This is a genomic window from Roseovarius sp. PS-C2 (assembly GCF_018862045.1).
GTDB lineage: Bacteria > Pseudomonadota > Alphaproteobacteria > Rhodobacterales > Rhodobacteraceae > Roseovarius.
In genome coordinates this window covers 1-40,971 of the sequence record NZ_JAHKSQ010000015.1, presented here as the reverse complement: position 1 = coordinate 40,971, position 40,971 = coordinate 1, and the positions used below count along the sequence as shown (strand labels likewise).

47 protein-coding genes and 1 pseudogene are annotated in these 40,971 nt (G+C 60.0%); 19 read left to right on the top strand and 29 right to left on the bottom strand.

All coding sequences use genetic code 11. From position 1 onward, the window contains the following. From KPG71_RS18635 to KPG71_RS18610, 6 genes are all read right to left on the bottom strand, one after another. Nucleotides 1–347 (bottom strand): helix-turn-helix domain-containing protein (locus KPG71_RS18635; protein WP_216340085.1); only part of this gene is annotated, 347 nt, incomplete at its 3' end. A 317-nt stretch (nucleotides 348–664) separates the two neighbouring features. Beyond that, nucleotides 665–1,027: an STAS/SEC14 domain-containing protein gene (locus KPG71_RS18630; RefSeq protein WP_216340083.1), complete on the bottom strand. Its 363-nt coding sequence runs from the start codon at nucleotides 1,025–1,027 to the stop codon at nucleotides 665–667. Further along, entirely contained in the window at nucleotides 999–1,964 is a 966-nt protein-coding gene (locus KPG71_RS18625) for a cation diffusion facilitator family transporter (protein WP_216340081.1), read from the bottom strand. Before KPG71_RS18625 ends, KPG71_RS18630 begins: the two co-directional genes overlap by 29 nt. Continuing rightward, nucleotides 1,954–2,724 carry a transglutaminase family protein gene (locus tag KPG71_RS18620; RefSeq protein WP_216340079.1) on the bottom strand — a complete coding sequence of 257 codons (771 nt, stop codon included), beginning with the start codon at nucleotides 2,722–2,724 and terminating at the stop codon, nucleotides 1,954–1,956. The genes KPG71_RS18625 and KPG71_RS18620 overlap by 11 nt, the downstream gene beginning before the upstream one ends. A gap of 69 nt (nucleotides 2,725–2,793) precedes the next feature. Further along, entirely contained in the window at nucleotides 2,794–3,414 is a 621-nt protein-coding gene (locus tag KPG71_RS18615) for a cation transporter (RefSeq protein WP_074837395.1), read from the bottom strand. A gap of 82 nt (nucleotides 3,415–3,496) precedes the next feature. Beyond that, on the bottom strand, nucleotides 3,497–3,925 hold the full coding sequence (locus KPG71_RS18610) for a helix-turn-helix domain-containing protein (protein WP_216340077.1): 429 nt from the start codon (nucleotides 3,923–3,925) through the stop codon (nucleotides 3,497–3,499). 213 nt (nucleotides 3,926–4,138) lie between these two features. Between KPG71_RS18610 and KPG71_RS18605 the strand changes: the two genes are divergently transcribed. Genes KPG71_RS18605 through lnt form a run of 10 tightly spaced genes read left to right on the top strand, consistent with a single transcriptional unit; the run spans nucleotide 4,139 to nucleotide 11,591 of the window. Then, nucleotides 4,139–4,705 (top strand): SCO family protein, encoded by a 567-nt coding sequence (locus KPG71_RS18605; RefSeq protein WP_216340076.1) that lies wholly within the window; start codon nucleotides 4,139–4,141, stop codon nucleotides 4,703–4,705. Between the two features lie 5 nt (nucleotides 4,706–4,710). Further along, nucleotides 4,711–5,133, top strand: coding sequence for a disulfide bond formation protein B (locus tag KPG71_RS18600; protein WP_216340074.1), 423 nt, complete (start codon nucleotides 4,711–4,713; stop codon nucleotides 5,131–5,133). Further along, nucleotides 5,130–5,789 carry a thioredoxin domain-containing protein gene (locus tag KPG71_RS18595; protein WP_216340072.1) on the top strand — a complete coding sequence of 220 codons (660 nt, stop codon included), beginning with the start codon at nucleotides 5,130–5,132 and terminating at the stop codon, nucleotides 5,787–5,789. The genes KPG71_RS18600 and KPG71_RS18595 overlap by 4 nt, the downstream gene beginning before the upstream one ends. 25 nt (nucleotides 5,790–5,814) lie before the next feature. Continuing rightward, a complete protein-coding gene (locus KPG71_RS18590; protein ID WP_216340070.1) occupies nucleotides 5,815–6,282 on the top strand; it encodes a copper chaperone PCu(A)C in 468 nt (155 codons plus the stop codon). Further along, complete coding sequence (locus KPG71_RS18585; protein WP_216340068.1) at nucleotides 6,282–6,908, top strand: SCO family protein; 627 nt, start codon at nucleotides 6,282–6,284, stop codon at nucleotides 6,906–6,908. The genes KPG71_RS18590 and KPG71_RS18585 overlap by 1 nt, the downstream gene beginning before the upstream one ends. Then, nucleotides 6,905–8,278, top strand: coding sequence for a M23 family metallopeptidase (locus KPG71_RS18580; RefSeq protein WP_216340065.1), 1,374 nt, complete (start codon nucleotides 6,905–6,907; stop codon nucleotides 8,276–8,278). Before KPG71_RS18585 ends, KPG71_RS18580 begins: the two co-directional genes overlap by 4 nt. 3 nt (nucleotides 8,279–8,281) lie before the next feature. After that, the gene (locus KPG71_RS18575) at nucleotides 8,282–8,740 is read left to right on the top strand and encodes a DUF411 domain-containing protein (protein WP_216340062.1); all 459 of its coding nucleotides are present in this window, start codon (nucleotides 8,282–8,284) and stop codon (nucleotides 8,738–8,740) included. A 22-nt stretch (nucleotides 8,741–8,762) separates the two neighbouring features. Next, nucleotides 8,763–9,545 carry a ZIP family metal transporter gene (locus tag KPG71_RS18570; protein ID WP_216340061.1) on the top strand — a complete coding sequence of 261 codons (783 nt, stop codon included), beginning with the start codon at nucleotides 8,763–8,765 and terminating at the stop codon, nucleotides 9,543–9,545. 4 nt (nucleotides 9,546–9,549) lie between these two features. After that, complete coding sequence (gene lspA / locus KPG71_RS18565; RefSeq protein ID WP_216340058.1) at nucleotides 9,550–10,023, top strand: signal peptidase II; 474 nt, start codon at nucleotides 9,550–9,552, stop codon at nucleotides 10,021–10,023. Further along, a complete protein-coding gene (gene lnt, locus KPG71_RS18560) occupies nucleotides 10,020–11,591 on the top strand; it encodes an apolipoprotein N-acyltransferase (protein ID WP_009807490.1) in 1,572 nt (523 codons plus the stop codon). The genes lspA and lnt overlap by 4 nt, the downstream gene beginning before the upstream one ends. 261 nt (nucleotides 11,592–11,852) lie before the next feature. Here lnt and mntR read toward each other — a convergent pair whose 3' ends face one another. Next, the gene (gene mntR, locus KPG71_RS18555; RefSeq protein WP_008327326.1) at nucleotides 11,853–12,311 is read right to left on the bottom strand and encodes a manganese-binding transcriptional regulator MntR; all 459 of its coding nucleotides are present in this window, start codon (nucleotides 12,309–12,311) and stop codon (nucleotides 11,853–11,855) included. A 115-nt stretch (nucleotides 12,312–12,426) separates the two neighbouring features. Between mntR and KPG71_RS18550 the strand changes: the two genes are divergently transcribed. Further along, nucleotides 12,427–12,684: a hypothetical protein gene (locus tag KPG71_RS18550; protein WP_007803452.1), complete on the top strand. Its 258-nt coding sequence runs from the start codon at nucleotides 12,427–12,429 to the stop codon at nucleotides 12,682–12,684. On the opposite strand, the gene KPG71_RS18545 is transcribed toward KPG71_RS18550, so the two are convergent. Beyond that, on the bottom strand, nucleotides 12,678–15,032 hold the full coding sequence (locus tag KPG71_RS18545) for a cation-translocating P-type ATPase (RefSeq protein ID WP_207287124.1): 2,355 nt from the start codon (nucleotides 15,030–15,032) through the stop codon (nucleotides 12,678–12,680). The two genes, KPG71_RS18550 and KPG71_RS18545, sit on opposite strands and share 7 nt — an antisense overlap. A gap of 192 nt (nucleotides 15,033–15,224) precedes the next feature. On the opposite strand from KPG71_RS18545, the gene KPG71_RS18540 reads away from it, so the two are divergent. After that, the gene (locus KPG71_RS18540) at nucleotides 15,225–15,497 is read left to right on the top strand and encodes a hypothetical protein (protein ID WP_012187176.1); all 273 of its coding nucleotides are present in this window, start codon (nucleotides 15,225–15,227) and stop codon (nucleotides 15,495–15,497) included. A 47-nt stretch (nucleotides 15,498–15,544) separates the two neighbouring features. Here the strand turns inward: KPG71_RS18540 and KPG71_RS18535 are convergent, their stop codons facing one another. The 3 genes and pseudogenes from KPG71_RS18535 to KPG71_RS18525 all read right to left on the bottom strand — a co-directional run. Next, a complete protein-coding gene (locus KPG71_RS18535) occupies nucleotides 15,545–16,210 on the bottom strand; it encodes a L,D-transpeptidase (protein WP_007803448.1) in 666 nt (221 codons plus the stop codon). A gap of 193 nt (nucleotides 16,211–16,403) precedes the next feature. Further along, nucleotides 16,404–17,126: a cytochrome c biogenesis CcdA family protein gene (locus KPG71_RS18530; protein WP_007803446.1), complete on the bottom strand. Its 723-nt coding sequence runs from the start codon at nucleotides 17,124–17,126 to the stop codon at nucleotides 16,404–16,406. Continuing rightward, nucleotides 17,114–17,233 (bottom strand): annotated as a pseudogene (locus tag KPG71_RS18525) (IS5/IS1182 family transposase); the annotation flags it as partial. The gene KPG71_RS18530 and the pseudogene KPG71_RS18525, both read right to left, overlap by 13 nt. 109 nt (nucleotides 17,234–17,342) lie before the next feature. On the opposite strand from KPG71_RS18525, the gene KPG71_RS18520 reads away from it, so the two are divergent. Further along, the gene (locus KPG71_RS18520; RefSeq protein ID WP_054540602.1) at nucleotides 17,343–17,987 is read left to right on the top strand and encodes a hypothetical protein; all 645 of its coding nucleotides are present in this window, start codon (nucleotides 17,343–17,345) and stop codon (nucleotides 17,985–17,987) included. Between the two features lie 7 nt (nucleotides 17,988–17,994). On the opposite strand, the gene KPG71_RS18515 is transcribed toward KPG71_RS18520, so the two are convergent. The 5 genes from KPG71_RS18515 to KPG71_RS18495 all read right to left on the bottom strand — a co-directional run bounded on the left by KPG71_RS18515 (nucleotide 17,995) and on the right by KPG71_RS18495 (nucleotide 23,950). Beyond that, nucleotides 17,995–19,332 (bottom strand): APC family permease, encoded by a 1,338-nt coding sequence (locus KPG71_RS18515; RefSeq protein WP_007803442.1) that lies wholly within the window; start codon nucleotides 19,330–19,332, stop codon nucleotides 17,995–17,997. Between the two features lie 48 nt (nucleotides 19,333–19,380). Then, the gene (locus KPG71_RS18510; RefSeq protein WP_012187177.1) at nucleotides 19,381–21,726 is read right to left on the bottom strand and encodes a copper-translocating P-type ATPase; all 2,346 of its coding nucleotides are present in this window, start codon (nucleotides 21,724–21,726) and stop codon (nucleotides 19,381–19,383) included. A gap of 78 nt (nucleotides 21,727–21,804) precedes the next feature. Then, entirely contained in the window at nucleotides 21,805–22,725 is a 921-nt protein-coding gene (lgt, locus tag KPG71_RS18505) for a prolipoprotein diacylglyceryl transferase (protein WP_216340056.1), read from the bottom strand. 105 nt (nucleotides 22,726–22,830) lie between these two features. Then, nucleotides 22,831–23,217 (bottom strand): DUF302 domain-containing protein, encoded by a 387-nt coding sequence (locus KPG71_RS18500; RefSeq protein ID WP_050686143.1) that lies wholly within the window; start codon nucleotides 23,215–23,217, stop codon nucleotides 22,831–22,833. A gap of 139 nt (nucleotides 23,218–23,356) precedes the next feature. Next, nucleotides 23,357–23,950: an EF-hand domain-containing protein gene (locus tag KPG71_RS18495; RefSeq protein WP_223229252.1), complete on the bottom strand. Its 594-nt coding sequence runs from the start codon at nucleotides 23,948–23,950 to the stop codon at nucleotides 23,357–23,359. Nucleotides 23,951–24,347: 397 nt separating this feature from the next. On the opposite strand from KPG71_RS18495, the gene KPG71_RS18490 reads away from it, so the two are divergent. Continuing rightward, entirely contained in the window at nucleotides 24,348–24,905 is a 558-nt protein-coding gene (locus tag KPG71_RS18490) for a hypothetical protein (protein WP_253196375.1), read from the top strand. A gap of 76 nt (nucleotides 24,906–24,981) precedes the next feature. Here KPG71_RS18490 and KPG71_RS18485 read toward each other — a convergent pair whose 3' ends face one another. From KPG71_RS18485 to KPG71_RS19790, 4 genes are all read right to left on the bottom strand, one after another. Continuing rightward, the gene (locus KPG71_RS18485; protein WP_100931432.1) at nucleotides 24,982–25,647 is read right to left on the bottom strand and encodes a L,D-transpeptidase; all 666 of its coding nucleotides are present in this window, start codon (nucleotides 25,645–25,647) and stop codon (nucleotides 24,982–24,984) included. Between the two features lie 42 nt (nucleotides 25,648–25,689). Next, a complete protein-coding gene (locus tag KPG71_RS18480; protein ID WP_100931433.1) occupies nucleotides 25,690–26,175 on the bottom strand; it encodes a disulfide bond formation protein B in 486 nt (161 codons plus the stop codon). Nucleotides 26,176–26,315: 140 nt separating this feature from the next. Continuing rightward, nucleotides 26,316–27,578 (bottom strand): multicopper oxidase family protein, encoded by a 1,263-nt coding sequence (locus KPG71_RS18475; RefSeq protein ID WP_007803424.1) that lies wholly within the window; start codon nucleotides 27,576–27,578, stop codon nucleotides 26,316–26,318. 125 nt (nucleotides 27,579–27,703) lie between these two features. Next, nucleotides 27,704–28,285: a L,D-transpeptidase gene (locus tag KPG71_RS19790; protein ID WP_012187183.1), complete on the bottom strand. Its 582-nt coding sequence runs from the start codon at nucleotides 28,283–28,285 to the stop codon at nucleotides 27,704–27,706. 227 nt (nucleotides 28,286–28,512) lie between these two features. On the opposite strand from KPG71_RS19790, the gene KPG71_RS18465 reads away from it, so the two are divergent. Next, nucleotides 28,513–29,301, top strand: a complete 789-nt coding sequence (locus KPG71_RS18465; protein ID WP_367397392.1) for a DUF305 domain-containing protein — start codon at nucleotides 28,513–28,515, stop codon at nucleotides 29,299–29,301. Between the two features lie 12 nt (nucleotides 29,302–29,313). Continuing rightward, nucleotides 29,314–30,078, top strand: a complete 765-nt coding sequence (locus KPG71_RS18460; RefSeq protein ID WP_012187037.1) for a MauE/DoxX family redox-associated membrane protein — start codon at nucleotides 29,314–29,316, stop codon at nucleotides 30,076–30,078. A 21-nt stretch (nucleotides 30,079–30,099) separates the two neighbouring features. Here KPG71_RS18460 and cueR read toward each other — a convergent pair whose 3' ends face one another. Together cueR and KPG71_RS18450 are read right to left on the bottom strand one after the other, a co-directional pair. Continuing rightward, a complete protein-coding gene (cueR, locus tag KPG71_RS18455; protein ID WP_038008399.1) occupies nucleotides 30,100–30,498 on the bottom strand; it encodes a Cu(I)-responsive transcriptional regulator in 399 nt (132 codons plus the stop codon). A 12-nt stretch (nucleotides 30,499–30,510) separates the two neighbouring features. Beyond that, entirely contained in the window at nucleotides 30,511–33,021 is a 2,511-nt protein-coding gene (locus KPG71_RS18450) for a heavy metal translocating P-type ATPase (protein WP_216340053.1), read from the bottom strand. Nucleotides 33,022–33,173: 152 nt separating this feature from the next. Here KPG71_RS18450 and KPG71_RS18445 point away from each other — a divergent pair, with 152 nt between their 5' ends. Next, nucleotides 33,174–33,374 (top strand): heavy-metal-associated domain-containing protein, encoded by a 201-nt coding sequence (locus tag KPG71_RS18445; RefSeq protein ID WP_058239067.1) that lies wholly within the window; start codon nucleotides 33,174–33,176, stop codon nucleotides 33,372–33,374. Nucleotides 33,375–33,416: 42 nt separating this feature from the next. On the opposite strand, the gene KPG71_RS18440 is transcribed toward KPG71_RS18445, so the two are convergent. The 7 genes from KPG71_RS18440 to KPG71_RS18410 all read right to left on the bottom strand — a co-directional run bounded on the left by KPG71_RS18440 (nucleotide 33,417) and on the right by KPG71_RS18410 (nucleotide 38,997). Continuing rightward, nucleotides 33,417–34,148 carry a DsbA family protein gene (locus KPG71_RS18440; protein WP_040182558.1) on the bottom strand — a complete coding sequence of 244 codons (732 nt, stop codon included), beginning with the start codon at nucleotides 34,146–34,148 and terminating at the stop codon, nucleotides 33,417–33,419. A gap of 1 nt (nucleotide 34,149) precedes the next feature. Then, entirely contained in the window at nucleotides 34,150–34,632 is a 483-nt protein-coding gene (locus KPG71_RS18435; RefSeq protein WP_050686139.1) for a cytochrome c, read from the bottom strand. Beyond that, nucleotides 34,629–36,023, bottom strand: a complete 1,395-nt coding sequence (locus KPG71_RS18430) for a multicopper oxidase family protein (protein WP_007803406.1) — start codon at nucleotides 36,021–36,023, stop codon at nucleotides 34,629–34,631. Before KPG71_RS18430 ends, KPG71_RS18435 begins: the two co-directional genes overlap by 4 nt. Nucleotides 36,024–36,066: 43 nt before the next feature. Next, a complete protein-coding gene (locus KPG71_RS18425; protein ID WP_007803405.1) occupies nucleotides 36,067–36,984 on the bottom strand; it encodes a cytochrome c in 918 nt (305 codons plus the stop codon). Nucleotides 36,985–36,986: 2 nt separating this feature from the next. After that, nucleotides 36,987–37,580 carry a cytochrome c gene (locus tag KPG71_RS18420; RefSeq protein WP_007803403.1) on the bottom strand — a complete coding sequence of 198 codons (594 nt, stop codon included), beginning with the start codon at nucleotides 37,578–37,580 and terminating at the stop codon, nucleotides 36,987–36,989. Nucleotides 37,581–37,949: 369 nt separating this feature from the next. Beyond that, nucleotides 37,950–38,408: a cytochrome c gene (locus KPG71_RS18415; RefSeq protein ID WP_007803401.1), complete on the bottom strand. Its 459-nt coding sequence runs from the start codon at nucleotides 38,406–38,408 to the stop codon at nucleotides 37,950–37,952. A 28-nt stretch (nucleotides 38,409–38,436) separates the two neighbouring features. Next, a complete protein-coding gene (locus tag KPG71_RS18410; RefSeq protein WP_216340051.1) occupies nucleotides 38,437–38,997 on the bottom strand; it encodes a L,D-transpeptidase in 561 nt (186 codons plus the stop codon). A gap of 155 nt (nucleotides 38,998–39,152) precedes the next feature. On the opposite strand from KPG71_RS18410, the gene KPG71_RS18405 reads away from it, so the two are divergent. Then, complete coding sequence (locus KPG71_RS18405; RefSeq protein ID WP_043754567.1) at nucleotides 39,153–39,455, top strand: DUF2933 domain-containing protein; 303 nt, start codon at nucleotides 39,153–39,155, stop codon at nucleotides 39,453–39,455. Between the two features lie 283 nt (nucleotides 39,456–39,738). Continuing rightward, a complete protein-coding gene (locus KPG71_RS18400) occupies nucleotides 39,739–40,860 on the top strand; it encodes a protein-disulfide reductase DsbD domain-containing protein (protein ID WP_253196374.1) in 1,122 nt (373 codons plus the stop codon). The last annotated feature ends 111 nt before the right edge of the window (nucleotides 40,861–40,971 follow it).

The window sequence follows — 40,971 nt, the reverse complement described above, 5'->3', positions numbered from 1 at the left end:
ACTCGCAGCTTAGCACCTTCATAGATCATCCGATTGCCAATCTGCTCTGGTGTCCAGCCCAGTTTGATCTTTGCCACAACAGTCTTGCACAGTTCAGGATGCCGGATCAGCTTGCGCTGTACCGAGCGGCGTTTGTTCGTCTGAAGCTGTGCCGCGTGACCGAAGTAACCGGCGTACTTCTTGGGAAAGGCATCATCGGCCCAGAAGTTACGTTTGATCTCACGAAAGATCGTCGATTTGTGGCGCTTGAGGACACGCGCCATCTCTCTGACGGGCACCTTTGCATGCCACCAGTTCTCGATCTTACGGCGTTCTTGCAGTGATAGTTGCGTGTAAACGGCTCCCATGCGATATTCTCCTATTAGATAACTTATTGTTTTCTAATAGGAGTCGCACTTCAGGGTAGCGCGCTCCCGAATACACGCAAAACGCGCATAAGCTAAATTATGTTAATCGGATGCGCTCTGAGTTCAATCAAACAACATTACGATTTGGTGGTGCTTCGGCAAGGGCAGTGCCACCGTACTGAAGTTACTCCTTTGCGAAAGGACCGACCATGTTCAGAAAATTCGGATTGCTCTTGGCCTCGCAACTGCTGTAGTTCGTCTGTTTATGGTTTCGAATAGATGCCGCCTTCTGCGAAGGCATCTGATTGAAAGCTCCCCTACCTTTCACTTACCCAAGCGATTGCCGCATCCGTTCCCGAGGGGTTGAACTGGCGGAGTTCGGCCTTGGTCAGCACATCGGCGAACTTGGTGCCCCACTTCATCAAAGCCCCTTCGCCCACCACAGCAACGCGGCGGAAGTCATTCCTATGAGCTGTGTCGATCTTCAGATCTTCGAGCAGAGCGGACGGCCCCTCGTAGCCTTCAAACCTCGTAAGATCGAGAACCATGCCGGGCTTGCTTGCCTCTTGCAGGCGCTGATGAAGCAGGGCGTGCATCCGCTTCAGGTCGCTTTCGCTGAGCTTGCCCTCGCAGGCGAGGCCAATCGTATCGTCATGATCTGTCAGTGTCTCGGTGAACATGGTTTTCCTCCTCTTTTTCCGGCTTGCCGTGACCGTAAAGGTCAGCGTTTTCGTGTGCACGGTCTTCGTGTTCAAATTCCAGACTCGAATGACCGATGCTGAAATCGTCCTTCAGCCGGTCCTTGATCGCGGCCTTGATCTTTTCGATTTGACCCCAGCCGTCCGCTGTCAGCACGACGTGGCAGTCCAGAGCGGCCTCGTGCTCCTGCATCTGCCACAGATGCACGTGATGAACGTCCGCGACACCATCCACACCTCGCATCGCCTCAACGACGGCTTCATTATCGATGTCCGGTGGACTGCCGAGCATTAGCGTCCGAATCGGACCGCCGATCTCGGTAAATGCGAGGTAGAGGATGTAAAGAGCGATGCCGATGGTGATGGCCGGGTCGGCCCACCGCATGTCGTAGAGGAGGATGAGCGAGCCGCCGATGATGACCGCCACGGAGGCCAATGCGTCCGACAGGTTGTGCAGGAAGAGCGCACGGATGTTCACGCTGCCTTTCTGCATCGAATAGGTGAGCAGCGCCGTCAACGTGTCGACGACCAGTGCCACACCGCCCAGAATCACCACCGTCCAGCCCTGTACCTCTGGTGGGTCGATCATGCGCATGCCACCCTCGTAGATCAGATAGAAGCCGATCAGGATAAGTGTCGTGTAGTTGATGAGCGCTGCGACGATTTCTACCCGCCCATAGCCGAAGGTCATGCGCTTGTCCGCCGGGCGGCGAGCGATCTTACGCGCGAAGAAGGCGATCACCAGCGACGCCATGTCCGAGAAATTGTGGAGGGCATCCGCGATCAGCGCGAGGCTGCCGGAAAGGATCCCGCCGACGATCTGCGCAACCGTCAGGAGGCCGTTGGCCCAGATGGCGATGGAGACGCGACGATCACCGGATTGAGGATCGATGTGGGCGTGGCCGTGATCATGCGGCACGGTTCGTCTCCTCATGGCGGTGGTTCGGCCGATTGAATCCGGGGACCGGCGGCAAGATTCCGCGGCGGATGCGGCGAACCCTGGCATTCATCCAGTGACGGATGACGTGGCGATAAAGCAAGTCGCGCACAAATCCGAAGTTCTGGCGGTGCTTTGAGTAAAAATCGTCGGGCGCCTCAAAGGTTCCGAAATCGCGAGCAATACCGGTTTTCTGGATGTACGTGTCATTCCCGGTCCAGGCGACAGGCGGGGCGCTCAGACTTTCCGTTCCAACCCCGTAGCCGCACAGACTATCCGTGTCGCGGAATTCGTGCTGCAATGCTTGCAAGAAGGACGCGTCCAGGATGAAGCCTTCGAGATTGACCCATCCGTCCCCCAAGTCCACCTCTACCCAGGAGTGGAGGATTTCGGACGGCGCGAGGGGATAGACGAGTTCCGGAACGACGCCTCTCTGAAGCGCCTTGTGGATTGTGAATCCGTGCAGTCGGCAGCGAACTCCCACGCCACGCAGCAGGGCCATGAGGAGCGTGCCCTTGGTGTTGCACTGCCCGTGGCCATCTGCGAGGACCTCGGACGCCGGAATGTCGTCGGCGCGGTTGTAGCCGAAGGGAATCTCGTTCCTGACGAAATCATAGATGGCCCCAGTTCGGTCCTCGCTGGGAAGGTCTGCCCAGCCGCGCTCCTCGATCAGTTTTGCAATTGAGGTCGCGTCAAAATCCAGTAGCCGGGTTTTGGCCAAATGAGGGGCGGCGGGGTTCACGGGGTATCTCCTCGAATCGTTCACGAGAATATGTAGTTGCTACAGTCACTGTAGCTTCAAGCCCCGATTTCAGGCGATGTCCTCACTTGCCTGATTGTCATCGTGCACCGCCTTGTGGTGTTCACCATGCGCGTCTTTCAGGATTCCGACGCCACCCCAGGCCGCGATGCCGGCGACAATCACGCCCACGACAAGGTCCGGCCAGTTCGTTCCGAGCCAAGCCACGAGCCCGCCTGCGACGACGATTCCGAGATTGGCCGCGAAGTCGTTCCAGCTGAAGGTATTCGCCGCTCGGATGTTCACGTCTGGATCGCGAAGCCGTGCCAGCAGCCAGACGCAAAGTGCGTTGATGGCCGCCGCTACCAGCGCCATGACAATCATGATCGTGCCAAGAGGATCCGATCCGCCGACGTAGCGGCGCCAGGCGTCATACAGGATGCCAAGGGCGAAGAGGATCAGCAGGCCGCCCGAAACGTTCGCCGCTCCGCGCTTCCACTTGGCGGAGCGGGACAGCGCGAAGAGGCTGATCGCGTAGACGAAACTGTCCGACAGATTGTCGAGGCCATTGGCGATAAGCGCGCTTGAATCGCCGAATGCGCCTGAGGCGAAGAAAGCGATTGCCAGCCCGATGTTGAGACCCAGCACGATCCAGAGTGTGCGTCTTTCCGTTGCGTTTCTCTGCTCCGCCATGCCAGGTATCCAAATTAGTGAATTGCCAATGAGTAACTAACATCGGGCTTTTTGCGTTCCGATCAAAGGTCGTCGAAATTGCTCAGGCGCCGATCTCTTCATGGTCGGTCAGGCATTCGGAATGGTCGCGCAGTACCTCGAGCACACGGCAGTCTGAAGTCTGCCCGCCGCTGCACTCATGCACCATCCGCTTCAATTCCGTCCGCAGCGCCTCGAGCCGCGCCAATCGTTGCTCGACCTGTTTGAGTTGCCGACGGGCTATTGCATCCGCCTCCGCGCAGGACTTTCCCGGATGATCGCTGAGATCGAGGAGCTCACGGATCGCGTCCAACGAGAATCCCAATTGCCGTGCGTGCCGGACGAATGACAAGCGGTCGAGTTCGGCGGCGCCATAGCGTCGTTGGCCCCCCTCGGTCCTGCCGGGCTCAGGCATAAGTCCGATCTGCTCGTAATACCGGATGGTCTGCACCTTTGTTCCGGTCTTCTTCGCCAGCGTCCCAATCGTCAGCATTTCCGCTCCCCACATTACCTACAGTGGGTGTAGCTTTATGCGGTGCGCATCACAAGCTTCACCTGAGTTTCACAAATCGGTGATTGTTGGCCGATCGATGACAATCACGCTTGAACCTACAGTAGCTAGAGGATGTAAACGCGCACAAAATATAGAATCAAGTTCGGGCGGAGCGGCGTGAGGCTTTCAGGTCTTCAGAAGGTATTGTGGGTGTTGGCGGGCGCGGCGGCGTTCGTTTTCATCTGGCTGTTGCTATGGTCCGATTACCGTGCCGACCTTGCCCGAGCCGAGGATGAACCACCGTTTTTCGCTGATTTCGAACTGACCGATCATCGTGGCATGGTTCAAACAGCGGAAGATTTCGAAGGACGCTGGATGTTGGTCTTCTTCGGCTTCACCAATTGCCCCGACGTCTGTCCGACGACACTGTCCGAGGTTGCTGCCGTGATGGAGGGCCTGGGCGATGAGGCGGCAATGGTTCAGCCGATTTTCATAACGATCGATCCCGAACGCGATACGCCGACGGCACTTGCCGAGTATGTGCCGCTGTTCGACGCAGGAATCATCGGGCTTACCGGTACACCGGAGCAGATCGCCGCGACATCCGAGACCTTCCCGATATTCTTTGAGCGGATCGAGGAGGCCACTGCACCGGGCGGATACACGATGGGGCACACGTCGCATCTTTTCCTTTTCGACACGCAAGCAGGCTTCGCGGGCTCCTGGCCCTATGGCACGCCTGCCGAAGAGATCCTCGCCGATCTGAGAGAGAGGATCTGATCGTCATGACCCGACTTTCCGGAGAGATGGCCGTCGGGCTGGCCTGGATCATCGCGCTCACCGCATCGCTTGCCGTGTTTTTCATTGGCGAGGTGCTGGGGCAGACGCCTTGCGTGCTCTGCTGGTTTCAGCGCGCTTTCATGTTCCCCCTGGCCATCGTCCTCGGGCTCGGCCTGTGGTGGCAGGATCGGCGCGTGGGTCGCTACGGGATCGCGCTGGCAATCGGGGGCGCCGCCATAGCACTTTGGCACCTCGGCCTCTATGTCGGGCTGATCCCCGAACGCATCCAGCCCTGCACGGCGACCGGCCCATCCTGTACCGACGACAATCAATTGGTCTTCGGCGTTCCGATCCCCCTGATGGCGCTCGCCGCCTTCGTGGTGATCGGGCTGCTGTCGGCCGTCTCACTGAAGGAAACACAAGAATGAAACGACGCGGCCTCATCCTGTCCGTTCTCGCGCTCGGTGTCGCCGGTTTCGGCGGTGCCGCCTGGTATGCCCGCCGCCCCGACCCGAGTGCCGCGGCCGATCCCATCGACCCTGAATTGGCCGACGCGCTGATCCGACCCTATTCCCCGATCCTTGGACCTGCGGATGCGCCCGTAACCATCGTTGAATTCTTCGACCCAGCCTGCGAGGCATGCCGCGCTTTCTATCCGGTCGTCGAGGATATCATGGCGGAGCACAGAGACGCGGTGCGTGTTGTAATTCGCTACACGCCTTTTCACGGCGAGGCGTCAGTAGAAGCGATCCGTGTGCTCGAGGCGGCGCGCATGCAGGACGTGTTTGAACCCGTGCTTGAGGCAGTCCTGCGCGAGCAGCCGAAGTGGGCCTCGCACGGGGCGCCGGAGCCGGGTTTGATTTTACAGATAGCTTCGACCGCAGGGCTCGATACGGATGCCGCCCGGACACAGATGCTGGCCCCCGGTGTCGTGGCGGTGCTCAACCAGGACCGCGCCGATGTCGAGACAGTCGGGGTCCGCCAAACGCCCACGTTCTTCGTGAACGGCAAGCCTCTCGATCCGTTCGGTGAGGCCGAATTGCGGAGGCTGGTGGCAGTGGAAGTTGCGGCAAGCCAAAGCTGATTCGCGGAAGCAGGAGAAACGAGTGGTGAAGAAGCTGAGATATACCAATGCATTGGCCGTGCTTCTGGCGGTTGCAGGGTTGTCGGCCCCCGCACTGGCCGGTTCGGAGGATGTCGTGGTCGAGAACGCGTGGTCCCGCGCCTCGATCGGCGTCAACAGGCCAGGTGCCGCCTATTTGACCGTGCGCAACACGGGTGAAGACGCCGTGACGCTGACTGGACTTGCGACACCGCTGGCAATGATGCCCGAGATCCATGAGTCGAAAACCAACTCCGATGGCGTCAGTTCCATGGCGCCTGCAGGCGAGATCACGATTGAGCCCGGCCAAAGCGTGGCATTGGAGCCGGGCGGGCTGCACGCCATGCTCATGAAGCTGCAGGAGCCGATGACCGAAGGCGAGACTTTCCTGCTGACACTGACCTTCTCGGATGGCGGCAAGGTGACGGTCGAGATCCCAATCCTCGGCATCGCCGCGCGTGGACCGGAGGGCTGATGCAACGTCGGCAGCTCCTTCTATGCGGCGCAGCCGGTGCCGGCGTTCTTGGCCTGACGCTCTTCGTGGGCTGGTGGCGGGTGGACGGGCCCGGTGCGCCTGAACCAAAAGGGCAGCGGCCCCTGCCCCTATCGTCGATGGAGTTCCGGCTGACCGACCACGAGGGAAATGAGGTAGGGCCTGGCAACCTGATCGGTCGTCCGACATTGGTGTTTTTCGGGTTCACCTACTGCCCGGACGTCTGCCCGACCACACTATCGGATATTTCCGGCTGGCTTGAGGAACTGGGCGACGAAGCATCAGAGATGAACGTGGTCTTCATCACGGTCGACCCGGAGCGGGACACGGTCGAGGCCATGGCCGAATATGTCGGCTATTTTCATCCGGCCATTCGCGGCTGGACGGGGCCGGAAGACCAGATTGCCCGCGCCGCCGAAGGGTTTCGTGCCTCATTTGAGCGCGTCCCTACCGAGGGCGGCGGCTATACGATGAACCATACGGCAAGCGTATTCCTGTTCGATGCCGAGGGTGAACTCGTCACGATGATCGACTATCACGAGCCAAGAGAATTCGCGGTGCCGAAGATCAGGCGCGCACTGACAGAAGACGTAGAGGGTGCAACATGAAGATAAGAACTGTCTTGGCGGCCGTGGCGGTCGCAGGCGCATTTTCGGTGACCGCCATCGCCATCTCTGGCGTTCTTCCCAAAGAACCGGTGCCTCCTGCGATTGCAGAAGCGACCCTCTGGACTCCCGATCCGCTCGCGCCGCCTCGGATTTCCGAAACCAATTCGGTCCGCCCTACACTCGCCCAGGCGGATGTCGCATTCGAGTTCAGATCCGTGCCCCTCCTGACCGTTTCCCCCGCTGATACCTCCTTGCCATCTATCGAGCCCCCACTGGTCACATGGTCGCGCGAGATTGCGTCGGGAGAGACGCTCGATGCGGTCCTCTCCGATGCGGGGCTGGATGCTTCGGATCGCGCCGAAATCGCCTTGGCGATTGGCGCGGAATACGATTTGCGCCGTCTGCGTCCGGGTCACATCATTACCGTGGTTTCCACAACGGACGACAACCCGCGTCGTGTAGAACTCGCCGTCGAAGACGGTGTCCGGATAGAGGCGGTCTTCGGCGAACAGCTTGCCGCTCGCGTGTTGGAGCCGGACCCCGAATTGGTGACTTTCGCCGGCGAGGCGGTGATCGAGAGCTCGATTTTCGCTGCCCTGGACACGGCAGACATCCCCGCCCGGTTTGCGGTGGACCTGGCGCAGATGCTGGGTGGCACCGTGGATTTCCGTCGTGATCTTGCGGGGGGCGAGACGATGCGCCTCCTTTGGCGCGAGGCCCGAGACGGGAACAAGAGGATTGGTCAGCCTGAGCTTGCCTTCGCTGAGCTGGATCTTGGTGGATCGGTCTACGAGATCGTCTGGCCGGACGACGGCAGCGGTCAAGCGACGATCTATGTCGACGGAGAAGTGCTGCGCGTGTTCGCGCAACCGGTGGAAGGAGCGCGGCTGAGTTCCGTCTTTGGCCGTCGCACACACCCAGTCTACGGCAATGTGCGCATGCACACCGGCGTCGACTTTGCTGCGGCAAGCGGTACGCCGGTAAAAGCAACGGCGCCCGGACGCGTGAGCTTCATCGGACGTCGTGGTGGATATGGCCGGGTGGTGGAGATAGCGCATGGATCCGACACCCTGACACGATACGCACATCTCAGCGAGGTGCCGGACACACTCGAACAAGGGCAGCGCGTGATGGCCGGAGATTTGATCGGCCGCGTCGGTGCGACAGGTACCGCGACCGGCCCCAACCTACATTACGAAGTGCTGGTGGACGGTCGCCCAACCGACCCTCTCTCTGACGACCGACTGGCAGAGGCGGCCGAGCGTGAAACGGACGACACGGCCGCGCTTGAGCGACTGAGTGAGGCGCGTTCACTTCTGGCTGAGAGGCTCGCCAGCGAAATTGCGCAAACAACAACCGAGAGGCTTTGATCCATGAAACGATTTACTCCCGCCCTTGCCATCGCATTTGCCTTGCTTCCCGCAGCGCAGGCCGTCGCAGAGGCGATCCCGATCGATGTTCGGAAGACCAACGGCTGCGGCTGTTGCCTGTCCTGGATGAAGCACCTGGATGAGAATGGCTTCGCGCCGACTGGCGAGGACATGTTCGGAGGATCTCTTGTGCGCTTCAAAGTCGACAATGGCGTGCCTCAGCGCATGGTCTCATGCCATACGGCTTTGGTCGACGGCTACGTGATCGAAGGCCACGTACCGGCAGCTGACATCCAACGCCTGCTGGAGGACCGGCCAGACGCGGTGGGCCTGGCGGTGCCGGGAATGCCCTACGGGTCGCCTGGCATGGGACCGGAGGACGACCGGGAGGCTTACGATGTCTTCCTGATCCGCGAAGACGGATCGACCGAGGTCTACACCAGCTACTCGGCTCCTGACTGAACTCGCGGCAGAACCTTAACAATTGGAACCCCTCACCCCCATAGCGCTTGGCTTTCTGGGAAGCCTGGCCGCCGGATCGCTGACCGCGGTCGGGGCGGTCCCCGTTCTTTTTGGGCGCATCCCGTCCCGGGCCACGCGCGATCTGCTGCTCGGCTTCGCGGCCGGTGTCATGCTCGCGGCCTCGTTCTTCTCGCTGATCATCCCGGCTCTCGACGCAGCCGAAGGACAGTTCGACAACGGTGCTCTGCCGGCGGCCATCGTCTGCGTTGCGATCCTGCTTGGCATGGGCGCGGTCGCTCTGATGAACGAACGACTGCCGCATGAACATTTCAAGACGGGGCGGGAAGGCCCCGACGCCGCATCGCTGCGGCGCGTCTGGCTTTTCATCATCGCAATCACGATCCACAATTTTCCCGAAGGGCTTGCCGTCGGCGTCGGGTTCGGGGCTGACGGTTTGTCGGGCGGGTTACCACTTGCGATCGGCATCGGCCTCCAGAATGCGCCCGAAGGTCTGGCGGTGGCGGTTTCGTTGCTCGGCGAGGGCTATTCCAGGTTTCGTGCTTGGGGCATCGCCGCCCTGACAGGTCTTGTCGAGCCGGTAGGTGGGCTTCTTGGGGCTGGGATCATCAGCATCTCGCAGCCGCTGTTGCCATGGGGCCTCGCCTTCGCCGCCGGGGCGATGCTCTACGTCATCAGCCACGAAATCATTCCGGAAACCCACCGTTCCGGCCATCAGAACAGGGCGACGCTCGGCCTCGCGGTTGGCCTTGTGATCATGTTGTTCCTCGACGTCTGGCTGGGATAAGCGGATGAGAACTTGCCTCTTCGTCGGTCTGCTTGCTGCTCTGATCGCCTTTCTTGTCGATCAGGCAACGAAGGCAATCGTTGTTTCCAATGCGACTGTTCTTAGTTCCGGCGTATCGGTCTTTCCCGGCTTCAATCTCATCTACCTGCGCAATGACGGGGTGACCTTCGGGCTTCTCGGCGGTGCGCCGTGGTGGAGCCTTGTCGTATTGGCGCTTGGCATCTGCGTCTGGTTGGCGGCTATGCTGATCCGTTCCGGCAGCCGGGTCGAGGCCATTGCCTATGGTGCGATCATCGGCGGTGCTCTCGGCAATATTCTGGACCGCCTGCGCTATCGTGCGGTGACGGATTTCCTCGATTTCTACATCGGGACGGCGCACTGGCCTGCCTTCAACATGGCCGATGTTTTTGTGGTTGGCGGCGTGATGCTGCTGCTCATTGCGCCGTGGGTTGGCGCTCGACTTCAGACCGATTCATGAAGCCGGGATTGCCGCAGTTCGTTAGTGAGGACCTGAACCTGTTCCAGCGCATGGGTCTTGCCCTTGCTGCCGGCGGATTGACGGTTTTGACTCTTCCGCCGTTTTCTTGGCTCATCGCGGTCCCTGTCGCCTTCTCCGTGCTCTTTATCGTTCTCCGGAACATCTCAACCTCGCGCGCTTTCCTTGTCGGTTGGGCTTTCGGACTGGGCCAATTCGGGATTGGAATTTCCTGGATCGCCGAGAGCTTTTACGTCGATGCCGAACGTTTCGGCGCACTGGCGATTCCGGCGGTCGCGGGTCTGTCCGCCGGACTTGCCATCTTCCCGGGCATGGCGGCGATGCTTTTTGCCGCCATCATGCAGCGCCGAGCTGTCGGCGGCATTGCGGCGGGCCTGCTGTTTGCAACCTGCTGGGTGGCCACGGAATGGCTGCGGGGTCATGTCCTGACAGGGTTTCCCTGGAACCTTGCCGCTTATGCCCTTGTCGACTATGCCGCCCTGCGCCAACCCGCCGCCTGGGTCGGAAGCTACGGTTTGGGCTTTCTCACGGTCTTCATCGGCATATTGCCAGGTGTGTTGACTGTGGCGGCGCCAAAGAGACGCGCGCCTGTTCTCGTGCTCTTCGCCGTTGCTGTGGCGGGTTTCTGGGTTGGCGGTGCGCTTCGGTCAGGGCAGGACGTGCCGCCGACAGACGTTGCTTTGCGCATCGTCCAAGGCAATGTGCCACAAGTCGAGAAGTGGGTACCGGGCAGCCGCCAGCGAACCTTGGAAAAATACCTGGGCTTGTCCGCGCAACCCGGACGTTTCGATTTGCTGCTTTGGCCGGAAACGGCCTTCCCCGGCTTTCTGGACGAAGATGCTGCGGCACGCGCGCGGATATCTGCAGCTTTGCCAGACGGCAGGATCCTACTGACAGGTGCGCCTGACCGAGTGGAGGGCGATGGGGGAACCAGATATTTCAACACGGTTCAGGCCTATGACGGCAGCGGCGAGGTTCTGACGGGGTATGCAAAACATCATCTTGTTCCGTTCGGGGAATATGTGCCCCTGAAAGGCTGGCTGCCCATCGAGCGGCTGACCGAAGGGTTGGGCGATTTCACGCCGGGACCAGGGCCGCGCACGCTGGCGATCCCTGGCGCGCCTCTGGTCGCGGTGGCGATCTGTTACGAGATCATCTTTCCGGGCCACGTGGTCGATGACCTTTTCCGCCCCGACTGGATATTCAACGCCACAAATGATGCCTGGTTCGGAACCAGCATCGGACCCGAGCAGCACCTCGCCTCCGCGCGGATGCGCGCGGTCGAGGAGGGACTTCCCGTGGTCCGGGCGGCCAACACTGGGATATCCGCGATCATCGACGCCAATGGAAATGTCGTCGCGCGTCTTGATACCGGGGAAACAGGCACCATTGATGCCGGCCTGCCGGGCGCGCGTACTCCAACGCCCTATGCGCGGTTCGGCGACTGGACCTTGTTGGTTCTTGTTTTTGGGTGCTGGGTCTTCGGCTGGCTGGCCAGTTTGCTCGGACGAGATCCCGATGCGCGGCATTTTGGAACGGAGGTATCCTGATGCTTGTGATCGTGAGCGCTATCGGAGGCGCGATCTGGGGTGGCTATCTGGCACGACGGAGGAGGGGGAATCACCTGGATATCCTCCAATATGCGGTAGCGTCTGCGATCGCCTTCGGACTTGTCGCCCTGTTTGCAACCATCGTGCTGTCGCGGGTTCTCGGCTAGCGAGCTTCGAAATTGCGCAAACGTGTCAGCGGCTTGAAGACCTGATAGCTCGAGGTCCCGATAGAGAATCGCGCGAATGTGCATCTAGGCGAGCTCATTTCTGATTGAGCCGTCGCTCGAACGCCTCCAATGTCGTCCCGCTGACGTGATGCTCGATCCCTTCCGCATCGCGTTCCGCGGTCTCTTCGTCGATTCCCAGGCTCAGAAGAAAGGCGACGACGACCCTGTGGCGGCGTCGACAGATCTCCGCGAGGTCCTGCCCGGCATCGGTGAGGAATATCGCGCGGTATGGCTCCCGCCGGACCAGACCAGCAGCCTTGAGCCGCGAGATGTTCTTGGTCACGGTCGGCGGCTTCACGCCAAGCCGCTCGGCGATCTCGACCGGTCTGGCCTCCCCGCGCGTCTCGATCAGTTCCGCGATCAGTTCGACGTAATCCTCCGCCATCTCGCTTTCATGTGCCTGACGCACGGTCGCAAAGCCATCGGCCTGCGCCTCGGGAGCCCGGTCGACCGCTTCGAATGGCTCACGCCCTTGTGATTGTAGCTTTGTCATACTCGGGACTTTGCAGCGAAATAGCGGGATTGACAACTTGTTTGCTTCGGGTAGATAAGTTAGCCATGTCTAACTTTTTACTTTGGAGGCCGTGGTGATGCGAAATATTATGAGAGTGCTGCTCGCCACACTCGCAAGTGCGCTCCTCCTGTCCGGACCTGTCGCCGCGACGCCGGCCAAGGAGGCGCCTTGGCTTCCCGAGGCAGCGGCCTACCGTCTGACGCTCTTTCTTGGAAATCTCGAGCCTCTGCCCTGGGACGACATCGAGACCGCCTGGACGGAACCCTACCGGGGTTCGGAATTCTCTGTCGGGGCGCTGGCGTGGCTGGACCGCAAAAGCGATATCGAGCTACCGAAACCGCCGGATCAATGACCGTGCGCCAGTGCTCCTTTCGCCATCTGCTCGCCCACCGGTTCTCCGCCTGAAGGCCCGGCCTCAACCTGATGGCCGTTCAGGAGCCGAAGTGCGTTGGCGACCACCAGCAGAGACACGCCTACATCCGCAGCAATGGCGCCCCACATTGAGGCCATACCGAACGCGGTCAGCCCGACGAACAGCGCCTTGGTCGCCAGCGATATGCCGATATTCTGGTGGATGATCGTCATGGCACGGCGCGAATGGCCGATAAGCCAGGGTACCTTGCCGATGTCGTCGGTCATCAGCGCGATGTCGGCCGTCTCGATCGCGGCATCCGATCCGACAGCGCCCATGGCGATGGCATAATGCGCCCGCGCCATGGCCGGTGCGTCATTCACACCGTCGCCGATCATCGCCACCATGTCGTGGCTTTCGACGAGTTCCTCAATGGCCGTCACCTTGTCTTCTGGCAAAAGTTCGGCGCGCACCTCGTCGATGCCGACTTCGGCTGCCACCGCGCGCGCGGTGCGTTCGTTGTCGCCCGTCAACATCACGATGGTCTTCACACCCTGCGCATGCAGACGCGCAACGATCCCCTTTGCATCTGGGCGGATGCGGTCGCGAAGCTCCAGTACGCCGGTCACGCCGGTCTCGTCACCCACGGCAACGAGGGTGCTCCCTGCCCCTTCGATCCGATCCCGCAGATCCGCCGGAATGGCATTGCCGAACCCCTTCTCTTCGGCGAAGCGATCCGAGCCGAGCCAGATAGCGCGCCCGTCGGCGCGTCCTTCCAGACCGCGCCCGGGCACGGTACGGGTGTCCTCTGCGGCAGACACGGAAACACCATCGGCTTCGGCGCGCGAGAGGATGGCGCGTGCCAGCGGGTGTGAAGACCGCGCCTCCAGGCTTGCTGCCAGCGCCATGAGATCGCGTGCGGAAACGCCGACCAGTGGGTGAACCGCCGCCACCTCAGGCTCGCCCATGGTGATCGTCCCGGTCTTGTCCATCGCCAGTGCCGTGGTCCGCCCCGGCGCCTCGACATAGGCGCCGCCCTTGATGAGCACCCCCGCCCGTGCCGACGCGGTCAGCGCTGCCACGATGGAGACCGGCGTAGAAATGACCAGCGCGCAAGGACATGCGATGACCAGAAGGACCAGAGCATTGTAGAACCAGTAGTCCCAGGCGCCGCCGAGCAGCAGTGGCGGCACCAGCGCGATGGCGATCGCCAAAGCCATCACGATGGGTGTGTAGATGCGCGCGAACTTGGCCACCCACTGTTCGACCGGCGCGCGGCGGGCATGGGCATCGCCCACCATGCGAATGATTTTCGCGAGCACCGTGTCCGAGGCGGCCTTCGTCGCCCGCACCGTCAGTGTGCCCTCGCCGTTGATCGTGCCGGCATAGACCTCGTCGCCTGGTTCCTTGGGCACTAGCGCGCTTTCCCCAGTAATTGGGGCCTGATCGACGGCCCCTGCCCCGTCCACGACCTCACCGTCGAGGGGGATCCGGTCGCCGCCGCGCACGATAAACCTTGCATTGACTGCCACGGCCGCGGCCGGAACGTCGGATTCAGATCCGTCGTCGTAAAGAACCCGCGCCGTTGGCGGCGCCAGATCGAGGAGCGCGGAAACCGCATTACGCGCCCGCCCCACGCTCCAGCTCTCAAGATAAAGCGAAAGCGAGAAGAAGAAGGCGACCGTCGCGGCCTCAAAAAACTCGCCGAGGCCGATGGCGCCCGCGACGGCCACCACCATGAGCAGGTTCATGTCGGGGCTAAGCCTCCGCGCCGAAGACCAGGCCTTGGGCGCGACAAGCCAGACGCCAAAAAGAATCGCGACGGCGAAGATCCCTGCTTCCACCATAGGCATAGGCACCTCGCCATGGCCCGCAAAGAGCCCGAGCGCGCCGCCCATGCCGGTCTCGACAATGTGAAAAAGGAATCCCGCCGCCCAGAAGCCGCCGCTCAACGAGGTAAAGCGCTTCTGACGTGCCAGATGCGCCGCCTGGTCCTCTGCTGCGTTGTCGGCATCCCATGGCTTGGCGCTCATGCCGGTCGTTGCGACCAACTGCGTGACTTCGTCGTCTGGTATCCTCTCGGCGCTATCGAGGATGGTCATTCGCCCGTTGATCACGTCGAATGCCAGGTGTTCGGTTCCGCCCACTTTCGGCCCGACAACCCGGTTCAGGATCGCCACCTCTTCGGCGCAATCGAGCCCGGAGACCTGAAAGCTCCTTCCGCCAGACGGCGCTGGCGCCGTGGACGCGACGTCCTTGCTGGCGTCGCAACAGGAGTTGCCTCTTGGGTCAGAATGCTCTTGATCACCCGGATGGCCGTGATCGTTGCGGTTGCCGTCGGAAGACATGGATTGACCTCAGGATTCATTGATTCCACATTGACATAGCCCCTACAGTAACTAGAGCTTCAAGGGCAACAAGTGGATATTCGTCCAGCAAGAAAGGCGCCCTGCGGAGGCTTGAAGCTAGCCGCCCCCTTGAAACGACGCGGTTGGAGCAACGCTTGCCGGTACGAAGCGATCAGAATGAGTGAGGTAGACATGCAGAAACGAAACGCGCCGATTATCGCAGCGACATTGGTGCTTGCTGGCTGCGCGGTGCCAACGCTGGACGACGGCGGCGCTCGCAACGAAGTGGGAAGTGTTCCCGAGGCCGTCATTGCCCTTGCTGCGCCTGGTCAGGATCTCACCACGGCGCGGCTTCGTCCCGAGGATGGCTGTTATTGGTATGAACACAGCGGTCCGGTGGAAAACACCTTGGTTCCGCTACGCTCGGCAGGTGGCAACCCCATCTGCACTTCGCGCCAGTCCTGATCAGCCCATAGATGCGTCAAGCCCACGCGTAACACATGATGCGCCAGTCAACTTCTCGGGGTGACGCTGTCTTCCGCCGAGTACAGGAATGCCGTCGAGCCAATCTCGACGTTGGGATAGAGATCATTGATGTGTGCCATGACCATTCGGACGCAGCCGGAACTCGCACGGCCGCCAATGCTTCTTGGATACGGTGTCCCGTGAATCCTTAGATAGGTGTCTCGGTCGCCGACGAAGAGATAGAGGGCTCGCGATCCGAGCGCGTTTTCAGGTCCGGGTTCCATACCGTCAGCGATATCGGCGTAGAGCTCTGGGTCGCGGTCGATCATGTTTTGTGTCGGCTGCCAATGCGGCCACCTGACCTTGCGCTTGATCGTATAGGTGCCCGGTTCGTAAAGTTTACCGCGCGCGATCGCCACGCCATAGCGCATCGCCGTGCCGCCTTCTTCGATGTGGTAGAGATAGCGCGCAACAGCATCGACATGGATATCACCGGGTACAAGTCCGTCCTTCGCGAGGACCCGCTGTGGCAGGAAGCGAGGGTGAAGGCCCCAAGGGTTGGACGTGGCCGGGTCGTAGCCGGGAGGTGTAACCTGTGCGTCCCAAGCTGCCTTCTGCGCATCGGTAGGCCACGTGTCTGCAAGGAGCGGGCTGGATATCGATGCCGAAAACAGCGCGGTGGTCGTCTGGATGAAATGTCGTCTTGTCAGCATATAGATTGCTCCGTTCACGCATTGGACGGCAAACCGAACCTTACCCCGAACGCAGTGTTGTTCGCCCGGGAAGGAGTGAGGCGTTATTGGCAACTTGCTCCATGGTGCCGTTCTTTGTCGGTGGCTTAACTCCTAAAGCTACTAGAGGTTCAAGAAAATTTTCTGTTATCAATAGACGCTGCTACTAATGGAGCTATCCGATCCGTCCCAGAACCGGAAATACGTCGAGCATCCAGTATGACAGCGCGCTCAACTGCCCTGTCATCATCGCCAGCCCCATCAAGATCATCACTATGCCCGCAAGCTGGTGGAGGCGGCGGCCAACCCGGCCGATGGCCCGCAACCGTCCCGCGATCTGGTCGGTGAATCCGGCCACGATCAGAAACGGTATTCCAAGGCCGGCGGAATAGACGGCAAGCAGCATGATACCTTCGCCCATCGTGGCACTCGCCGCACTGGCTGTCAGGATCGCGCCGAGGATCGGGCCGATGCACGGAGTCCAGCCGAAACCGAAGGCAAGACCGAGGACATAGGACGCAGCGGGTTGGCCCCCGGGGATGTTGAGATTGAATCGGAAGTCGCGTTCCATGACCGAAACACGCGCGGCTCCTATCATGAAGAGCCCGAAGAAAATGATGATGCCGCCCCCAACGAGGTTGAGTTCATACCGCCACCGAAGCAGGGCCTGACCCATTGCAGTCGCGGATGCGCCAAGTCCCATGAAGATGGTGGAGAAGCCGAGGACAAAACACAGGCTCAGCCAGACCGCGCGCGACGGCGAAGCGCCGACCACCCCGCCCTCAGCGGCTGTGCGCCCGGTTACGTAGGAGACATAACCTGGCACAAGAGGTAGCACGCAGGGGGACAGAAATGATATCGTGCCGGCTAGGAGGGCGGCGGTGAGGGCGCGCGCCAAGTGATGTCTTCGTCGACCCAGATCAGCAGGGACCCCCGCTTGCGCAGCGATGCGTTGTAGCTGGACCAGTTGGTCGTACGATAGCGGGCGGGAGATGGGTTGCTCATGGAATGCGGCTAACAGCATGGGTTCGCGAAGGGAATCCTGAGGCGTCAGACTTGTGCAACAACGCCCCGTATCATCGACCTAGTGGTGCCCACATGGCAGGCTATTTCAATGGATAGATTTTTCTCTATCAGTATGCCCGCGGCTCAGTTTGTTAGAAATGTCCTGCTGTTCAGCTTCGCTGCATTACTGCCGGTCCTGTTGTTCTACGTCTTACTGGCTCCGGGCTTTGCTCCGGCTCTTGCTGCCGGCGGACCGGCACTCATGCGCTTTCTAAGGCAGGTTGCGACCAACGGTTTGCCCGTGGTTTTTGCCGTCAACTATGTCAGTTTTTTCCTTTTCGCTATGACAAAGCAACCAAAGGCGGGCTCAAGAGACACGGCGTTTTTCGTGCTGGTCGATGTCTTGCTCAGAGCCCTTCTCTTTCCAGGTCTCCACGTGCTGATATACGTTCTATCTGCCGACTGGTTCGGGTCATTCGGCGGCAATCGTTCAACCGCTTTGGCGGTTGTATCCCCGACTCTTGCGCGTTCGGCGTTTTTCGAGAACATCTCCGGCGTTTACCTCTATGCGACTATGATAAGCGCGTTGCCGCTCTACGTCTCGGCTTTCGGGCGGTCGGAATTTCTTGGACCGGTTGTACGTCGCTTGCCCATGAACACGGGCGTGATGCTGCTTGCCCTGGCTGCGTTTGCCTTGTCGGTCGGGCTGATCACGATCGGCGCACAAGGCATCGCATCTCTTCAGGCCAGGTGATGGCAGGCTAATCACCGTGGGCGTGGGCGGGGGCGGGGGCGACTTGCGGTGCCACCCATTGCGACAAGTAAACGCGCTCGAAGGCGAACACAGCGATCATCCCGACAGCGGCGTAGAGAACGATCATCGGGTCGCTTTGAAGCTTCATCACGGTGAAAGCTGCCAGTACTATCGCATCGAGCGCCAGGGCAGTCAAAAGCACGATACCGAAGGCGCCGACGTCTGCTCGACGATAGCGGAACACGCCCCAATGTATGATCATGTCCATGACGAGGTAAAAGAAAGCACCGAGGGATGCGATCCGGCCTAAATCAAAGAGCACGGCCAACGTCGCGGCGATGACGACAGTATAGACCAGGGTGTGGCGTTGGATGGGACCTGGCATACCGAAGTGGCTGTGCGGGATCATTTCCATGTCGGTCAGCATCGCCAGCATACGCGACACCGCGAAGACGCTGGCCAGAACGCCGGACGCCGTTGCGACAGCGGCCAGGATCACCGTGAGTATGAAGCCGGTTTGTCCAAGGGCGGGCTGTGCCGCTTGTGCCAGCGAATAGTCACGCGCTGAGATGATCTCCTCGATCGTGAGACTCGAACCGACCCCGTAGGCGACCAACAGGTAGACGACGACGCAGATTCCGATAGAGAACATGATCGCTCGGCCAACATTGCGATTTGGTTCAGTGATCTCGGCTCCGCTGTTGGTGATCGTGGTGAATCCCTTGAACGCAAGGATGGCCAGCGCCGTAGAGGCGATGAACCCCGTGAGCCCGTAGGATTGTGAGGTCTCGGACGCCGCGGCGAACGCAAAACCACTGGACCACAGGGCCGCGATGCCAAACAGAGCTATGCCTCCGATCTTGATCGCGGCCATGATCAACGAGAACAGCCCGACCGAGCGGTTTCCGGCCATGTTCACCAAAAAGGCGAAAACGATCACGGCCACAGCCAGAGCGGGGACCAATGGGCCACCTTCGATATCGAAAGGGCGCAGGACATAGGTGGCGAAGGTTCGCGCGACGAGGCTTTCCGCGATCACCATGCTGAGCGCCATCAGCAGTGCGGCCCCGCCCGCGATGGCTCCGGGGCCATAGCATTTCTGCAGGATCATGGCGATGCCACCCGAGGACGGCCATTTGTTCGACATCCTGATGTAGCTGTAGGCGCTGAAGCTTGTGACGACCGCGCCGGCGATGAATGCAAGCGGGAAAAGCGGGCCGGCGAGCTGCGCGATTTGCCCCGTCAACGCAAAGATTCCAGCGCCGATCATCACGCCTGTCCCCATCGCAACGGCTCCGCCCAGACTGATGGAATTTTCGCGGTACGTTTCTTTTTCGCTCTGCATAAATGGCCCCCTTTTAATTTTGGTTCATCCGAACGCTGTTGCGCGCTTCTAGATACGAACGCCGCGAAGGCGCAGCGAATTGAGCACCACCGAGATTGACGACGCGCTCATGGCGAAGGCAGCAAACATCGGACTGATGAGGATGCCAAAGAAGGGAAACAGAACTCCCGCCGCGACCGGCACGCCGGAGGCGTTGTAGATCAGCGCGAAGAACAGGTTCTGGCGGATGTTGCGCATCGTGGCCCGGGCGAGCCGCCGCGCACGCACGATACCATCAAGGTTGCCCTTGACCAGCGTGACGCCCGCGCTTTCGATGGCCACATCGGCGCCGGTGCCCATGGCGATGCCGACATCGGCCTGCGCGAGCGCGGGGGCGTCGTTGACGCCATCCCCGGCCATGGCGACCTTGTGGCCCGCCTCTTGCAACTCAAGGATGATCCGCGCCTTGTCCTCCGGCAGCACGTCGGCCCGGATCTCATCGATTCCGAGCCGCGTGCCGATGGCCTTGGCCGTGCGTTCGTTGTCGCCGGTCGCCATGATGACGCGGAACCCCAGTTCATGCAGATCCTCGATGGCTTCTGGCGTGGTCTCCTTCACTGGGTCGGCGACAGCAACTAGACCGGCGATCTCGCCATCCAGCACAACGAACATGACCGTCTCGCCTTCGTCGCGGCGGGCATTGGCCTTGGCGGTCAACGCGCCCGCCTCGAGCCCCAATTCGCGGATCATCGCCAAATTGCCGAGCGCGACCGCTTTGCCGTCAACGACCCCCTTGACGCCCTTGCCAGTGACCGCCTCGAAGTCCCGTGCCTCGTCCATTTTGACATCTCGCTCCTCCGCACCCCTGACGATCGCTTCGGCCAAGGGGTGCTCCGATCCGCGCTCAAGCGATGCGGCGAGACGCAAGACCTCGGCTTCGTCGTGGCCGGGTTGCGGGAGTACGTCGACAAGCCGCGGCTTGCCTTCGGTCAACGTGCCGGTCTTGTCGACGATCAGGGTATCGACTTTCTCGAACCGCTCCAGCGCCTCGGCGTTCTTGATCAGCACCCCTGCCTGAGCGCCCCGTCCTGTCGCTGTCATGATCGACATCGGTGTCGCCAGGCCAAGCGCACAAGGACAGGCGATGATCAGAACCGCCACCGCCGAAATCAATGCGTAGGAAAGCGCAGGCGCGGGCCCCCAGATCGCCCAGGCGATGAAGGACAGGACCGCGATACCGATGACGGCCGGAACGAAATATCCCGCCACCTTGTCGGCGTATTTCTGGATCGGGGCGCGCGAGCGCTGCGCGTTCGACACCATCTCGACAATTTGAGCCAGCATCGTGTCGGACCCGACACGCGTCGCCTCCATCACCAGACTGCCGGTGCCATTGATCGTCGCGCCGGTCAGCGGGTCGCCCTCGGTCTTCTCGACCGGCACGGGTTCACCGGAGATCATGCTTTCGTCGACCGAGGACCGGCCGTCCAGAACCACGCCATCGACCGGCACCTTGTCACCGGGCCGCACGCGCAGCCGGTCCCCGACTTGCACGTCCTCCAGCGGGATTTCCTCCTCGGATCCGTCGTCCCGGATGACCCGCGCGGTCTTTGCCGCCATGTCGAGAAGCGCGCGGATCGCCTTGCCGGTCCCCTCGCGGGCGCGTAGTTCCATCACCTGGCCGAGCAGCACCAGCGTCACGATCACCGCCGCCGCCTCGAAATAGACGCCGACATGGCCTTCGGAGTCTCGGAACCCATCAGGGAATATGTCCGGTGCGAGAACGGCAACGACGCTGAAGAGCCAGGCGGCAAGAACGCCCATGCCGATCAGGGAGAACATGTTGAGGTTCAATGTGCGGAACGAAATCCATCCGCGTTCCAGAAACGGCCAGCCGCACCACAAGACCACTGGCGTTGCCAGGATCAATTCGATCCATTGTGTGGTGCTTTCGCCAAAAAAAGTCCGGACTGCGGGGAAACCGACGAATGGCCCCATCGTGAGGACAAGGAGCGGGATCGTCAGGACTGTGCCGACCCAGAACCGCCGTGTGAAATCCACCAGTTCGGGATTTGGACCTTCATCGCCCGGCACACCGGATTCCAGTTCCAATCCCATACCACAGATCGGACACGCGCCCGGATCAGGCTGCCGCACCTGAGGGTGCATCGGGCAGGTGAAAATGGGACCATCATGTCCTGTAGGAACCAGATCATATCGGCCATCGGCCGGCGTGGCACCCGCGTGGTGTTCGTGATGATCATGTGCTGAATGGACCTCGAGCTCCGATTCCGGCACGAGGTGCATCCCGCATTTCGGACAATTGCCGGGCTCGTCCTGCCGCACCTCAGGGTGCATGGGGCAAACGAATACCGAAGAAGCTGCTGTGGTTTCAGAACTGTCGGGAGTGCTCATTTTGCGGTCCTTTCCGAGAATGCTTCTCTTGCCTAGGGCTTCCATCCGCGGGAGGGTCAAGAGAGATCAGTACGGCGATTACATTGCGGCTCTGCGGGGTGGCGCTGTCCGGCCCCGTTCCCGCCGGGCGAACACGATCAACGCCAGCCCGACCAGCGCCATTGGCATGGAGAGCAACTGGCCCATGGTCAAACCCCACTCACCAAAATGAAGCGCATGGCCGATCGGGTTGTCCGCCGTCACAAATTGTTGGTCCGGTTGCCGGAACATCTCGACGAAACTTCGGTCAAGACCATAGCCGGTCAGAAACACGCCAGCCAAGGCACCGGGCATTTTCAGCCAGCCCCGGCCCCAAGCGAGATAAATGAGCAGCATTCCAAGAATGAGCCCCTCCAATAGCGCCTCGTACAGCTGGGACGGGTGTCGGGCGCAGAGGCCACTAATCCCTGGGCAGGCCTGCGCGACTTCGCCGGGAAAGATCACCGCCCAGGGAACGTCCGTCGGCCGCCCCCACAACTCATTGTTGGTGAAGTTCGCCAGCCTCCCAAGAAACAAGCCTGGCGGTGCCGCCAAAGCCAGCAAGTCGCCAGTGCTGAGCAAAGACGCGTTCTGTCGAAGGCAGAACAGCAAGGCAGCGATGACAACGCCCGCGAACCCCCCGTGGAAGGACATGCCGCCTTGCCAGACCATCAGAATTTCCAAGGGATTTGCGAGATAATATGCAGGCTGGTAGAACAGTACAAAGCCTAGGCGACCACCAGCAATCACGCCGATGATGATCCACGTCAGAAGATCTTCGATCTGCGTCCGGTCAAGCGGCGGTCCAACTGATGTCCAGAGCGCGGGACGGCTTATCGCACTCAAACAAATGCGCCAGCCAATCAGGATACCGAAGATATAGGCTAGCGCGTACCAGCGGAGTGCGAATGTGACCCCCCCGATGTCGAAGGAGATGAGGTCGGTTCCAATATCCGGAAATGGCAATCCCGCTGGCAGCACTGGGTGAGTTCCTCATCAGGAATTTACGTGGGGATTAGATGGCATTGATCGAGCACCGCTAAAGGCGCTCGATCTGCGACAGGGCATCCAACGCCCATCCCGCCATCACGCGGCGTCGAGGGCGTCCCGGAGTAGATCGCGGACTTCGCCGGCGACCGCGTCCAGGTCTTGGTTCTGCACCGCCTGCATCGAAGCGACAGGATCGACCGCGCTGACCTCGGTGTCGCCGTCCACTTGCCGCAGGATGACATTGCAGGGAAGCATCGCACCGATGCGAGGCTCGATCTCGATGGCTTTGTGCGCCATGCCCGGATTACAGGCCCCGAGAATGCGGTAAGGCGGCATGTCCGCATCAAGTTTCTTTTTCATCGTCGCTTTGACGTCAATCTCAGTCAGAACGCCGAAGCCCTTGTCTGCCAAAGCATCCCGAACACGCATCTCTGCGTCATCGATATTGGTGTCTTTCAGGACGCGATCATAGGTATAGGCCATGGGAATTTTCCTTTCCGTGTCTCTATTTTTTGGCATAACGAGGCTAAACGGTTCAGGTCGCGGTTCGGTTCAATGTCCCGGCCGAGAACGGTTTTGGCGTTTTGAGGACGGGTGCCGGAAAAAACCGGCACCCGTTGGCTCAGTTGTCCTGCATCATGGAGCCGTTGCCCATGCCCTGACCGTTGCCCGGCCGCGCAGGCGCATCTGCCATGTTCGACCGCATCATCTGCATCCGCTCCATCCTATCGGCCGGAGCGGCCATCTCTTCCGGCGTCACCGCGCCGTCGCCATCGGCATCGAGGTGTTGAAAACGATCCACCATCATTTCGCGGATCATCGCGCTGTGGAGAGCTTCAAACTCGGTAATCGAGAGGTTTCCATCCCCGTCGCTGTCAAACTCGGAAAGCTTGGCCTGCAGCTGCGTGCGCATTTCTTCCGGCGTCGTTGTGCCGTCTCCATCGGTGTCGAACATTTGCATCATGCCGCCAGCCATGCCTGCGCCCATCATACCACTGCCCATGCCTGCGCCCATCATGTTTCCGTGCATGCGCTGCATCATGTCCATCATTCCGCCCATGTTCCCCATCATGCCCGGACCACCGTTCTGCATCATGCCTGCCCCACTTTGGGCACCAGGTTGACCACTGTGCCCATGGTTGGCATCCGCCAAGGCGACGCCACCAAAGGCGGTTGCAGCCAGAGTCATTGCAGCGAGTAGAGTATTGCGTTTCATGTCGATCACCTCGTGTCAGTGTTACGATAGCCACCATATGGGATGCACCTGCAGATGCGGAATGCCACGCGAGCCGGTGTTTTGTATCGCGAGGTCACAAAGGCGGGGTCTGTTACAAATTGCGACAAATCAATTCGGGGCGAACGCTCCACTTAATCTGAGACTTGCGATATCCAGAGAAAAACCTGTCGAGGAGTCGCGTACCAACCGACACCGAACCCGTGTTTCGGTGGACGTGAAATCCGGAAGAGTTGGTGTCGAGAGTGGTAGAGGACCTGAATATCCCGAAAATTCAATTATTCAACCCATGGCAGGAGGCTGCAGGGTGCTCTTTTTGAACCGCATTTTCTCAGTTCTAACCTTGGTAATTTTGGCGGGGTGCGGTGCAGGAAACGACATGCGCCCTGATGCTTCAGCCGAAGTCATCAGTAGTGCATCCTACCGTCACGACGGACCGGCCGCGCTGACGCTGTACACCATGATCAATAACAGGTCCGGGGCGGGTGCGCATACCAGCGTCATGATTAATGGGTCGCAGCGTGTTATCTTCGATCCGGCAGGAACGGTCCGGCTGAGCGCGGTACCGGAACGGGGAGATGTGCTTTATGGCATTACTCCACAAGTGGCCGATTTTTATGCGCGGGCTCATGCTCGGGAGACCTACCATGTCGTCATACAAGAGATCGATGTGTCTCCCGAAGTCGCGGAGCAGGCCTTACAGCTTGCAATTGCCAGCGGCCCAGCCGCTTCCGGTTTTTGTAGTGCCAGTACCTCCGCGGTACTCAGACAATTACCAGGATTTGAATCCATTGGACGCACATTTTTTCCAAAGCGCCTGATGGCGGATTTTGGCAAGTTGCCGGGTGTGCGAACCAGAAAGCTGTTCGAGAACGATGAGGACGATAAATCCGTAGCGATCGCACAGTTCGAAAGTTCACTTGCGACACAGCCGTGAGTGTTCGTCCAACAATTCATTGGAAGATGTCCCTGCACGACGCAGTCCTCGGCGTGTGAGCCAAAGATGCAATAGGTTAGCTTCGAGCGGTAACGCTGTCTTCGGCCGAGTAAAGGAACGCCGTCGATCCGACAGCGACATTCGGATAGAGATCATTGATGTGGGCCATCACCATGCGCACGCATCCCGAACTGGCCCGGCCGCCAATGCTGCGAGGGCTCGGCGTTCCGTGAATTCGAAGGTACGTATCCCGATCTCCGACGAATAGATACAAAGCCCTGCTGCCCAAGGCATTGTTGGGGCCGGGCTCCATACCGTCGGCAAACCGCTCGTAAGCCTCCGGATCGCGTTCGATCATTGACTGCGTTGGCGTCCAGTGCGGCCATTCGACCTTTCGGCGGATCGTATAGGTGCCGGGTTCATAGAGATCGCCCTTGGCAATCGCCACCCCGTATCGCATCGCGGTGCCACCTTCCTCGATATGGTACAGATAGCGCGCGATCGCATCGACGTGAATGTCACCCGGGCGCAAACCGTCATTCGCCAAAACGCGTTGCGGCAGCAGCCTGGGATGCAGCCCCCATGGGTTGGTTGTTGCCGGGTCATAGTTGGCGGGCGTGATCTGCGCATCCCAAGCCGCTTTTTCGGCTTTCGTCGGCCAGGTCTTAGCGAATGCTGGCGAACTCAGAGAAGCTGAAAACAGCGAGCCGGAAAGTGCAAGGAAGTGTCGTCTTGTAACCATGAAGCGAAGCCCTTTGTTTGTTTTCGATGAATGCGGGACGATTCAAGAAACGTCCGCGACCCCATGCCACCGAACCTTTTGATGTCTTGCGATCGCGACCAACCAGAGGCAAGCAAGGACACCGCTTAGGATCGCGTTCCAACTCGCCATGGACAACGTCAGAAATTCCCAGACAACCTCACTGCACAGAACAAGATTGGACGCATTTGAACTGGCAGAGGGCAGCAATTCCGATACCGACATTTGGGAAACATCGAGGCCGGATCCCGTGCAAGAAGTCGGTCCCTCCCACCAGCCGCGCTCGACACCGGTATGAAACACTCCCAACGCGGATGTGCTGAGTGCCGACAGGGCACCGATTATCAGGATTGGCAAAATCGGCAGAGCAAAGAGCAACAGAGCGCCCATTCCAATGGCGATTGCGTGTGGGTAGCGTTGCCAGATGCACATTGCGCACGGCGCGTACCCAAGAGCCTGGAAAACGAAGGCCCCCAACAGCAAGGCGGCTGATCCTGCCGCCGCAGTCATGCCGAGAGATTTTGGTGTCAGGGTCAATGAACGCTCCCATTGGCAGTCGATGGACCTGTTTCTCGCTTGTCAGGTTACGTAGACGGCGAAAGGCCTGTTATCATTCAGAGATTTGTAACGGTATGTATCCGTCTCGACCCTCAGCCGACTCTGATCCACGTTGCCATACCGTCGGCCTGGTGGCTCAACATGTGGCAATGCAGCATCCACGATCCCGGATTGTCCAGGACGACGAGAATATCCCGCGTCTCGCCGGTATCCAGATAGGTCGAGTCCCGGTATGGACCGGCTTCACCCGCCGCATCGAGTTCCCAGAAATGGTGGCCATGCAGATGCATGACGTGTGGGAACCCGGTTTCGTTGCGGATCGAAATGCGCGCGGTCGTCCCCTGCGCGGCGGATAGGAAAGGCCTTCGAGGCAGGCCGGATACGTCATTGAGCGCCCATGTCCCTGTGCCGTTGTGGGACGCGCTTCCCGCACCTCCCTGGAGCACCAGCTCCGCGGTTTGGCCGGGGTCTTTCGGGGCGGGCATTCGGTTGGCGGGCAATGCGGTGATGGGCGCTTTCGCGGGCTCACGGGAACCGGAAACAGCGATTTCGCCAAGGCTCAACGTCTGTTCTCCAAAGCTGTCGTCGAATCTAATAGGCCCGGTCGCATCACCAATCACATCGCATCTTTGCCCCGGAGCGAGAAGGATCGGTTCGAGCGTCCGAGGATGCGCCAGAGGCATGCCATCCAGTGCAACGATCTTGCCTATCAAACCATCCAGGCCGACACGGTACACCCTGTCGATAGAGGGATTTATGAGACGCAGTCGCAGACGGTCGCCTCGTTTCACAGTCTTGCCGGTTCCATTGAAAACAAGTGCCGTGACCGTATTGCCGATACGGCCCTCGGTTGCGAAATGGGCCGGGTTGAACGCTTCGTCGTACTGCCCGGACTGATCCAGCAAGACATCGAAGAACTGAACAACGATGTCATGGTCGACAGCCGGCGCATTTTGCTCCTCGACGATGAAGGCGCCGAAAAGACCGCGGCTGACCTGATCGTAAGACAGGTAATGCGAGTGATACCAATACGTGCCGGCATCCGGGACGCCGAATTGATAACGATACGAGTCGCCCGGAATGACCACATCCTGAGTGAGGACGTTGACACCATCCATCCGATTTGGAACCCGCAACCCATGCCAGTGAACGAGAGCGCCCTCCTCCAATCGGTTATCGAGGGTAATGCGGGCGGTTTGTCCTTGTCGCATTCTGACTTCTGGGCCCGGCAGACCACCGTTGAAGCCCAACATCGACACGTCGTACCCAGCAAGGTGCGCCTTGATCGATTGGGGCGCGAGGATCAACTCGTGTGTCGCTGCTGGCAAGCGGGTACCAGCCAGCGCAACGGTCATCCCGCCAAGGAAAGACCTCCGGCTCAAAGACAATTCCGTCACCTCATGAATGATAGACTGGCTTTCGCCAACTGCCGCACTTGTGCCATTTCCGGAAGAGGAACTTCAAGGCGACAGAACACTCCTCACGCCGTTGTCACTTTGGGATACAGGAAGACGCGGGCGCCGATTTCAACGCGTTCGTACAGATCCTTCACATGTTCATTCGTCAACCGCGCGCATCCATTCGACACGGCAGACCCAATTGTCTCCGGGGCGTTCGTTCCATGAATGCGAAGATAGGTATCGCGTCCCTCGGCATCGTAGAGATAGAGCGCGCGGGCCCCGAGCGGGTTGTTTGGCCCGCCTTTCAGTCCATCCTTGTACTTTGCGTATTTGCGTGGCTCGCGCCGGATCATGGCGTTCGTTGGCCGCCACCATGGCCATTTGGCCTTGCGCGCTACCGTGAACTCTCCGGGTTCGTACAAACCTTTGCGCCCTACCCCGACCCCGTAGCGGATCGCCATCCCGTCCTCGAGCATGAAATAAAGGAAAAAATCGTCGGGAACGACGTGGACATCGCCTTTAACCCAGTCACCACGACGGGTGTTTACCAATTGTGGTTCGAACCGTTCGGGCAATTTGACTTTGTGGGCCCAGGCAGTTGTGGGCAGAAAGCAACCCATCGCTCCGGCACAAATCAATTCTCGTCTCGTGAAATTCTGCATGGCGCGATCTCCTCGGACCCATGAAAATTCAGTGCGCGTCAGGGGCAAAGAAAAGAAGCCGTGAACCGGGGCAAACGACGCGCCTTTGTTGCCTTGAAACTACGAAAATTCGTGCTTTTGGAACTCTCCAGCGCTGGAATGTTGTTGTTTTACAGAGAACTGCAAGGAGGTGACTGGAAATGCACTACTCACGATTCTTTATGATGATCGGAACATCGACCGTGGTCATGTTCGTTCTGATGTACCTGAACACCTATCTTTGGGGCCATATCTTCTTTTCGGAGACACGCCTTTACATGGCCATCCTGATGGGGGCGACCATGGCCGTGATCATGTTGGCGTACATGTTGTCCATGTATCAGAACACCAAAGCCAACATCGCGATTTTCGTTGGCGCAATAGTCCTTTTCGCGGCGAGCCTCTGGCTGGTTCGCGGGCAATTCACGGTGCAGGACAGGTCCTACATGCGCGCCATGATCCCGCACCACTCGATCGCCATCATGACGTCGACTCGTGCCGAGATCACCGACCCGCGCGTCCGGGGGCTCGCAGACGACATTATCTATGCGCAGGACAAGGAAATCGCCGAAATGCGCTACCTTATTGCTGACATTGGAGCAAACGGCGAAGCATCGGCCACGCGAAGCGAAACGCCGGCGCAGGTTGTGGATGCGCAACAGGCGCTTCAAACGGAGGTCGTGTCGAAGGTCGATCCTGAGTTTCTGACGGAAGACGAAATCGCTGCGGTGTTCCCGAATGGCGGAAATTGCCGCTTTGCTTACACCTCGGACAGTCCGGCTGTACTGGTGACTGGTGAAACCGGCGAAGGGTCTGCCGCCGCAATGAAGATCAGCGGTGATCTGGTGCGCCTGAATGCGCAGGGCGAAAATGCATTTTCTGAAGGCCCGCTGTCGGCCGAGATCGCAGAGACGAACGGTGACCTGACCGATCTGATCGTCAGCGCGGGAACCGACTACGAAGCCGGGTTCCGTGGTCAACTTACGTGCAGCGGATAAGGAGGAAAGGACATGCCCCGCGACACAGACAGTAAATCCGCGCAGCTTTATCGCATGGTCATGCCGGGCCATGTCTGCCCCTACGGTCTGAAATCGAAAGACCTGCTGGAGCGGCAAGGCTTCGAGGTGGAAGACCATCCGCTTGACACCCGTGAAGACACCGATGCTTTCATGGAGAAGCACGGGGTCGAGACGACGCCGCAGACTTTCATCGGGGACGAACGGATCGGCGGTTACGATGATCTCAGGGTGTTTTTCGACATTGACCCACCCGAGGAAGAGCAAAGCGACACGACCTACCAGCCGGTCATCGCGATCTTTTCCGTTGCCGCGCTGTTGGCATTGGGCCTGTCTTGGCACCAGTACGGGTCGGTCCTTACCTTGCGGGGGTTCGAATGGTTCATTTCGCTGTCCATGACCATTCTCGCGATCCAGAAATTGCAGGATGTCGAAGGGTTTTCGACGATGTTCCTCAACTACGATCTGCTGGCGCGCAAATGGGTGCGATACGGCAAGGTCTACCCGTTCGGCGAAGCGTTGGCAGGTGTCCTGATGACTGCCGGCGCGCTGCTGTGGCTCTCGGCGCCTGTCGCCCTGTTTATCGGCACGGTAGGCGCTGTCAGCGTGTTCAAGGCTGTTTATATCGACAAGAGAGAGCTGAAATGCGCCTGCGTCGGCGGTGACAGTTCCGTCCCGCTGGGGTTCATTTCGCTGACGGAAAACCTGATGATGATCTTCATGGGTATCTGGATGCCGGTCCGCGCGATCTGGTTCTGAGGTACAGCCCCTTCTTGCCTGTCACTTGGCCAACCGCTCCGGCGACAGATCCTCGATGATGGGGCAGTCGGGCCGGTGATCCCCGGCACATTTTTCCACCAGTTCGGCGAGCGTCGCGCGCATGGATTGCAGTTTCGCGATCTTTTCCTCGATCTGGCGCAGATGGTCTTCCGCAACCGCCTTCACTTGCATGCTTTCGCGGTTTTCATCCTCGTAGAGCGACAGGAGCGTCCTGCAATCTTCGATGGTGAACCCCAAGGCCCGTGCGCGACCCAGAAACGCCAGCTTGTGAACGTGGTTCTCGGTGAACGCGCGATAGCCGTTCTCGCTACGGTTCGGGCGGATCAGACCGATGTCCTCGTAGTAGCGGATCGTCTTGGCGGGCACACCCGATTGTCGGGCAACGTCTCCGATGTTCATGTCGGACCTCCGTTATTCTGCTGGAGCAGGAGTGGCGGCTGCCATCTCTGCCGGGATTGCGCGCTGCTCGTCCATCGCAGGCGCGATGCGCCGCAGCCGCAGGGCATTGGTCAGGACAAACACCGAGGACAACGCCATCGCACCCGCCGCAAGGATTGGTGACAGGAGCAACCCAAAGGCCGGATAGAGCACCCCGGCAGCGACCGGAATAAGTGCCACGTTGTAGGCAAAGGCCCAGAACAGGTTCTGCCGGATGTTGCGCATGGTCCGCCGCGATACTTCGAAGGCGTTCACCACGCCGCGCAAATCGCCCGACATCAGGACGACATCCGCAGATTCGATGGCCACATCGGTGCCGGTTCCAATGGCGATGCCCACATCGGCATGCGCCAGCGCCGGGGCGTCGTTGATCCCGTCGCCGACAAAGGCGATGCGCTTGCCGCCCTCGCGCAAACTGTTGAGCGCCGCGACCTTGCCGTCTGGCAGAACGCCGGCGACGACATGGTCGATGCCGGTTTCGCGGGCGATGGCTTCGGCGGTTTCGCGTTTGTCCCCGGTGATCATCGCAACCGCAAGACCCTTTTCGTGCAGCGCTGCGATGGCTGCGCGGCTTGCCGGTTTGACCGGATCGGCGACGCCGATCACGGCGGCGATACGTCCATCTATGGCAGCGTAAAGCGCCGTCCGACCCTTGCTCGCGATCTTCGTTTCCTCTGGTGCCAATGCCGAGATGTCAATGCCTTCCCGCGTCATGTAGCGGTCGGCCCCAACCAACACCTCCGCGCCTTCGACCAAGGCGCGCACGCCGTAACCGGTGACCGACTGGAAACCTTCGGCCCCCACAAGCGGGGCGCCGTCGGCCCGGGCGGCGCGGACGATGGCGTCCGCGACAGGATGCTCGGAGAGCGACTCCACGGCGGCGATCTTCGAGAGCGTTGTTGAACGATCGAACCCTTCCGCCAGCACAAGGTCAGTCAGTGCGGGTCGCCCCTCGGTCACCGTGCCTGTCTTGTCGAGGGCGACCACATCAACGGAATCAAGTAGCTGCAAGGCGTCGCCCTTGCGGAACAGGACACCCATTTCCGCAGCACGTCCCGTCCCGACCATGATCGAGGTCGGCGTCGCAAGCCCCATCGCGCAGGGGCACGCGATGATCAGCACCGACACACCGGCGATCAGCGCCATTGTCAGGGCCGGATCAGGCCCGAAAACCAGCCAGACCAGCACGGTCGCCGCCGCGATCGCCATGACGGCAGGTACGAACCACAAGGTGATCCGGTCGACCAATCCCTGGATCGGCAGCTTGGCGCCCTGGGCCTCTTCGACCATGCGAATGATCTGCGCCAGGGTTGTGTCGGCGCCGACCCTTGTGGCGCGGAATTGCAGACTTCCAGCGCCGTTGACCGTCCCGCCGGTCACCGGATCTCCGGCACTCTTTTCAGCGGGGATCGGCTCGCCTGTCAGCATGCTTTCGTCGACGCGGCTGGTCCCCTCGATGACCTCACCATCGACCGCGATGCGTTCGCCGGGACGCACGATGACGATGTCACCCTGAACCAGCGCATCGATCTCGATCTCGACGTTTTCACCGTCCCGCACCACACGCGCGGTCCGCGCCTGAAGCCCCAGCAGCTTCTGGATGGCCGCGCCCGTTCTCCCCTTAGCGCGCGCTTCAAGAAAACGCCCCAGCAAGATGAGGACGACGATGACCGCTGCCGCCTCGAAGTAGACAGAGCGCAGCGTGTCAGGCAAGGCCGATGGTATGAATGTCGCAACTACGGAATAGAAGTAAGCCGCCCCGGTGCCGACCGCGACGAGGCTGTTCATGTCGGGCGCGCCCCGGAATAGGGCCGGGAAACCCTTGGTGTAAAACGTCCGGCCCGGGCCGAAGAGAACGATTGTCGTGAGAACGAATTGAAGAAGCCAACTCGTCTGCTGACCAATCGTGGTCTCGATAAGCATATGAACGGCCGGAATGACGTGGCCACCCATCTCGATCAAAAAGACCGGCAAGGCGAGGATGGCTGCAAAGGTGACCCGTTTGGCAAGCGCCTGAGCCTCTTCCTCCTTGCGCGCAACCCTGTCGTCACCGGCTTGGGCCGTTGCCACGGTTGCTGGATACCCTGCCGCGCCGCTTGCATTTACCAGATCGGATGTCGTGACAAGACCTTCGACGTAAACCACCGTCGCCGTCTCGGAGGCGAGGTTGACGTTCACCTCGACCACTCCGGGCACCGCGGAAAGCGCCTTGTCGACCCGCCCGACGCAAGAGGCACAGGACATGGCTGCAATCGTGAGTTCGGCCTTGGCCGTCCGCGCGGGGTAGCCCAGCTCGCGAAGGGTTTCGATGATGTCGGGAACGCGCTTGAGCGCGTCCACGCTCATACGCGCGGTTTCGGATGCAAGATTCACCGACACATCCTCTACGCCGTCGATTGCATTCAATGCGCGGTCGACCCTGCCAACGCAGGACGCACATGACATGCCTTCGATCGGCAGGCTGATCTGTTTGGGTTCGGGCATATGTGTCACCTGTTTTTCCATTCGAAGTGGAATATGAGGCTTCCAGTTACTGGAGGGTCAATGGGAGGGCGCCAAATAAATTTCTTCACTTGACCTTCCAGCGGGGGGAAGCCCCATGTCACCGACAGAAATCAGATCAAGGAGTGGTTCCGATGAAGTTCAGCGTTCCGGACATGAGCTGTGGACATTGCACCGCAGCAATCGAAAGCGCGGTGAAGAGCGCAGATCCGAATGCAGGCGTAGAATGTGACCTTTCTGCCCGACATGTGCGTGTCGCCAGCGTGTTACCAGCCGATCAAGTCCTAGCGATCATTCGGGATGCGGGCTACAACGTGGAACCTGCGGCCGCTTGATGCAGTGCCTGGACCACCCAAGGGCGGTCCGGGCACAGAATTTCAGTCTTCGACTTTGCGGGCTTCCTCGACCAAGTCGACAAGCTGCGCCTTTTCGACGAAGCCCGGGACCAGCGCGTCACCGATCACGAAAGACGGCGTGCCGTTAAAGCCCAGAGCTTGGGTCAGTTGCATGGATGTCGCAATGTGCTCTTCGACCTCGGGGGCCTCCATGTCCTTGCGCAACTGTGCGATATCCAGGCCGATCTCCTCGGCAACGCGCAGCACGGAGGCCTCTTCCGCGCGGCCTTCCAGCCCCATCATCGCCCAGTGAAACTCTTCGTATTTGTCCTGCTTGCGCGCTGCCAAGGCCGCTTTCGCGGCGAACACCGATCCGTCTCCGAGAATGGGCCATTCACGATAGACGAGGCGAATGTTTGGATCGTCTTCGATCAAAGCCCGCACCTCGGGTTTGACCCGCCGACAATAAGGACAGTTGTAGTCGAAAAATTCCACAACGGTGACGTCCCCTTCCGCGTTGCCGAGAACCGGCGCATTCGGATCGTTCTCGATCAGATCGCGCTGGTCATTCAGAACTTGGGCCTGACTGAGCTCCTGCGCTTGCGCCTGCCTTTGTTCAAGGATGGCGACGGCCTCCATGACAATCTCCGGGTTCTCGCGGATTGCTTCCAGCACAAGTTCCTTGACCCGGGACTCTGACAGTTCGTCGGCGAGTGCCGGTAGCGGAAGCAAGGCAGCTATCGCGACCGTCGTGAAGGCTTGTCTGAAACGCATTTTAGTTCTCTCCCCGTTGTTCGTCGGCTTCTGTCCGCGCGGCCTGGACTTCGCGGATGCGATCTGGCCAGGTGGACCGGATGAAGGCCAGGATGTTGTGAATTCGCTGGTCGGTCAGCACGTCTGCGAAACCGGGCATGCCACTGTCGAATTCGACGCCCTGACGCGCCAGAAGCGTTGCACCCCCCAGTTTTGTGTAATCGAAGAGCAGGCTGTCAGGATGATGCCAGGTGTGACCCGTCTCATCATGCGGTGGTGCTGGCAGGCGCCCATCCGCGCCCGGCGTTCGCCATTCCGGCTGGCCTTCCAGATCCGCGCCATGACAAGACGCGCAGTTTTCTGCGTAGAGCAACGCGCCTTCTTCGATGTCGTAGCTCTCCGCCCTGGACGCGCTGCCGACATCCGAGGATGCACTGGTCGAGAGCCAATACGTGAAGGCGGCTGCTGCGACAGTGATCGGAAGGGACCAAACGAGATATCTCATGTGACCCGTATCCAGGTTGTCATGCCAGATGCGGCGTGGCTGAGCATGTGGCAATGGAACAGCCACTTGCCGGGATTGTCTGCCGTAAAGGCGATCTCCCGGGACTCGTTGCCGGCCAACAGGATCGTGTCCCGCATCGGCCCGAACGCGCCGTCGGGGCGCAGCTCGCGGAAATGCATCCCGTGCAGGTGCATCGCATGTGGGAAAACGGTCTGGTTCTCGATCTTCAGGCGCACCGGCTCGTTCAGGGATAGATCGGCCAGTGGCGTGTAGGTCATTTCGGCGACATCATTCAGGGCCCAGAATTTGCCCGCTTGGGCAAGCTGACGGAATCCAAGACGTTCCCCGCCAAGCAATGCGGACTGCATTCGCCCCATTGCCCCGCCGGACATGACCAGTCGCAAATCACGCGCATCGGCAAGGTCCGGGGCGTGTGCCGCGGGGTTCGGCGGCAACGGCAGTGGCTTGCCTCTTGGTACTGAACTGGCTGTGCCGTTGACCAGAAAACTCACCAACGGGGTCAGTTGATCATCATCGCCGATGCGAAGCAATTGGGCGGTGCCGCCTTCGTCTTCGGTCACATCCACAATTAAGTCGACGCGCTGTGCCGGGCCGAGGATCAACTCGCCGTCAACCGACTGGGGTTGGCCGGTTGGCATTCCATCCACGGCCACCGTCCAGCCACTGAATCCAGAGAGCCTCAGCGGGAAAATTCGAGCGCTTGCTGCGTTGATGATCCGCAAGCGAATGCGCTCGTTGCGCTGCGCGGGCAAGGTCAGGTCATAGCGCCCGTTGGTCGTGATAAAGTTGCCGGTACGTCCACCGTGGCTCATCATCATGGGCTGTTCGAAATTGTCGAACAGCTGCCCGCTCTCAGGGTCGAGCAACCAGTCCTCCAGAACGATGACTTCCTCGCGGTCGATGTCCGGTCCATCGACCTCTTCGACGATCAAGGCACCGCGCAGACCACGCGCGACTTGCTCGTATGAGCGATTATGCGCGTGATACCAATAGGTGCCCGCGTCCGGTACGACGAAGTCGTAGTCAAAGGTTCCACCCGGCGCTACGGCCTCTTGGGTCAGCCCTGAAACGCCATCCATCGCGTTGTCGATCCGGATTCCGTGCCAGTGAACCGAACTGGGATCGGGTACCTCGTTGCGAAACCTGCGACGCACCCGATCGCCTTGTGTGACCCTGATTTCCGGGGCCGGAACGAGGCCGTCATAGCCCCAGATCTCTGTTTCCGGGTAGGTGTCCGGAAGAAGCTGTCGACGTGCAACCTTGGCAATCAGGTCCTCGAACGGGGTCGCGGCAAAAGCCGACTGCGGGATGGCCGCCGCGCAGGCCGCCAGTGTTGCATGGCGCAAGAAATCCCGACGTGTTTGTCTCATTTCGATCCTCGAGAAAGCGGGGGCGTGTTGCCCCCGCGTGGTGTTAGTTCGACGCGGGGTTCTCCGCCTCGACCGTGTCCTTGTTCAGCAGGAAAAGCGCCATCGCTTCGCGATCGGCAGGTGTCAGAAACCGAGTTCCCTCGCGAACCACTTCCGCCATGCTGCCGCCGAAAGCATCGCCCGAAGGGGTGATGCCGGTCTGGAGCGCATAAGCGAGGTTTGAAACCGTCCAGTCATTTTTGACCAGGTCTTTTGGCCGTATCGCGGGGGCCTTGCTGCCACCGGGAAGCTGGGCGTTGCCTGCAAAGGAAGCACCGATATCGCGGCCTCCCGCAAGATTGCGCGGCGTATGGCAGGCTCCGCAATGTGCCGCACCGCGCACCAATTCCCGTCCTCGATTCCATGCGTCGCTTCGCCCTTCAATCGGTTCGGTATCCGGATCGTAGAAGAACGCCGCTCGCCAGAGCTTCAGCCCCCATCGTTGGTCGAATGGGAAGCTGACATCATTTTCTGGTGCAGGCTCGTCCACGGGCGGCACGGTTTGAAACGCCGCCCAGAGGTCAGCGATATCCTGATCAGAAAAATCCGCATAGAAGGTGTACGGGAAAGACGGATAGTACGGCGTTCCATCGGGGCCGATGCCTTGCCGCACGGCTTTTGCGAACTGTTCTGCCGTCCATTCGCCCATGCCATGTTCCGGGTCTGTCGTCAGGTTGGGCGGGTAGAACGTTCCGAACGGGGTTTCGAGCGGCGCCCCTCCGGCAAGTGGTGCGCCGCCCGCTTCAAAATTGGTATGACAGGCAATGCACCCACTGGCGCGCGCCAGATATGCGCCCCGGTCGACATTGCCCTCTATTGCAATCGGAGTCACTGCACTGCCGACAGGCCATGCAATCACGACGCCGAGGCTGGCCGCGCCCAGCACGGCGGCCCCGCTGACGAGTGTCAAGAACCGGCGCATGGTCAGTCTTCTTCCGCCCGGAAGCGTTCATGGCATGCGGAACAGACCTGGGTCGTCATCGCGAATGCTGCGTCGGCGGGCATTTCGGCAATGGCGGCCGCATCCATCATGTCGCCTCGGCCCATCATCGTGCTCCCGCCCATCATGGTTGTATCGCCTCCCATCATTGACCCGCCGCCCATCATCGAGGCGCCATCCATGGAGGTATTGCCGCTCATGCCGCCCAATCCATTGTCGGCTGCGCGTTCCAGGCCCTCAGAGTATTCTTCCAGCTGACTTGCCAATGCCGCGAAGCGCTCCCAGTCGGTCCACACCTCGTCCTTGGCTTCCGAGGGCATGCCCCCTGTGCCCTCTGGGAACAGCTTTGTCATGCTCTCACCGGCGTGCTGCTGGAACAGGCGCGCGGCATCGCGCACTGTTTCTGCGTCATAGGCCGTTTCGCCCCGCATCATCGGGGCCACGGTCTTGACCGCCTTCCCCATTGCAAGCATGGCATCCATGCGCTCTTTCACGATGCCGGTGGCACCGCTATGCGCGAATGCCGTGACCGCAGTACCTGCAATCAACACTGCCGCTACGATAGTCGTCTTTTTCATGTCTTCGATCCTTCTTTGGGTCTGCTTTTCGAGCGATGTGAAATCAGACCCACCGTCGGGGCGGTGGAGGATCGCTGATCGGGCGCAATTCGGTTCGTTGGATCGCGCCGTCTTGCATGACGGCTTTCAGAAAAGAAGGCTCGTACGCCATGTTCGGCTGAAGCAATAACGCTGCCGGGACAGAACAATCGAGGCCTGGATGGCAGTGGCCAGAGGCCTCGGTCGATGGCCCTGCGTCTTCGTGACCATGGTATTCCTGCCCCAACGACGTTTCACCATGATATACCGGCGCCTCTGGCACCCCGAGAACTACAAGGAAAAGGCCGAAAACGGCCGACAGAATCCATCGGTTCGTCTTCGACCAACGCATCAGTTGATCCCGTTGGCCCGCTGCAATTCGCGGACATAGGCGGCCACCATCTTGACGTCTCCTTGGGTCAATCCCTCGATCTTAGGCATATTACCGAAATTCCAGTGATGTGCACGGACGCCGTTTTGAGCTGCCAGAACAAAAGCCATGTCCGAATGGTGGCTCGGTTCGTAGATCTTGTGCACGAGAGGCGGCGCAACACCGTTGCGACCGGCGGCATTTTCGCCGTGACACTCGGAACATTTTGCCTCGAATATGTTCTTCCCAAGCGCCGCCTGCTGCGAGAGTGCGTCAGGCAGCTGGACCTGGACGATCGGATCGCCTTCGGCAATCTCGCTTGTGTCAGGTGGCGTCATGGAGTGGCCAACCGCTAAATCTTCGGCTCCAACGAACTGCCAAACGGCAAAACCCCCGCCGATAACAAAAACGGCACCAATCAGCGCAGTTAATTTGTCCATGCCTGTATCTTCCGTCTTGCCCGTTGGGTCAGATGAGTTTGACTTGAGTGCCGACAGGCGCTCGCTCGTAGACTTCCTCGATCTGTTCGTTGAACAAACCGATGCAGCCGTTTGACGACCGGCGGCCGATCTTGCGCGTATCCTGTGTCCCGTGAATACGGTAGTACTGCCACGACAGGTACAGTGCGCGAGTACCCAAGGGGTTGTCCGGATCACCCCCCTCGACACGAGCCGGCCATTCCGGATTGCGTTCCCGCATGGAGGGCGTTGGCGCCCAGCTGGGGTTTTTGCGTTTTTCCACCACTTCGGTGTAACCGCGTTTGGTGAGTTCGTCGGTCAGCGGAACGGACGTTGGGTAGATCCGCATTTCGCCATCTGATGTCCAATGCTGGAGCGCCTTCGTCACGGTATCGGAGATGATGATCCCCTTTCCGAGTGCGTCGAAGTGATCTTGCCAGTCATGAACTCGGAAAGAAGAAATGTTGCGGCGAATGGTTTCGGCTCGAACCACGCTTGGTGCAACCAAAGCGACAGCCGCATACCCCAACAGGCTTCGTCGATTGATCTTGTTGTTTCGCGATGTCGTCATGACACACTCCTAGCCTACGGTTTGTACATGTCTTTTACGGGAGACCCGGCATCAGGCAACCTGACAAGGCCGCGAGAAGTGTATCCATTTGTATCCTTGACCTTACCCTGCTGGAGGGTCGCAAATGACGCCGGGAACGAGACAAAGAGGGTGTCATGGACCACCACAGCCACAGAAAAAAGCCGATCACGGACAGGCTCATGCATTATGGTATGATGGCGTGTTGCGTCGTCATGCTGCTGCCCGTTGCGGGGTTTTTTCTTGCCGGCGGCACATTGGCGGGCATGTGGGGCAATGCAGCGGCTTTCGCCCCGCTCCTGCTGTGCGTTGGGGCGCATCTCGTGATGCACAAGTTCATGGGAAAATCGTGCCATTCCGACAAGGCAAAGGATACTATCGAGGAAACGACCGAGCCCATAACCTCCGCGATTCCAGTCGTGGTCCGCGACAGGCCGTGATGTGCGCGGGAAGGTACGCGTAGGCGCGTTGCTGTTGTCGGGTTTCATGCTTGGGGGATGTGCAGGAAGTCTTGAAGACTGCTCGGATCGCGGCGCTATCGTGTCCACGAAGCAAGCGTCAGACCTTCTGCCGGATGGGTGTCGAACCCTTTCATCTTCTGCGACTGGCGTTGCGCGAATTGTCTGTGCGGACGGTCGTCAGGGTTTTGCCACAGGTGGACTTTGACGCAATTTCCGCCGTCCTGGCGAAATCTGCGGAAAATATGGGAAGGAAGCAGGTATCTTGATCGATTGCCTTTTGATCCTGCGACGGGTTTTGCTTATTCCCTTCGTGCTCCTGGCCGTTGTCTCTGGAAGTGTCGCGGCAGCAACCTCTGCTGAATACCAGAGCGCGCCACTCACCGCGCATCTCATTAGTGTACAGGACGGCGTTCCCGAGAACACACAGACTCTGTCAGCCGGGCTTCACCTTCAACTGAACGAAAACTGGAAGACCTATTGGCGGTCGGCGGGCGAGGTGGGAATACCGCCTTCGGTCGAATGGAGCGGTTCCGAAAACGTCGCAGATGTCGAATTCATGTGGCCCGCCCCGACGCGCTTCACCGCCTTCGGCATCGAAAATTTTGGTTATGCGGGTGAAGTCGTCTTTCCGCTGCGCATAACGCTCAAAGATCCCGGCGCACCTGTGACTCTTTCCGCGCAGGTCAAACTGCTGGTGTGCTCCAATGTCTGTGTCCCGGAAGAGTTTGACCTGTCACTTCGCCTCGGACGGGGCAACGTCATCGACAGCACTTCGGCTGGGCTGATCGGTACGTTTTCCGAGCGCGTCCCCGAAGGGGCCGAGACGAGCGGCGTCAGCGAGGCAAATGCCTTCATCGACGAAGACCTCACGGAGTTGATCGTCAGCCTTCGCGTCGATGAACCACTCCAGTCGCCGGATGTGTTTCCCGAACTGGGTATGGGTGTTGCGCTTGGCAAACCCGATATCCGTTTGGGAGAAGAGGATCGTTTGCTTTGGGCGCGCTTGCCGATCCTCTCGTCGAATACGGATGTGACAGTGGCTCCGTCGATTACCGTCACCGACGGCGAGAACCGGGCCTTCACGATCATCGCGGATCGCGTGGCGCAAGGAATAGCACCACCCTTTGAACTGGCCGCCACGACACCGGACATGATGGAACTGATCTGGATTGCCGCGATCGCGCTGCTGGGCGGATTGATCCTGAATGTGATGCCCTGCGTGCTGCCGGTGCTGTCCATCAAGGTGTCGTCTGTGCTCAAACACACCGATCACGACACTACCCGTGTCCGGTTCGGTTTCGTCGCTGCCAGCGCCGGCATCATGACGTTCATGTGGGGTCTGGCGCTCGTCCTCTGGGCGCTCCAGACTGTTGATTTCTGCTGAGAAGTGACCCGGTATTTTCACCGAGAACTGACCCACCCTTGTTTATGTCTCAGCGGTCATGTTGTGGTCAATGCAGGCGTCTCCTTTCTCTTTTTCTTTGCGGCCTCTGAG

Coding starts and splice junctions, on each gene's coding strand:
- KPG71_RS18630 (WP_216340083.1), bottom strand. CDS start 1,027: ATGTTCACCGAGACACTGACAGATCATGACGATACGATTGGCCTCGCC.
- KPG71_RS18615 (WP_074837395.1), bottom strand. CDS start 3,414: ATGGCGGAGCAGAGAAACGCAACGGAAAGACGCACACTCTGGATCGTG.
- KPG71_RS18610 (WP_216340077.1), bottom strand. CDS start 3,925: ATGCTGACGATTGGGACGCTGGCGAAGAAGACCGGAACAAAGGTGCAG.
- KPG71_RS18600 (WP_216340074.1), top strand. CDS start 4,711: ATGACCCGACTTTCCGGAGAGATGGCCGTCGGGCTGGCCTGGATCATC.
- KPG71_RS18595 (WP_216340072.1), top strand. CDS start 5,130: ATGAAACGACGCGGCCTCATCCTGTCCGTTCTCGCGCTCGGTGTCGCC.
- KPG71_RS18585 (WP_216340068.1), top strand. CDS start 6,282: ATGCAACGTCGGCAGCTCCTTCTATGCGGCGCAGCCGGTGCCGGCGTT.
- KPG71_RS18580 (WP_216340065.1), top strand. CDS start 6,905: ATGAAGATAAGAACTGTCTTGGCGGCCGTGGCGGTCGCAGGCGCATTT.
- KPG71_RS18575 (WP_216340062.1), top strand. CDS start 8,282: ATGAAACGATTTACTCCCGCCCTTGCCATCGCATTTGCCTTGCTTCCC.
- lspA (WP_216340058.1), top strand. CDS start 9,550: ATGAGAACTTGCCTCTTCGTCGGTCTGCTTGCTGCTCTGATCGCCTTT.
- lnt (WP_009807490.1), top strand. CDS start 10,020: ATGAAGCCGGGATTGCCGCAGTTCGTTAGTGAGGACCTGAACCTGTTC.
- mntR (WP_008327326.1), bottom strand. CDS start 12,311: ATGACAAAGCTACAATCACAAGGGCGTGAGCCATTCGAAGCGGTCGAC.
- KPG71_RS18545 (WP_207287124.1), bottom strand. CDS start 15,032: ATGTCTTCCGACGGCAACCGCAACGATCACGGCCATCCGGGTGATCAA.
- KPG71_RS18540 (WP_012187176.1), top strand. CDS start 15,225: ATGCAGAAACGAAACGCGCCGATTATCGCAGCGACATTGGTGCTTGCT.
- KPG71_RS18535 (WP_007803448.1), bottom strand. CDS start 16,210: ATGCTGACAAGACGACATTTCATCCAGACGACCACCGCGCTGTTTTCG.
- KPG71_RS18520 (WP_054540602.1), top strand. CDS start 17,343: ATGGATAGATTTTTCTCTATCAGTATGCCCGCGGCTCAGTTTGTTAGA.
- KPG71_RS18515 (WP_007803442.1), bottom strand. CDS start 19,332: ATGCAGAGCGAAAAAGAAACGTACCGCGAAAATTCCATCAGTCTGGGC.
- KPG71_RS18510 (WP_012187177.1), bottom strand. CDS start 21,726: ATGAGCACTCCCGACAGTTCTGAAACCACAGCAGCTTCTTCGGTATTC.
- KPG71_RS18500 (WP_050686143.1), bottom strand. CDS start 23,217: ATGGCCTATACCTATGATCGCGTCCTGAAAGACACCAATATCGATGAC.
- KPG71_RS18495 (WP_223229252.1), bottom strand. CDS start 23,950: ATGAAACGCAATACTCTACTCGCTGCAATGACTCTGGCTGCAACCGCC.
- KPG71_RS18490 (WP_253196375.1), top strand. CDS start 24,348: ATGCGCCCTGATGCTTCAGCCGAAGTCATCAGTAGTGCATCCTACCGT.
- KPG71_RS18485 (WP_100931432.1), bottom strand. CDS start 25,647: ATGGTTACAAGACGACACTTCCTTGCACTTTCCGGCTCGCTGTTTTCA.
- KPG71_RS18480 (WP_100931433.1), bottom strand. CDS start 26,175: ATGACTGCGGCGGCAGGATCAGCCGCCTTGCTGTTGGGGGCCTTCGTT.
- KPG71_RS18475 (WP_007803424.1), bottom strand. CDS start 27,578: ATGACCGTTGCGCTGGCTGGTACCCGCTTGCCAGCAGCGACACACGAG.
- KPG71_RS19790 (WP_012187183.1), bottom strand. CDS start 28,285: ATGCAGAATTTCACGAGACGAGAATTGATTTGTGCCGGAGCGATGGGT.
- KPG71_RS18465 (WP_367397392.1), top strand. CDS start 28,513: ATGTTCGTTCTGATGTACCTGAACACCTATCTTTGGGGCCATATCTTC.
- KPG71_RS18460 (WP_012187037.1), top strand. CDS start 29,314: ATGCCCCGCGACACAGACAGTAAATCCGCGCAGCTTTATCGCATGGTC.
- cueR (WP_038008399.1), bottom strand. CDS start 30,498: ATGAACATCGGAGACGTTGCCCGACAATCGGGTGTGCCCGCCAAGACG.
- KPG71_RS18450 (WP_216340053.1), bottom strand. CDS start 33,021: ATGCCCGAACCCAAACAGATCAGCCTGCCGATCGAAGGCATGTCATGT.
- KPG71_RS18445 (WP_058239067.1), top strand. CDS start 33,174: ATGAAGTTCAGCGTTCCGGACATGAGCTGTGGACATTGCACCGCAGCA.
- KPG71_RS18440 (WP_040182558.1), bottom strand. CDS start 34,148: ATGCGTTTCAGACAAGCCTTCACGACGGTCGCGATAGCTGCCTTGCTT.
- KPG71_RS18435 (WP_050686139.1), bottom strand. CDS start 34,632: ATGAGATATCTCGTTTGGTCCCTTCCGATCACTGTCGCAGCAGCCGCC.
- KPG71_RS18430 (WP_007803406.1), bottom strand. CDS start 36,023: ATGAGACAAACACGTCGGGATTTCTTGCGCCATGCAACACTGGCGGCC.
- KPG71_RS18425 (WP_007803405.1), bottom strand. CDS start 36,984: ATGCGCCGGTTCTTGACACTCGTCAGCGGGGCCGCCGTGCTGGGCGCG.
- KPG71_RS18420 (WP_007803403.1), bottom strand. CDS start 37,580: ATGAAAAAGACGACTATCGTAGCGGCAGTGTTGATTGCAGGTACTGCG.
- KPG71_RS18415 (WP_007803401.1), bottom strand. CDS start 38,408: ATGGACAAATTAACTGCGCTGATTGGTGCCGTTTTTGTTATCGGCGGG.
- KPG71_RS18410 (WP_216340051.1), bottom strand. CDS start 38,997: ATGACGACATCGCGAAACAACAAGATCAATCGACGAAGCCTGTTGGGG.
- KPG71_RS18405 (WP_043754567.1), top strand. CDS start 39,153: ATGGACCACCACAGCCACAGAAAAAAGCCGATCACGGACAGGCTCATG.